The 57,671-nt window shown below is 53.3% G+C and carries 55 protein-coding genes and 1 pseudogene (2 of these 56 cut by a window edge); 9 read left to right on the plus strand and 47 right to left on the minus strand.

What is annotated here, in order from left to right; all coding sequences use genetic code 11:
- The 15 genes from nuoN to lrhA form a co-directional block, all read right to left on the minus strand.
- On the minus strand, positions 1–951 hold the 5' portion of the coding sequence (gene nuoN, locus F4V61_RS07465; protein WP_000156673.1) for an NADH-quinone oxidoreductase subunit NuoN. Its footprint begins 507 nt before the window's first position; the window shows 951 of its 1,458 coding nt (coding positions 1–951); its start codon is at positions 949–951; its stop codon lies beyond the left edge, outside the window.
- Between the two features lie 6 nt (positions 952–957).
- On the minus strand, positions 958–2,487 hold the full coding sequence (gene nuoM / locus F4V61_RS07470) for an NADH-quinone oxidoreductase subunit M (protein ID WP_000926429.1): 1,530 nt from the start codon (positions 2,485–2,487) through the stop codon (positions 958–960).
- A gap of 230 nt (positions 2,488–2,717) precedes the next feature.
- The gene (gene nuoL / locus F4V61_RS07475) at positions 2,718–4,559 is read right to left on the minus strand and encodes an NADH-quinone oxidoreductase subunit L (protein ID WP_001056584.1); all 1,842 of its coding nucleotides are present in this window, start codon (positions 4,557–4,559) and stop codon (positions 2,718–2,720) included.
- Entirely contained in the window at positions 4,556–4,858 is a 303-nt protein-coding gene (gene nuoK / locus F4V61_RS07480) for an NADH-quinone oxidoreductase subunit NuoK (RefSeq protein ID WP_000612644.1), read from the minus strand. Before nuoK ends, nuoL begins: the two co-directional genes overlap by 4 nt.
- Positions 4,855–5,409: an NADH-quinone oxidoreductase subunit J gene (nuoJ, locus tag F4V61_RS07485; RefSeq protein WP_079835806.1), complete on the minus strand. Its 555-nt coding sequence runs from the start codon at positions 5,407–5,409 to the stop codon at positions 4,855–4,857. The genes nuoK and nuoJ overlap by 4 nt, the downstream gene beginning before the upstream one ends.
- 10 nt (positions 5,410–5,419) lie before the next feature.
- The gene (gene nuoI, locus F4V61_RS07490; RefSeq protein WP_000172747.1) at positions 5,420–5,962 is read right to left on the minus strand and encodes an NADH-quinone oxidoreductase subunit NuoI; all 543 of its coding nucleotides are present in this window, start codon (positions 5,960–5,962) and stop codon (positions 5,420–5,422) included.
- Positions 5,963–5,976: 14 nt separating this feature from the next.
- Positions 5,977–6,954 carry an NADH-quinone oxidoreductase subunit NuoH gene (gene nuoH, locus F4V61_RS07495; protein WP_000118518.1) on the minus strand — a complete coding sequence of 326 codons (978 nt, stop codon included), beginning with the start codon at positions 6,952–6,954 and terminating at the stop codon, positions 5,977–5,979.
- Positions 6,951–9,677, minus strand: coding sequence for an NADH-quinone oxidoreductase subunit NuoG (gene nuoG / locus F4V61_RS07500; RefSeq protein ID WP_134949070.1), 2,727 nt, complete (start codon positions 9,675–9,677; stop codon positions 6,951–6,953). Before nuoG ends, nuoH begins: the two co-directional genes overlap by 4 nt.
- A 30-nt stretch (positions 9,678–9,707) precedes the next feature.
- Entirely contained in the window at positions 9,708–11,045 is a 1,338-nt protein-coding gene (gene nuoF / locus F4V61_RS07505) for an NADH-quinone oxidoreductase subunit NuoF (RefSeq protein ID WP_000800048.1), read from the minus strand.
- Positions 11,042–11,542 carry an NADH-quinone oxidoreductase subunit NuoE gene (gene nuoE / locus F4V61_RS07510; RefSeq protein WP_000545038.1) on the minus strand — a complete coding sequence of 167 codons (501 nt, stop codon included), beginning with the start codon at positions 11,540–11,542 and terminating at the stop codon, positions 11,042–11,044. The genes nuoF and nuoE overlap by 4 nt, the downstream gene beginning before the upstream one ends.
- Before the next feature lie 2 nt (positions 11,543–11,544).
- Positions 11,545–13,347, minus strand: coding sequence for an NADH-quinone oxidoreductase subunit C/D (nuoC, locus tag F4V61_RS07515; protein ID WP_000247862.1), 1,803 nt, complete (start codon positions 13,345–13,347; stop codon positions 11,545–11,547).
- Between the two features lie 90 nt (positions 13,348–13,437).
- Positions 13,438–14,100, minus strand: coding sequence for an NADH-quinone oxidoreductase subunit NuoB (gene nuoB / locus F4V61_RS07520; RefSeq protein WP_000386728.1), 663 nt, complete (start codon positions 14,098–14,100; stop codon positions 13,438–13,440).
- Positions 14,101–14,115: 15 nt separating this feature from the next.
- Positions 14,116–14,559 carry an NADH-quinone oxidoreductase subunit NuoA gene (gene nuoA / locus F4V61_RS07525; RefSeq protein ID WP_000062993.1) on the minus strand — a complete coding sequence of 148 codons (444 nt, stop codon included), beginning with the start codon at positions 14,557–14,559 and terminating at the stop codon, positions 14,116–14,118.
- Between the two features lie 380 nt (positions 14,560–14,939).
- A complete protein-coding gene (locus F4V61_RS07530; protein ID WP_038395145.1) occupies positions 14,940–15,098 on the minus strand; it encodes a hypothetical protein in 159 nt (52 codons plus the stop codon).
- Positions 15,099–15,183: 85 nt separating this feature from the next.
- Positions 15,184–16,122 (minus strand): transcriptional regulator LrhA, encoded by a 939-nt coding sequence (gene lrhA, locus F4V61_RS07535; RefSeq protein ID WP_000606285.1) that lies wholly within the window; start codon positions 16,120–16,122, stop codon positions 15,184–15,186.
- A 926-nt stretch (positions 16,123–17,048) separates the two neighbouring features.
- On the opposite strand from lrhA, the gene alaA reads away from it, so the two are divergent.
- Together alaA and yfbR are read left to right on the plus strand one after the other, a co-directional pair.
- Complete coding sequence (alaA, locus tag F4V61_RS07540) at positions 17,049–18,263, plus strand: alanine transaminase AlaA (protein ID WP_000074542.1); 1,215 nt, start codon at positions 17,049–17,051, stop codon at positions 18,261–18,263.
- Between the two features lie 93 nt (positions 18,264–18,356).
- Positions 18,357–18,956 (plus strand): 5'-deoxynucleotidase, encoded by a 600-nt coding sequence (gene yfbR, locus F4V61_RS07545; protein WP_000813869.1) that lies wholly within the window; start codon positions 18,357–18,359, stop codon positions 18,954–18,956.
- A gap of 88 nt (positions 18,957–19,044) precedes the next feature.
- Here yfbR and F4V61_RS07550 read toward each other — a convergent pair whose 3' ends face one another.
- The 4 genes from F4V61_RS07550 to yfbV all read right to left on the minus strand — a co-directional run bounded on the left by F4V61_RS07550 (position 19,045) and on the right by yfbV (position 22,651).
- The gene (locus tag F4V61_RS07550; RefSeq protein WP_001012916.1) at positions 19,045–20,871 is read right to left on the minus strand and encodes an SLC13 family permease; all 1,827 of its coding nucleotides are present in this window, start codon (positions 20,869–20,871) and stop codon (positions 19,045–19,047) included.
- A 76-nt stretch (positions 20,872–20,947) separates the two neighbouring features.
- Positions 20,948–21,625 carry a sugar phosphatase gene (locus F4V61_RS07555; RefSeq protein WP_079781743.1) on the minus strand — a complete coding sequence of 226 codons (678 nt, stop codon included), beginning with the start codon at positions 21,623–21,625 and terminating at the stop codon, positions 20,948–20,950.
- Positions 21,618–22,112: a YfbU family protein gene (locus F4V61_RS07560; protein WP_000426131.1), complete on the minus strand. Its 495-nt coding sequence runs from the start codon at positions 22,110–22,112 to the stop codon at positions 21,618–21,620. Before F4V61_RS07560 ends, F4V61_RS07555 begins: the two co-directional genes overlap by 8 nt.
- Before the next feature lie 83 nt (positions 22,113–22,195).
- Complete coding sequence (gene yfbV, locus F4V61_RS07565; RefSeq protein WP_024131807.1) at positions 22,196–22,651, minus strand: terminus macrodomain insulation protein YfbV; 456 nt, start codon at positions 22,649–22,651, stop codon at positions 22,196–22,198.
- Positions 22,652–22,990: 339 nt separating this feature from the next.
- On the opposite strand from yfbV, the gene ackA reads away from it, so the two are divergent.
- The 3 genes from ackA to yfcC all read left to right on the plus strand — a co-directional run bounded on the left by ackA (position 22,991) and on the right by yfcC (position 28,158).
- Entirely contained in the window at positions 22,991–24,193 is a 1,203-nt protein-coding gene (ackA, locus tag F4V61_RS07570) for an acetate kinase (protein WP_079781741.1), read from the plus strand.
- 76 nt (positions 24,194–24,269) lie between these two features.
- Positions 24,270–26,414 carry a phosphate acetyltransferase gene (gene pta / locus F4V61_RS07575; protein ID WP_000086694.1) on the plus strand — a complete coding sequence of 715 codons (2,145 nt, stop codon included), beginning with the start codon at positions 24,270–24,272 and terminating at the stop codon, positions 26,412–26,414.
- Between the two features lie 223 nt (positions 26,415–26,637).
- Positions 26,638–28,158: a putative basic amino acid antiporter YfcC gene (gene yfcC, locus F4V61_RS07580; RefSeq protein WP_012209949.1), complete on the plus strand. Its 1,521-nt coding sequence runs from the start codon at positions 26,638–26,640 to the stop codon at positions 28,156–28,158.
- 48 nt (positions 28,159–28,206) lie between these two features.
- On the opposite strand, the gene F4V61_RS07585 is transcribed toward yfcC, so the two are convergent.
- The 5 genes from F4V61_RS07585 to F4V61_RS07605 form a co-directional block, all read right to left on the minus strand.
- The gene (locus F4V61_RS07585; RefSeq protein WP_000593040.1) at positions 28,207–29,160 is read right to left on the minus strand and encodes a transketolase family protein; all 954 of its coding nucleotides are present in this window, start codon (positions 29,158–29,160) and stop codon (positions 28,207–28,209) included.
- Positions 29,153–29,983, minus strand: a complete 831-nt coding sequence (locus F4V61_RS07590; protein WP_001103274.1) for a transketolase — start codon at positions 29,981–29,983, stop codon at positions 29,153–29,155. Before F4V61_RS07590 ends, F4V61_RS07585 begins: the two co-directional genes overlap by 8 nt.
- Positions 29,980–31,371, minus strand: a complete 1,392-nt coding sequence (locus tag F4V61_RS07595; protein WP_038395133.1) for a PTS ascorbate transporter subunit IIC — start codon at positions 31,369–31,371, stop codon at positions 29,980–29,982. The genes F4V61_RS07590 and F4V61_RS07595 overlap by 4 nt, the downstream gene beginning before the upstream one ends.
- Before the next feature lie 20 nt (positions 31,372–31,391).
- Complete coding sequence (locus tag F4V61_RS07600) at positions 31,392–31,664, minus strand: PTS sugar transporter subunit IIB (protein ID WP_000699818.1); 273 nt, start codon at positions 31,662–31,664, stop codon at positions 31,392–31,394.
- An 81-nt stretch (positions 31,665–31,745) separates the two neighbouring features.
- Positions 31,746–32,189 carry a PTS sugar transporter subunit IIA gene (locus F4V61_RS07605; RefSeq protein WP_000901816.1) on the minus strand — a complete coding sequence of 148 codons (444 nt, stop codon included), beginning with the start codon at positions 32,187–32,189 and terminating at the stop codon, positions 31,746–31,748.
- Positions 32,190–32,441: 252 nt separating this feature from the next.
- Between F4V61_RS07605 and F4V61_RS07610 the strand changes: the two genes are divergently transcribed.
- Positions 32,442–33,461, plus strand: coding sequence for a LacI family DNA-binding transcriptional regulator (locus F4V61_RS07610; RefSeq protein ID WP_000026939.1), 1,020 nt, complete (start codon positions 32,442–32,444; stop codon positions 33,459–33,461).
- A gap of 5 nt (positions 33,462–33,466) precedes the next feature.
- Here the strand turns inward: F4V61_RS07610 and yfcD are convergent, their stop codons facing one another.
- From yfcD to yfcF, 3 genes are read right to left on the minus strand one after another with little or no spacing between them, the layout of a single operon-like run.
- Positions 33,467–34,021, minus strand: a complete 555-nt coding sequence (yfcD, locus tag F4V61_RS07615; RefSeq protein WP_000230212.1) for an NUDIX hydrolase YfcD — start codon at positions 34,019–34,021, stop codon at positions 33,467–33,469.
- A 57-nt stretch (positions 34,022–34,078) separates the two neighbouring features.
- Positions 34,079–34,630, minus strand: a complete 552-nt coding sequence (gene yfcE, locus F4V61_RS07620) for a phosphodiesterase (protein ID WP_000772462.1) — start codon at positions 34,628–34,630, stop codon at positions 34,079–34,081.
- 55 nt (positions 34,631–34,685) lie between these two features.
- On the minus strand, positions 34,686–35,330 hold the full coding sequence (yfcF, locus tag F4V61_RS07625) for a glutathione transferase (protein ID WP_079781738.1): 645 nt from the start codon (positions 35,328–35,330) through the stop codon (positions 34,686–34,688).
- A gap of 142 nt (positions 35,331–35,472) precedes the next feature.
- On the opposite strand from yfcF, the gene yfcG reads away from it, so the two are divergent.
- Positions 35,473–36,120, plus strand: a complete 648-nt coding sequence (yfcG, locus tag F4V61_RS07630; protein ID WP_000566566.1) for a GSH-dependent disulfide bond oxidoreductase — start codon at positions 35,473–35,475, stop codon at positions 36,118–36,120.
- Between the two features lie 129 nt (positions 36,121–36,249).
- Positions 36,250–37,143: a TIGR01777 family oxidoreductase gene (locus tag F4V61_RS07635; RefSeq protein ID WP_079781737.1), complete on the plus strand. Its 894-nt coding sequence runs from the start codon at positions 36,250–36,252 to the stop codon at positions 37,141–37,143.
- A gap of 40 nt (positions 37,144–37,183) precedes the next feature.
- On the opposite strand, the gene hisP is transcribed toward F4V61_RS07635, so the two are convergent.
- The 11 genes and pseudogenes from hisP to F4V61_RS07685 all read right to left on the minus strand — a co-directional run bounded on the left by hisP (position 37,184) and on the right by F4V61_RS07685 (position 47,610).
- Positions 37,184–37,957, minus strand: a complete 774-nt coding sequence (hisP, locus tag F4V61_RS07640; RefSeq protein ID WP_024131805.1) for a histidine ABC transporter ATP-binding protein HisP — start codon at positions 37,955–37,957, stop codon at positions 37,184–37,186.
- Between the two features lie 13 nt (positions 37,958–37,970).
- Positions 37,971–38,678 (minus strand): histidine ABC transporter permease HisM, encoded by a 708-nt coding sequence (hisM, locus tag F4V61_RS07645; protein WP_079781736.1) that lies wholly within the window; start codon positions 38,676–38,678, stop codon positions 37,971–37,973.
- Positions 38,675–39,361, minus strand: a complete 687-nt coding sequence (locus tag F4V61_RS07650; RefSeq protein WP_079781735.1) for a histidine ABC transporter permease HisQ — start codon at positions 39,359–39,361, stop codon at positions 38,675–38,677. The genes hisM and F4V61_RS07650 overlap by 4 nt, the downstream gene beginning before the upstream one ends.
- 60 nt (positions 39,362–39,421) lie before the next feature.
- A pseudogene (locus F4V61_RS22810) lies at positions 39,422–39,498 on the minus strand (hypothetical protein); the annotation flags it as partial.
- Between the two features lie 45 nt (positions 39,499–39,543).
- On the minus strand, positions 39,544–40,326 hold the full coding sequence (gene hisJ, locus F4V61_RS07655) for a histidine ABC transporter substrate-binding protein HisJ (protein ID WP_000731869.1): 783 nt from the start codon (positions 40,324–40,326) through the stop codon (positions 39,544–39,546).
- Positions 40,327–40,563: 237 nt separating this feature from the next.
- On the minus strand, positions 40,564–41,346 hold the full coding sequence (argT, locus tag F4V61_RS07660) for a lysine/arginine/ornithine ABC transporter substrate-binding protein ArgT (protein WP_079781734.1): 783 nt from the start codon (positions 41,344–41,346) through the stop codon (positions 40,564–40,566).
- Between the two features lie 286 nt (positions 41,347–41,632).
- The gene (locus tag F4V61_RS07665; RefSeq protein WP_000825687.1) at positions 41,633–42,202 is read right to left on the minus strand and encodes a UbiX family flavin prenyltransferase; all 570 of its coding nucleotides are present in this window, start codon (positions 42,200–42,202) and stop codon (positions 41,633–41,635) included.
- Positions 42,203–42,228: 26 nt separating this feature from the next.
- Entirely contained in the window at positions 42,229–43,557 is a 1,329-nt protein-coding gene (locus F4V61_RS07670; protein WP_232081983.1) for an amino acid permease, read from the minus strand.
- Between the two features lie 38 nt (positions 43,558–43,595).
- Positions 43,596–44,699 (minus strand): alanine/ornithine racemase family PLP-dependent enzyme, encoded by a 1,104-nt coding sequence (locus F4V61_RS07675; RefSeq protein ID WP_080161003.1) that lies wholly within the window; start codon positions 44,697–44,699, stop codon positions 43,596–43,598.
- A gap of 1 nt (position 44,700) precedes the next feature.
- Entirely contained in the window at positions 44,701–46,122 is a 1,422-nt protein-coding gene (locus F4V61_RS07680) for an APC family permease (RefSeq protein WP_080161002.1), read from the minus strand.
- Positions 46,123–46,212: 90 nt separating this feature from the next.
- On the minus strand, positions 46,213–47,610 hold the full coding sequence (locus tag F4V61_RS07685; protein WP_000132306.1) for a diaminopimelate decarboxylase family protein: 1,398 nt from the start codon (positions 47,608–47,610) through the stop codon (positions 46,213–46,215).
- A gap of 210 nt (positions 47,611–47,820) precedes the next feature.
- Between F4V61_RS07685 and F4V61_RS07690 the strand changes: the two genes are divergently transcribed.
- Positions 47,821–49,248: a sigma-54 interaction domain-containing protein gene (locus F4V61_RS07690; protein WP_079832618.1), complete on the plus strand. Its 1,428-nt coding sequence runs from the start codon at positions 47,821–47,823 to the stop codon at positions 49,246–49,248.
- Between the two features lie 36 nt (positions 49,249–49,284).
- Here the strand turns inward: F4V61_RS07690 and purF are convergent, their stop codons facing one another.
- The 9 genes from purF to pdxB form a co-directional block, all read right to left on the minus strand.
- Entirely contained in the window at positions 49,285–50,802 is a 1,518-nt protein-coding gene (gene purF, locus F4V61_RS07695; protein ID WP_000334202.1) for an amidophosphoribosyltransferase, read from the minus strand.
- Between the two features lie 37 nt (positions 50,803–50,839).
- Positions 50,840–51,328: a colicin V production protein gene (cvpA, locus tag F4V61_RS07700; RefSeq protein ID WP_000262102.1), complete on the minus strand. Its 489-nt coding sequence runs from the start codon at positions 51,326–51,328 to the stop codon at positions 50,840–50,842.
- Between the two features lie 208 nt (positions 51,329–51,536).
- A complete protein-coding gene (gene dedD / locus F4V61_RS07705; RefSeq protein ID WP_038395114.1) occupies positions 51,537–52,187 on the minus strand; it encodes a cell division protein DedD in 651 nt (216 codons plus the stop codon).
- The gene (gene folC / locus F4V61_RS07710) at positions 52,177–53,445 is read right to left on the minus strand and encodes a bifunctional tetrahydrofolate synthase/dihydrofolate synthase (protein WP_079829348.1); all 1,269 of its coding nucleotides are present in this window, start codon (positions 53,443–53,445) and stop codon (positions 52,177–52,179) included. Before folC ends, dedD begins: the two co-directional genes overlap by 11 nt.
- A 67-nt stretch (positions 53,446–53,512) precedes the next feature.
- A complete protein-coding gene (accD, locus tag F4V61_RS07715; protein WP_000118381.1) occupies positions 53,513–54,427 on the minus strand; it encodes an acetyl-CoA carboxylase, carboxyltransferase subunit beta in 915 nt (304 codons plus the stop codon).
- Between the two features lie 149 nt (positions 54,428–54,576).
- Entirely contained in the window at positions 54,577–55,236 is a 660-nt protein-coding gene (locus tag F4V61_RS07720) for a DedA family protein (RefSeq protein WP_000364311.1), read from the minus strand.
- Between the two features lie 48 nt (positions 55,237–55,284).
- Positions 55,285–56,097: a tRNA pseudouridine(38-40) synthase TruA gene (truA, locus tag F4V61_RS07725; protein ID WP_000016632.1), complete on the minus strand. Its 813-nt coding sequence runs from the start codon at positions 56,095–56,097 to the stop codon at positions 55,285–55,287.
- Positions 56,097–57,110, minus strand: a complete 1,014-nt coding sequence (locus F4V61_RS07730) for an aspartate-semialdehyde dehydrogenase (RefSeq protein WP_001289150.1) — start codon at positions 57,108–57,110, stop codon at positions 56,097–56,099. The genes truA and F4V61_RS07730 overlap by 1 nt, the downstream gene beginning before the upstream one ends.
- A gap of 60 nt (positions 57,111–57,170) precedes the next feature.
- A protein-coding gene (pdxB, locus tag F4V61_RS07735; RefSeq protein WP_000699185.1) for a 4-phosphoerythronate dehydrogenase PdxB crosses the window boundary here: on the minus strand, positions 57,171–57,671 show its 3' portion. The gene runs 636 nt beyond the window's last position; only the last 501 of its 1,137 coding nucleotides appear in the window; its start codon lies beyond the right edge, outside the window — the gene reads right to left on this strand; it ends in the stop codon at positions 57,171–57,173.

A 57,671-nucleotide genomic window follows, 5' to 3' on the forward strand; every position in this document is an offset into this window, starting at 1 on the left:
CTGCAACGCAATCAGCGCCACCAGCAGATAGCCGAGGTGAGAGATAGAAGAGTAACCGAGCAGACGTTTGATGTTGGTCTGGCTCAGCGCCATCAGGTTACCGAAGATGATAGAGGCAAAGGCGATAATGCCCAGCACCACGCGTACCGCTTCGCTGTCGCCTACCGGCGCATACAGGAACAGACGCATCACCACGCCGAAGATAGCAATTTTGCTCGCTGTCGCCAGGAAGGTGGAAACCGGCGCAGGCGCGCCCTGGTAAACGTCTGGCGTCCACAGGTGGAACGGCACCAGAGAGAGTTTAAAGCCCAGACCGACAATCATCAGGCCAAAGCCCGCCAGCAACAACGGCTCGCGCAGCATACCATCGCCGAGGCTCTTACCGAGCGCTTCGAAAGACAGGTTGCCGGACTGCGCATAGACCAGCGCCATCCCGAACAGCAGGAAAGACGAGGCGGCGGCGGAAAGGATGGTGTATTTGATACTGGCTTCCAGCGAGCGTTTCTGGCGGAAGGCATAACCAATCAGGCCGAACAGCGGCAGAGAGATCAGTTCAATACCGAGGAACAGCGCCGCCAGGTGGTTGGCGTTCGCCAGCAGGATTCCCCCCAGGCTGGCGATTAACACCAGCAGGTAGAACTCTTCCTGGTTATCGTTATAGCCTTCAAGCCACGGATAGGCAAAGGTGCAGGTGGCGAGGCTCGCCAGCAGCACCAGCCCGGTGTAGAGCATCGCAAAGCCGTCAACGCGCATTAGCGGCGTGACGTCCATTGCCCCGGCCTGGCCGACAAACCAAAGCGAAACCAGAGCAGCGTTAAGCCCAATGACCGACAGCGTGGCATTGAGGAAGTGATTGCGTCGCCACGCAATGGAGAGCATCACAACCACCACCGTCAAGCCGACGATCAGCAGCGGTAGCAGCGCAATCAGGTGTTGTGGAGTTATTGTCATGGCGATTTACGGCCTTGTAGTAGTAACGGAATTAACAAACCACTGCTGGATGTTGCTCATCGCAGAATGCGAGGTATCCAGAATCGGCTGCGGATAGAAGCCAAGTAGTACCAGAAGCACCACCAGCAACAGAATGATAAACAGCTCGCGCAGCGACATTCCTGGCAGTTCCTGATTGGCAATCTGGCTCTTCGCTTTACCAAAGTAAGCGCGATGCAGCATCGCCAGCGAGTAAACAGAGGCGAATACCAGCCCAAAGGTGGAGATAACGGTAATTACCGGAACCACCTGGTAGCTACCGAACAGAATCATAAATTCGCCGACAAAGTTACCGGTGCCCGGCATACCGAGCGTCGCTACCGCGAAAAACATAGACAGCGCAGGCAGCCATTTCATTTTACCCCACAGGCCGCCCATCATACGCATATCGCGGGTATGCAGACGTTCGTACAACTGGCCGCATAGAATGAACAGCCCCGCCGCGGACAAACCGTGAGCGATCATCTGAATCACCGCGCCCTGGTACGCCAACTGGCTACCGGTGTAGATAGCGATCAGCACAAAGCCCATGTGGGAAACAGAGGTATAAGCAATCAGGCGCTTGATGTCGTACTGGGTAAAGGCCATCCACGCCCCGTAGAAGATACCAATAACGCCCAGCCACATGGCGATAGGCGCGAACTCCGCCGAGGCGTTCGGGAACAGCGGCAGGGAGAAACGCAGCAGACCGTAAGCGGCGGTTTTCAGCAATATACCAGCCAGGTCGACGGAACCGGCGGTCGGCGCCTGGGAGTGCGCATCCGGTAACCAGCCATGCAGCGGAACCACCGGCATTTTCACCGCAAAGGCGATGAAGAATCCCAGCATCAGCAGGTATTCCACGCCATGAGACATCGGCGTATTCAGGAGCTCTTCGTAATTAAAGGTCCAGACGCCGGTGGCGTTGTAATGCACAAATACCAGCGCCAGGATGGCAATCAGCATCACCAGACCACTTGCCTGGGTATAGATGAAGAATTTTGTGGCCGCCGTGATACGCGTTTTACCGTCGGAAGCTTTGTGCCCCCACAGCGCTATCAGAAAATACATCGGCACCAACATCATTTCCCAGAAGAAGAAGAACAGGAACATGTCGATGGCCAGGAATACGCCAATAACGCCGCCCAGAATCCACATCAGGTTCAGGTGGAAGAAACCCTGATATTTTTCGATTTCTCGCCAGGAGCAAAGCACCGCCAGAACGCCGAGCAGGCCGGTTAGCACTACCATCAGCAGCGACAGCCCGTCGAGCGCCAGATGGATAGAGATGCCAAAACGCGGGATCCACGGCAGGACAAACTCAGATTGCCACTGTGGAATACCGGCGGATTGCGTCAGTGAATAACCGCCCTGCAACCACAGTTGCAAGCCGAGCGCCAGCGTCAGTCCCATAGTAATCAGGGCAATCCAGCGCGGCACCTTCACGCCAAAGCGTTCGGTCTGCCAGCACAGGAAGCCGCCGATAAAGGGGATTAGTATTAACCAGGGTAATAACATAGCTAAGTATGTCCCTTATATTTACTCCTGCTCAGGCTATCTCACTCGCCAGCCCGAATCCCGGCAGTGCTCGCAATCCTCACGTACTTAAGTACGCTCCGGTTGCTGTGCGCTGGCGGTATCCGGTCTGACTTCGCCGATGACGCCTGTACTTCAGGAACAGTTACCTAAAATTTATTCTTAGTTCACAGACCCGGCGCAACGCCGGGTATATTCACTCAGCCAACAACTCAACGCAATACCATCAGCAACGCCAGCACCACAACCGCGCCGATGCTCATGGATGCTACATACCAGCGCAAATAACCGTTCTCGCTCAGTACCAGGCCTTTGCCTGCAAAACGGGAAAGGATAGCCGGAATGTTCATCAACGCATTAAGCGGGTCGCGCTTCAGCAGCCAGGCGATACCGAGGAATGGCTTGACGAATACTTTGTCGTACAGCCAGTCAAAGCCCCAGGCGTTATACCACCAGGTACCCAGCAGGCGGCCTGGCGCGCTGTTGGCGATCGACGTCACAAGCGTGCGTTTGCCCAGCCACAGCCATGCGGCAATCAGGATGCCCGCAATCGCCACCACGCCAGAGGTAATTTCCAGGGTCAACACACGACCGTGCGCCAGTTCAGTTGTCTGCGGCAACACCCCCTGCAATGGCGGCACAATCAGCGCGCCAATGAAGGTAGACAGGATCATCAGGACAATCAGCGGCAGATGGTGGGTAATCCCCTTCCCTGCATGAGCATGAATTTGTTCTTTACCGTGGAACACGATGAAAATCATACGGAATGTGTACAAGGAGGTCATAAACGCGCCGACCAAACCTGCCACCATCAGATTGATATGACCGTTCGCCATCGCACCGGCGAGGATCTCATCCTTACTAAAGAAGCCCGCAGTGACCAGCGGCAGGGCCGACAGCGCCGCCCCGCCCACCAGGAAGCAGGCATACACCAGCGGAATAGACTTACGCAGACCGCCCATCTTAAAGATGTTCTGTTCGTGATGGCAGGCCAGAATCACCGAACCGGATGCCAGGAACAGCAGCGCTTTAAAGAAGGCGTGGGTCATCAGATGGAAAATCGCCGCATCCCACGCCTGCACGCCCAACGCGAGGAACATGTAGCCAATCTGGCTCATGGTGGAATACGCCAGCACGCGTTTGATGTCGGTCTGCACCAGCGCGGCGAAACCGGCCATTACCAGCGTAATCGCCCCGATAATCCCCACCAGATGCAGGATTTGCGGGGTCATCAGGAACAGGCCATGCGTGCGCGCAATCAGGTATACACCGGCAGTAACCATCGTTGCGGCGTGGATCAGCGCAGAGACCGGCGTCGGGCCGGCCATCGCGTCGGCAAGCCAGGTCTGCAACGGCAACTGCGCGGATTTACCGACCGCGCCGCCCAGCAGCATCAGCGTCGCCCACATCAGCATGTTGTTGCCGTCGGCAAAGTGCGCTGGCGCCAGCTCCACCATTTCGCGGAAGTTCAGCGTACCCAGTTCGTTGTACAAAATGAACAACGCGAAGGCGAGGAAGACGTCGCCCACACGAGTGACGACAAACGCTTTCATCGCCGCAGCGCCGTTCTTCGGATCGCTGTAGTAGAAGCCGATCAACAGATAGGAACACAGCCCCACGCCTTCCCAGCCGAGGTACATCAACAGCAGGTTATCGGACAGCACCAGAACCACCATGCTGGCGATAAACAAGTTGGTGTAAGCAAAGAAGCGGGAGTAGCCCTCTTCCCCACGCATGTACCAGGAAGCGAACATATGGATCAGGAAACCGACACCGGTAACTACAGAGAGCATGGTCAGCGACAGGCCGTCCAGCACCAGATTAAAACCGATGTTGAAGTTACCTACAGACATCCACGTCCACAGCGGCTGGCTGAACGCCTGTTTACCATTGGCGAAAAAGTCCATCCCGACAAACGCCGTCACCAGCGCCGCCAGACCAACAGATCCCACGCCGATAGTCGCGGAGAGATTTTCCGACCAGCGTCCACGAGAGAACGCCAGCAGGACGAAGCCAATCAATGGCAGAATAATGGTTAAGGCAAGCATGTTCATCCACGCATCTCACTTACTGAATCGATGTTCAGGTTCTGGCGACGGCGATGGAGTTGCAGCAACAGCGCAAGTCCAATACTCGCTTCCGCAGCCGCAAGGCTGATGGCGAGAATGTACATCACCTGACCATCGGTCTGGCCCCAGTAGCTCCCGGCGACCACAAAGGCCAGCGCGGAGGCGTTAATCATGATTTCCAGCCCGATCAGCATAAACAACAGATTGCGGCGGATAACCAGACCGGTTAAACCCAGGACGAATAAAATCGCAGCGAGGATCAGTCCATGTTGTAAAGGGATCATGCGCGCTCCTCCGTTTTTCTTTTCGCGCGGTCATCGGCGCGGTTGCTTAGCACTTCGCCCGCACGCTCTTCACGACCGACGTGGAACGCCACCACCAGGCCTGCCAGCAGCAGCATCGACGCCAGTTCGACCGCCAGAACATAAGGCCCGAACAGCGTAATGCCCACCGCTTTCGCGCTGATCGACGTACCGTCGATACCTTGGTCGTTGACGCCCAGAATAGCGTACACAATGACCGCCAGCATAATGGCCGACAAAAGCGCCGGGCCAATCCACACCTGCGGTTTCAGCCACTGGCGTTCCTGTTCGATTTCGCTGCCGCCGAGGTTGAGCATCATCACCACGAACACAAACAGCACCATGATGGCGCCTGCGTAGACGATAATTTCCAGCGCACCGGCAAAATAAGCGCCCAGCGAAAAGAACACCCCGGAAATCGCCAGTAGCGATATCACCAGATACAACAGCGCGTGTACCGGATTGGTATGGGTGATCACTCGCAGGGTCGCGAGGATGGCTATCAGGCCACAGATATAAAAAGCGAATTCCATTGCCCTCTCCTTACGGTAACAGGCTCTTGACGTCGATAGGCTTGGCTTCGTTCTCTGCTTCGCCTTTATCTTTGCCGTCGATTGCCATACCCGCCATCCGGTAGAAGTTATATTCCGGGTATTTGCCCGGACCGGAAATCAGCAGATCCTCTTTTTCGTACACCAGATCCTGACGTTTGTATTCGCCCAGTTCGAAGTCCGGGGTCAACTGAATCGCCGTGGTCGGGCACGCTTCTTCGCACAGGCCGCAGAAGATGCAGCGTGAGAAGTTAATGCGGAAAAATTCCGGATACCAGCGGCCATCTTTGGTCTCCGCTTTTTGCAGAGAGATACAGCCTACCGGACAGGCTACCGCACACAGGTTACAGGCAACGCAGCGCTCTTCACCGTCCGGGTCGCGCGTGAGCACGATACGGCCACGGTAACGGGGCGGTAAATAGACCGGCTCTTCCGGATACATCCGCGTTTCGCGTTTGGCGAACGCATGCAGGCCGATCATCCAGATACTGCGTACCTGAGTGCCGAAACCTACTAATAATTCTTTTAAGGTCATGGTCTTTGTGTCCCTTATTGCGCCTGCCACAGAATGACAGCCGCCGTTACCAGCAAGTTGATGAGCGTCAGCGGCAGGCAGACTTTCCAGCCGAAGGACATTACCTGGTCATAACGCGGACGCGGTAACGACGCACGAATCAAAATGAACATCATCATGAAGAACGCGGTTTTCAGCGCGAACCAGACGAATGGCGGTAAGAACGGGCCATGCCAGCCCCCAAAGAACAGCGTTACCATCAGCGCGGAAACGGTGACGATGCCGATGTACTCCCCCACGAAGAACAGACCGAATTTCATACCGGAATATTCGATGTGGTAACCGTCCGCCAGTTCCTGCTCGGCTTCCGGCTGGTCAAACGGGTGACGGTGACAGACCGCTACGCCCGCGATGGCGAAAGTAACAAACCCAAAGAATTGCGGAATCACGTTCCACAGATGCGCCTGGTTATTGACGATATCGGTCATATTAAATGAACCGGCCTGCGCCACCACGCCCATCAGGGAAAGACCAAGGAACACTTCGTAGCTCACCGTCTGGGCAGACGCGCGCATCGCGCCCAGCAGCGAGTATTTGTTGTTGCTCGACCAACCGGCGAATAGCACCGCGTAAACCGCCAGACCGGCCATCATCAGGAAGAACAAAATCCCGATGTTTAAATCGGCCACCACCCAATTAGGGCTAACCGGCACAATGGCGAAGGAGAGCAGCAGCGAAGTAAACGCGATCATCGGCGCCAGGGTAAAGATGACGCGATCCGAGAATTTCGGCACCCAGTCTTCTTTAAAGAACATCTTGATCATGTCCGCGACTAACTGGAGCGAACCGCCCCAGCCAACGCGGTTTGGTCCATAACGGTTCTGGAACAGACCCAGCAGACGACGTTCGCCAAAGCTCATGAATGCCCCGCAGGTGACGACCACCAGCAGAATCACGACCGCTTTGAGAATGCTCAGCAGGATCTCAATCAGATCCGGTGTAATCCAACTCATTGTTGCGCCTCCCGCAGATCCTCAAGACGCGCGCCAGCCAGAACCGGCGCGATGCCAGGCATACCCATCGGCAGCCCTACCTGCCCTGCCGCTAATCCTTCAGAGATTTCAACCGGCAGCGTCACCGTATTGCCATCGTAGCTAAAGGAGACGCGCGTCCCGGCATTGACCCCCAACTTCGCGGCATCCACCGGGTTGAGTTTGATATACGGCTGCGGCATACGGCTCTGGAAGACCGGAGAACGCTGAGACAATTCGTCGCTGCCAAACAGGTGGTAGTACGGCGCAACACGCCAGTGTCCGTCCTGCGCCTGGAAGCTTGCCGGAACGGTAGTGAAATAATCCAGACCGCCCTCAGTGGCTTCAATCAGACGCACGCCTGGATCGCCGTGACGCAGTTTGCCGCCCACTTCATCCTGGAATTTGTTCCACGCCTGCGGAGAGTTCCAGCCTGGCGCCCAGGCGAACGGAATTTCAGAACGCGGAGCGGTCGGTTGGTTATTCCCTTCCATGGAGAAGGCGAACATGGTGTCTTTATCCTGCGGCTGACGCGGTTCGTGCACGCTGATGTTGGCGCGCATGGCGGTGCGTCCGCTGTAACGGTGCGGTTCACGCGCCAGCTTCTGCCCACGAATGCGGAAAGACGCATCCGGCGCGGCGTCTTTAATGCCGGCAAATTGCGGCATGGCGGCAATGACCGCGTCGATCACGTGGTCAAGCTGCGTCCAGTCCACTTCGCGGTTTTCGACGGTGCTGTGCAGCGAATGCAGCCAGCGCCAGCTTTCCAGCATAATCGTCTTGTTATCGTAGTAGGCCGGATCATAAACCTGGAAGAAGCGCTGCGCGCGGCCTTCGTTGTTGATGACCGTACCATCGCTTTCGGCGAAGCTTGCCGCGGAAAGCACCAGATGCGCGTTTTCCATAATCGCCGTGCGCTGATGGTCAACCACCATCACCAGCGGCGCTTTGGCGAGCGCGGCGTTCACGCGCGTAGCGCTTGCATGACGGTGGAGATCGTTTTCCAGCACCACCACCGCGTCCGCACTGCCGGTTTCCAGCTCGCTCAGCGCATCGTCAAGCGAACCGCCGCCCATCATACCCAGCCCCATGCTGTTCACGGAACGGGCAATCATAGTAATACCGACGTCGGCGCCACGGCCTTTCAGCGCTTTCGCCACGTTGGCGGCCGCCTGAATCACCTCACTGCTACCGGCGTTAGTGCCGGAGATAATCAGCGGTTTTTTCGCGCCAAGAAGCGCCTGCACAATGACATCAATTTTGTTTTGCAGATCGCCGCTGATGCCGTCGACCGCAGGCGCTGTATTGTCCAGCGCATGAGCAATCGCAAAGCCCAGGCGCGCCTGATCTTCCACCGGCGCGCGGTAGGTCCACGCGGCGATGTCGTCCAGGCGGGTGCTGTCGACGTTACTGACAAACAGCGGATGCTTCGCACGCTGGCCAATGTTAAGGATTGCCGCAATCTGCCAGTCGGCCACTTTCTGCGCCGCCGCCATTTCACGCGCTTTACCTTTCACCGCCTGGCGTACCGCCAGCGCAACGCGCGCGCCAGTCTGAGTAACGTCTTCGCCCAATACCAGTACCGCGTCATAAGATTCGATTTCACGCAGCGCTGGCGTGTAAATTCCGCCTTCACGCAGCACTTTCAACGCCAGTTGCAGACGTTCCTGCTCGCCCTGGGCGATACCGGTGTAGAAGTTTTCCGCGCCGACCAGCTCGCGCAACGCAAAGTTGCTCTCAATGCTGGCGCGTGGCGAACCGATACCGATCACTTTCTTCGACTGGCGCAGAATATCCGCCGCGCCCTGCATCGCCTGCTCAGCGTTGAGAGTAATAAAGTCATCGCCACGACGCTGAACCGGCTGACGCGGACGGTCTTTCAGGTTCACGTAGCCGTAGCCAAAACGACCTCGGTCGCAGAGGAAGTAGTGGTTAACGGTGCCGTTGTAACGGTTTTCGATGCGGCGCAGTTCGCCATAGCGCTCGCCCGGGCTGATGTTACAGCCGATGGAGCACTGCTGGCAGATGCTTGGCGCAAACTGCATGTCCCATTTACGGTTATAACGCTCGGAGTGCGTTTTATCCGTAAAGACGCCAGTCGGGCAGATTTCCACCAGGTTGCCGGAGAATTCGCTCTCAAGCACTCCGTCCTCCGGGCGACCGAAATAGACGTTGTCGTGCGCGCCATAGACGCCCAGATCCGTGCCGTCGGCATAATCTTTGTAGTAACGCACGCAACGGTAGCAGGCGATGCAGCGGTTCATCTCATGAGAGATGAACGGCCCCAGGTCCTGGTTACGGTGGGTACGTTTGGTGAAACGGTAGCGACGGAAGCTGTGACCCGTCATGACGGTCATATCCTGAAGGTGGCAGTTACCGCCTTCTTCACAGACCGGACAGTCGTGCGGGTGGTTAGTCATCAGCCACTCCACCACGCTTTCACGGAACTGTTTCGCTTCTTCGTCGTCAATAGAGATAAAGGTACCGTCGGTGGCCGGCGTCATACAGGACATCACCAGGCGACCACGCGTATCTTCCGCGTTTTGGTATTGCTTCACCGCACACTGGCGGCAAGCACCGACGCTTCCCAGCGCCGGGTGCCAGCAAAAATACGGAATATCAAGGCCGAGGGACAGACATGCCTGTAGCAGATTGTCCGCGCCGTTGACCTCGTATTCTTTGCCGTCTACATGAATCGTAGCCATTAGCATGCTTCCAAATTAAAAATCGTTAACTCACCAGCGCTCTTTGAGCAGGTTCGGCTGAATACCATTGATTAAATGGGTATTGCTGAACGGCTGCTTGATGCCAGCTTCGAATTCTTCGCGGAAATACTTAATTGCGCTTTGCAGTGGCTCAACCGCGCCCGGCGCGTGCGCGCAGAAGGTTTTACCCGGACCGAGGAAACGACACAGTTGCTCAAGCGTCTCGATATCTCCCGGCTGGCCTTCGCCGCGCTCCAGCGCGCGCAGAATTTTCACGCTCCACGGTAGACCATCGCGGCATGGCGTACACCAACCGCAGGACTCGCGGGCGAAAAACTCTTCCAGGTTACGCACCAGCGATACCATGCCGATTTCGTGATCTACCGCCATCGCCAGCGCTGTCCCCAGACGACTCCCCGCTTTACCGATGCTTTCGAACTCCATCGGCAGGTCGAGGTGCGCTTCGGTCAGAAAGTCAGTACCCGCCCCGCCCGGTTGCCAGGCTTTGAATTTCAGGCCATCGCGCATCCCCCCCGCGTAATCTTCGAGGATCTCGCGCGCGGTGGTGCCGAACGGCAACTCCCAGAGGCCCGGATTTTTCACGCGGCCCGAAAAGCCCATCAGCTTAGTACCGGCGTCTTTACTTTTTGAAATGTTCTGGTACCACTCCACGCCGTTGGCAAGGATCGCCGGGACGTTGCACAACGTTTCGACGTTGTTCACGCAGGTCGGCTTGCCCCATACGCCGGAGGTCGCCGGGAACGGCGGCTTGGAGCGCGGGTTAGCACGGCGCCCTTCCAGGGAGTTAATTAGCGCGGTCTCTTCACCGCAGATGTAACGCCCTGCCCCAGTGTGGACAAACAGTTCGAAGTCAAACCCGGTGCCCATGATGTTTTTGCCAAGCAGGCCGGCTTCGGTCGCTTCGGCAATCGCGCGGCGCAGATGCACAGCCGCTTCGATATATTCGCCGCGCAGGAAGATGTAGCCACGATATGCTTTCAGCGCAAACGCGGAGATTAGCATCCCTTCCACCAGCAGGTGCGGCAGTTGCTCCATCAGCAAACGGTCTTTATAAGTACCCGGCTCCATTTCATCAGCGTTACACAGCAGGTAACGGATGTTCATGGATTCATCTTTCGGCATCAGACTCCACTTAAGACCGGTGGAAAAGCCCGCGCCGCCGCGCCCTTTCAGACCGGCGTCTTTTACCTGACTGACGATTTCATCCGGGGAGAGCCCGGTCAGAGCCTTACGCGCGCCTTCGTAACCGTTTTTGCTACGGTATTCGTCCAGCCAGACCGGCTGTTTGTCATCGCGCAGACGCCAGGTCAGCGGATGGGTTTCGGGAGTACGGATAACGTTTTTCATTTATACCGCTCCAGTAGTTCAGGAATAGCTTCCGGGGTCAGATGGCTGTGAGTATCCTCATCAATCATCATGTTCGGCCCTTTATCGCAATTCCCCAGGCAGCAGGTCGGCAGCAGCGTAAAGCGACCATCAAAGGTTGTCTGCCCCGGTTTGATGTTGAGATTTTTTTCCAGCGCGGCCTGAATCCCCTGATAGCCGGTGATATGGCACACCACGCTGTCGCAGTAGCGAATCACGTGGCGACCGACCGGCTGACGGAAGATCTGGCTGTAGAATGTGGCGACGCCTTCGACGTCGCTCGCCGGAATACCCAGCACATCGGCAATAGCGTAGATCGCGCCATCCGGCACCCAGCCACGCTGCTTTTGAACGATTTTCAGCGCTTCAATGGACGCCGCACGCGGGTCTTCGTAGTGGTGCTTCTCGTGCTCTATCGCTTCACGCTCTGCCGCACTCAGCTCAAAAGCCTCGGTTTGTGGTTGTTGATTCTCGTGCATAATTAGCGGTCCACATCTGACATAACAAAATCGATACTACCCAGATAGACAATCAGGTCAGAGACCAAGCTGCCGCGAATCGCCGAGGGAATCTGCTGCAGGTGCGCAAAGCTCGGCGTGCGCACGCGGGTACGGTAGCTCATTGTGCTGCCGTCGCTGGTCAGGTAGTAGCTGTTGATTCCCTTAGTCGCTTCCACCATCTGGAACGACTCCTGCGCCGGCATGACCGGGCCCCAGGAGACCTGCAAGAAGTGGGTGATCAGGGTTTCGATATGTTGCAGCGTGCGTTCTTTCGGCGGCGGCGTGGTCAGCGGATGATCCGCTTTGAACGGGCCTTCCGGCATGTTGTCGAGGCACTGCTGAAGAATACGCAGGCTCTGACGCAGCTCTTCCACTTTCAGCATCACGCGGGTATAGCAGTCGGAAACGCCGCCGCCCACCGGCACTTCAAAATCGAAGTTTTCATAGCCAGAGTACGGACGCCATTTACGCACGTCGAAGTCGATGCCGGTGGCGCGCAGCCCCGCGCCGGTGGTGCCCCACTCCAGCGCCTCTTTCGCACCGTAAGCGGCAACGCCCTGTGAACGCCCTTTCAGAATGGTGTTGCGCAGCGCGGCTTTCTCATAAGAATCCAGACGCTTCGGCATCCACTCAAGGAATTCACGCAGCAGACGCTCCCAGCCGCGCGGCAGGTCGTGCGCGACGCCGCCGATACGGAACCAGGCAGGGTGCATACGGAAACCGGTAATCGCCTCCACCAGATCGTAGATTTTCTGGCGGTCGGTAAAGGCAAAGAACACCGGCGTCATCGCACCGACATCCTGAATAAAGGTTGAGATGTACAACAGATGGCTGTTGATGCGGAATAGCTCAGAAAGCATGACGCGAATAACGTTAACGCGATCCGGCACGGTGATGCCCGCCAGTTTTTCCACCGCCAGCACGTAAGGCATTTCGTTCACGCAGCCGCCGAGGTACTCAATACGGTCGGTGTACGGAATGTAGCTGTGCCAGGACTGGCGTTCGCCCATTTTCTCGGCGCCACGGTGGTGGTAGCCGATATCCGGCACACAGTCGACGATCTCTTCACCATCGAGCTGAAGGATAATACGGAACGCGCCGTGCGCAGACGGGTGGTTCGGGCCGAGGTTGAGGAACATAAAGTCCTCGTTGTCAGTCCCGCGCTTCATGCCCCAGTCTTCCGGCTTAAAGGTCAGCGCTTCCATCTCCAGGTCCTGCTTGGCTTTGGTCAGCTCAAACGGGTCGAATTCGGTCGCGCGCGCCGGATAATCTTTACGCAGCGGATGGCCTTCCCAGGTTTGCGGCATCATAATGCGCGTCAGGTGCGGGTGGCCTTCGATGTCAATACCAAACATCTCCCAGGTCTCACGCTCATACCAGTTGGCGTTAGGGAAAAGTTTGGTGAAGGTCGGCACGCGCAGGTCGTTTTCAGACAACGCCACCTTGAGCATGATATCGCGATTACGCTCAATGGAAATCAGGTGGTAGAAAACGGAAAAATCCGCGGCGGGTAACCCGTCACGGTGCGTACGCAGGCGTTCATCCATGCCGTGTAAGTCAAACAGCATGACGTAAGGTTTCGGCAGTTTCTTTAAGAAATCGCCAACTTCCAGTAATTGTTCACGCTTGACCCAAACAACGGGGACGCCAGTGCGGGTCGCCTGAACGGTAAAGGCATCCGGCCCAAAACGGTTGCGCAGTTCGCCGATGACCGGATCATCAAGATGATCGCGGGTACTCCATGCAGCGTCTTGCGCGGTTAAGTCGGTCATATTGTTCACCATTGCAAATGGTCCGTGGTGACTGTCGACAGGGCTTCGCTGGATTTATGTAGTGATAGGCGAAGTAAAGTGCCGCTGCCCGACAGGCGCAAATTAAATCTCGTCCGGGGTACGCAGGTTCGTGACGGCAATACGCTCGCCGCGTTTACGTTCGCGTTCTGGCTGCATATTGGCGCGATACACGCCCTGATCGCCTACCACCCATGAGAGCGGACGGCGCTCTTTGCCAATTGATTCTTGCAGCAGCATCAACGCCTGCATATACGCTTCCGGACGCGGCGGACAGCCTGGGATATACACATCCACCGGAATAAATTTATCAACGCCCTGCACCACCGAATAAATATCGTACATGCCGCCGGAGTTGGCGCAGGCGCCCATAGAAATTACCCATTTTGGCTCCAGCATCTGGTCATACAGACGCTGAATAACCGGCGCCATTTTGGTAAAGCAGGTACCGGCCACCACCATCAGGTCAGCCTGACGTGGCGACGCACGCAGTACTTCCGCGCCGAAACGGGCGACGTCATGTACTGCGGTAAAAGAGGTCACCATCTCTACATAGCAGCAAGAAAGGCCGAAGTTGTAGGGCCAAATTGAGTTTTTACGGCCCCAGTTAACCATGTCATGCAGTTTGCCCATGAACACGTTTTTGTTAACTTCCTGCTCCAGGGGGTCGGTTACAATCTCCTGTTTTTGCAGGGGGTAACGGTCATTCTCACCGTTAGGATCTATGCGGGTGAGCGTATAATCCATCTTAATGCCTCGCGGTTAGCGTTGACGATTAGCGATACTGTTCGTTTCCGGGTTCATACGCTCGCGGCGTGAACGCGCGGGCGTCCAGTCCAACGCGCCGATACGCGCCAGATAAACCAGACCAGCCAGTAACACAAAAATAAAAATTGCAGCTTCCACAAAGCCAACCCAGCCGCTTTCGCGGATAGAAGTTGACCATGCGAACAGATACAGCGCTTCAACGTCGAAGATAACGAAGAACATGGCTACCAGGTAAAACTTGGCAGACAGGCGTAAGCGGGCGGTGCCGACCGAGTCGATACCTGATTCAAACGGAACGTTTTTGTGCCGCGCGCGCGCGCGACCGCCCAAAAACCAACCGCCAACCAGCATCAGGCAACACAGGCCAATGGCAACGATAAGAAAGATAGCGAATGCCCAGTGATGAGCGATGACTTCAGTGGATGTTGACATACTCATTGCTTACTCATCAAAAGTAGCGCCAATTTCTCTGCTCTTTACGGCAGATGGACACCACATCGATTCATGGGGAGGAATAAAAAACCCTACAATTACTGTGGAAAATGATAAAAACAGCTAATTGATGTGGTTTTTTACTCCTTTCTATAACCTTTTGTCAACTTTAACAAAAGTTCCTTCACGTTAATTTACATCAATTCATTGTCATTAACACCAAATACCATCCTGGAGAAAAGGCCTACCCGACCAGGAGGAATTTTATGTTGTTGAATCGTGTCCGTTGTGAAGCAAAAGAGATAACACACACCTATTTTGACAGGAATTTGTGAAGATGCCTCCCCCTAAATGGGAGTATTTTCTTGATCTGTGACACGCTTTTGTTAATTCACCCCGCAAAACAGCAACAATTTCTCTAGTTTTTTAACATGCAAATTCATAGAATGGATGCTCTGGTTGTTTTTCACCCACATTAAACAGCAATTCGTTACTGGCTGATTTACCGCGTCTTTTACAATTTGTGCGATTAAAATTATACAGATGGACGCAAAAAAAGAGCCGCTAAACGTTTTTTCATCGTCAGCGGCTCTTTTTTACATTTACGACTTAGCCCCTTTTCCTTGCAAGCTATTCAAAACCGCCTTCAACCATAAGCGAATCATCTCCGTCCTCTGCAGAAAACTGATTGTAATGCCACGGGTTTTGATAGCTTTCCATCGCATGGAAAATCACCATCGCCAGCTCATTCTGGCTATCGGGATCGCGACACAGCAGATATTCCGTATCGGGCAAAGGCGGTAATCCGTCTGCGGCGCCCAGCACGCGAAGGTCGGGACTCATCATCTCGACAGGTCGAGCCGTTACGCCGAGACCGGCTTTAACTGCCGCGCGTACTGCCGGTAATGTCGAAGCCACATAGGCTAGCCGCCAGGGAATACCCGCTGCATTCAGCGTATCCAGCACCATATCGCGGAATGGGCTGGGATCGTCCAGCAACACTAATGGTACGGGTTCTCCCCTTTGCAAAACATACTCAGCCGCACAATACCAATGGGTAGGTGACGTCCGCAGGTTCAGACAGTCCAGCGAATGAGGTTGGTTAGTCGTCACCACCAAATCCACTTCCTGCAATTTAACCATATCCACCATATAGGCGTTGCGTTTAACCCGGACATCAAGCGCGAGTTTCGGATAAACCGAGCTGATTCGGCTAAGCAAAAAAGGCAGGATAGTGTCAGCTGATTCATCAGAAGCGCCGATTGTTAACACTCCCTGAAGATTACTAAACATTAATGATGAACACGCCTCATCATTAAAACGGAGTATTTTTCTGGCGTATCCCAGAAGCTGGATACCGTGTTCAGTCAAAAGTTTGTTACGACCATGGCGGGCGAACAATTCCTTTCCCACGAGTTGCTCAAGACGCTGCATTTGCTGGCTGACCGCAGACTGAGTACGACATACCGCCGCAGCCGCCGCGGCGAAGGTGTTCAGATCGGCAACAGCCACGAACGTTCTCAGCAGATCGAGATCGAGGTTAATTATCGGACGATTTGCATTTATCATAATTTTTCACTTACTGGCGGGTCATATCGGGCTGACCTGGTTAATGCTGTGCATTCAGAAACAAGCAATTCCATTTGTAACGTGCATCCTTCGCAGTGCCACCTGGTTACCCAGGTAAATGTTAGAATGTAATTGAAAATACGACCAAAACACTTCTCTTACTTGACGATATAATACCGAATGCCACCTATCTGGATATATCGAAAAAATGTGTCTACCTTTAGGCGTCTACAGATTTCTGCTAATGGTAAACGTGTAAATTTTGTAACAGCGCCAAATAATTTACCTACACGCAATGATATAAAAAATATATTTAACAATAGGTTATGTATAATCTCGCGCCATAAAAATTAGCAAAAAACGCAGACTACGCCCCGTTTCGGCTCATTATCTTAACCTAAAACCGCTATATTTATAAGTATTATTACGAATAATCTTAATCCGGGATATGTTATACTAATCGGACCAGCAAGATATTATTACGGCTTTAGTAAATGCTTTTTAAATATTAAATAATAATTAATTAAGAATCCTACCATTCATTAATTATACTTAACAATGCTTTCACGCCATCTGTCGCCGGAAAGGTCTAACCCTCTCATTTAACCGTTAATACTCAGTATTTCCGAAATAGTCGGCGCTACACTATCGATGAATTCTTATCTCTCATAAAACAGTTAATGTTCAAAAAAATAAAACGCCGCCTCACGAGCAATCATCCAGAATAAAATACCACACCTTAAAATAAAAACAGGAAATCCATCCAATAAAGTGACTTTTCAAAGACTTAAATAGCGAAAAAGCACTTTAAAAATAAACAAAATCTTCTTCTGCCAACTCTTCAAAACTCACCGTCGTGGGAGTACATTGTTTCGTGCTGACTTCCACGGCAGGGAGTGGCAATAACAGCTAAAAGGTCAAGATTCATGTCACCCATTGAAAAATCCAGCAAACTCGAAAACGTCTGTTATGACATTCGTGGACCCGTTCTGAAAGAAGCGAAACGCCTTGAAGAAGAAGGTAATAAAGTTCTTAAACTGAATATCGGCAACCCCGCCCCCTTCGGATTCGAAGCGCCGGACGAAATTCTGGTCGATGTCATCCGTAATTTGCCGACGGCGCAAGGGTATTGCGACTCGAAAGGGCTTTATTCCGCTCGTAAAGCAATTATGCAGCATTATCAGGCCCGTGGAATGCGCGATGTGACCGTGGAAGATATCTATATTGGTAACGGCGTTTCCGAGCTGATCGTTCAGGCGATGCAAGCGTTGCTTAACAGTGGCGATGAAATGCTGGTTCCCGCCCCCGATTATCCGTTATGGACGGCGGCAGTCTCGCTTTCCAGCGGCAAGGCGGTACACTATCTTTGCGATGAATCTTCCGACTGGTTCCCGGATCTTGACGATATCCGCGCCAAAATCACCCCGCGTACGCGCGGCATTGTTATTATTAATCCAAACAACCCTACTGGCGCCGTTTATTCTAAAGAATTGTTGATGGAAATTGTCAACATTGCGCGCGAGCATAACCTCATCATCTTCGCCGATGAAATTTATGACAAGATTCTCTATGAAGACGCCGAACATCACTCAATCGCCGCACTGGCGCCAGACCTACTGACTATCACCTTTAATGGTCTGTCTAAAACCTATCGCGTCGCCGGATTCCGCCAGGGTTGGATGGTATTGAACGGGCCGAAAAAACATGCGAAGGGCTATATTGAAGGGCTGGATATGTTAGCTTCAATGCGGTTGTGCGCCAACGTTCCGGCGCAACACGCCATTCAGACCGCGCTCGGCGGCTATCAAAGCATTAGCGAATTTATTCTTCCCGGCGGCCGTCTGTATGAACAGCGCAACCGCGCCTGGGAGTTGATTAACGATATCCCCGGCGTCTCCTGCGTGAAACCGCGCGGCGCGTTGTACATGTTCCCGAAGATCGACGCTAAACGTTTCAATATTCACGACGACCAGAAGATGGTGCTGGACTTCCTGTTACAGGAGAAGGTGCTGCTGGTGCAAGGTACCGCCTTTAACTGGCCGTGGCCGGATCACTTCCGTATTGTGACGCTACCGCGTGAAGATGACCTGGAGATGGCCATCAACCGCTTTGGACGCTTCCTCTCAGGCTACCATCAATAATCTTAAATTCAGGCTACTTCGGTAGCCTGAATTGCATCTTCGTCTCCCTCCCCGCACAATGAAGTCTGCCGCAGTGAAGACAAAAGGTAATCTATGAAGCAGAGCCACTTTTTCGCCCATCTCTCCCGCCTGAAGCTGATTAATCGTTGGCCGCTGATGCGTAACGTGCGCACAGAAAACGTCTCCGAGCATAGTCTGCAGGTGGCGATGGTCGCCCATGCTTTGGCAGCGATAAAAAACCGTAAATTTGGCGGACAGCTCAACGCTGAACACATCGCGCTTCTGGCGATGTACCATGATACCTCTGAAGTACTGACCGGCGATCTACCGACGCCGGTAAAATATTTTAATTCCCAGATTGCCCAGGAATATAAAGCCATCGAAAAAATCGCTCAGCAAAAGTTGGTTGATATGGCGCCGGATGAATTACGTGATATTTTTGCCCCGCTTATTGATGAAAATGCCTGGAGCGAAGAAGAACAGGCCATCGTGAAACAGGCCGACGCGCTTTGCGCCTACCTGAAATGTCTGGAAGAGTTATCGGCGGGAAATAATGAGTTTAAGCTTGCGAAAACGCGGCTGGAAAAAACGCTGGCATTACGCCGTAGCCAAGAGATGGACTATTTTATGGCGGTGTTCGTGCCAAGTTTCCATCTTTCTCTTGATGAGATAAGCCAGGATTCACCGCTTTAGTAGCCGGATGGCGGCTGACGCCTTATCTGCCCTACGGGATGAGTAGGCCTGATAGACATAGCGCCATCAGGCATTCCCCCGCATATGTTTAAAACGGGAACAACATCGGAATCATCACGATACAGACCGCCATTACAATGAGAGTGAACGGCACGCCAAGTTTTACAAAATCGCTAAAACTATAGCTTCCCGGCCCCAGAACCAGCGTATTGACCGGCGAGGAAACCGGCGTCATAAAGGCGGCCGATGCCGCCATCGCCACCGCCATCGCAAACGGATAAGGCGATACGCCCATCGATTTCGCCGCCGCCAGTGCAATCGGCGCCATCAGTACCGCCGTTGCCGTGTTAGAAATAAACAGTCCTATGGCGGCGCACAGCACAAACAGACATCCCAGCATCATATACGGCCCATAGCCGCCGCCGATATCCATTAATCCTTTCACCACCAGAGAGACGCCGCCGGTTTTTTGCAGCGCCAGCGCAAACGGCATCATACCCACAATCAAAATAATGCTCGGCCAGTGAATTGCTTTGTATGCGCTTTCAGCATCAATACAACGAAATTTCCCCATTAGCAGGCAGGCGATAATCGCCGCGATCGGGTTAGGGATTTCATCGGTCAACATCAGCGCCACCATGAGTACCAGGCAGAAAATAGCATGCGGCGCCTGGCTGTGCGCCGGAGAGGCTTCGCTGACCTCGACCGGCATATTCAGCACCACAAAGTCGCGGCCTTTTTGCCCAAGCTGGCTGATTAATTTCCAGTTCCCCACGACCAGAATAATATCGCCCATCAATAACGGCTCATCGGCCAGCGATCCTTCCAGCGCGATGCCGTCACGTTTCAGGCCGACCACATTCAGTCCGTAACGGGTACGGAAGGCGATTTCACGCACCGACTTGCCTATTAGTTCAGACTCCGGAATAAGCGAAATTTCCGCCATCCCGACATCCAACGCCTGATCGGAAAAATATTCTCCACGCAATACCATCGGTTCCAGCAGTTGCTCGGCGCAAAACTCTCTGAGATCAACCTCCACCGCCGACATATCAATCAGCAGAACGTCGCGAGCGCGAAATTCCGATACGCCGTTCACATTGACGATAACCCGCCGAAAGCGCCGCCAGCGTTCAACGCCGATAACATTTGCGCCATAACGTTCGCGCAGTTTAAGGTCGTCCAGCCGCTGTCCCACCATCGGCGAACCAGGGCGAATCGCCAGGCGACGAGCGCGTCCCGTCAGGCGGTACTCACGGATAAGGTCGCGGAAAGTGCGCCGCTTACCGCCCTGCTGTCCGGGCGCATCGCCTTTTAGCATGAAGCGCATCACCAGCATATAAACAATACCGAGCGCCAGCACCACTAGTCCCAGCGGCGTCACGCTAAAAAAACTGAATCCGTGAAGGCCTTCACGCAGCAGTTCACTGTTAACCACCAGGTTCGGCGGCGTCGCCACCAGCGTCATCATCCCGCTGATAAGTCCGGCAAAACTAAGCGGCATCATCAGACGCGAAGGCGAGGTCTGCATATGCATAGAAACACTAAGAACGACGGGGATAAAAATCGCCACCACGCCGGTTGAACTCATGAAAGCGCCAAGCCCGGCGACGGTGATCATCAGTAAAACCAGCATCTTGATTTCACTGCTGCCCGCCATTTTAACCAGCCAGGTGCCGACCACCGTAGCAACGCCGGTGCGCACAAGGCCGTCGCCAATAATAAATAAGGCGGCGATAAGAATGACATTCGGATCGCTAAAGCCGGAGAAGGCTTCCGGAAGGGTCAAGGTACCGCTAAGAACAAAAGCGACAATGACGAATAAAGCAACCGCATCCATACGTACTTTGCCCGTCGCAAACAACACGACGGCAATCACCAGTAAAGAGAGAACCCAAATCAATTCACCGTTCACAACATATCCTTGTCAGATGAGTAGATAACGTGATTCTGCCATAAATATGCCCCGCCAGAGCGGGGCGATATCATGATCAGGTCTTTCTTACCACCACCACATTGCCGTTTGGTTGTTTAGCGACCGACAATTGCGTCAGGCTATCCAACACAAAATCAACGTCCTTCAGACGCGGCGTGTCAGCCGGCGCATTGACCGCAATGACATGGCAGCCCGCAGCCAGCCCGGACAGCACGCCAGCCGGGGCATCTTCCACCACGGCGCACTCCTGAGGCGCCAGGCCAAGCAGTTGCGCGCCGAGCAAATACGCATCCGGCTCCGGCTTGCCGCGTTTGACTCGTTCGGCGGTGACAAACACTTCTGGCGCAGGAAGGCCCGCGACCTGATGGCGCGCACGGGCGACCGGCATCGAACCGGAGGTGACGATAGCCCACGGAATGCCCACGTTATTCAGATGATTGAGTAAATCCATCGCCCCAGGCAACGCGGTAATCCCTACGGTCTCAGTGGCTTCTATTTGCTCCAGGCGCGTAAACTCGGCGGCAATTTCCGCCTCCGATTTCCCCGGCATAAAATGCCGCAGCGAGGTGATCGCCTGTTTACCGTGGATAAAACCTAACACCTCATCATGATCGAGATTGAAGCGATCGGCCCAGTTACACCACGCGCGCTCTACCGCAGGTAAGGAATCCACCAACGTACCATCTAAATCGAACAGAAAACCCTTACACTGCACGCTTACCCCCTCAGGCATTAATGATTTGATTGATTTCATTCGCGCTCAGGTGGTATTGACGTGGACAGGCGTGCCAGACATTCAACATACGCTGATACTTTTCCCACATCGGCGTCTGGGCATTAAAGCCGTGCGTCCCGGCGTCAAAGTGAGTGTAACGCCCTTCGACATTCACCATAAAACGGACATAGCCGAGGTAGCGCGCTTCCGTCGCGGCGTCAAAGCCCAGGAAAGTGACGCGACGTTCGTCGATGGCTTGCGTATCTTTGAGGTTGGTCCAGGAGACGTGCAGGGCATGGTACATCTCCATAATATCGATGATGGTACGGCAGGTCTCTTCCGTCAGCTCGCCAAACTCGCGATCCAGCTCGCGCATTTGCAGGCCGTAACCGCGTTCAATAATTGTTTGTAAGCGACGGTAACGCTCGGCGTTGGCGGGATCGAGCATCGTCATCATTTTGTATTGGTTAGACAAAATCAGACGTTGCGCGTTGGTCATTTCCATTTTGAACTCCTGTATCACGCTATAGCGATGAAAAAAAAGAAGGCATTGGTATGCCTTCTTTTATATGCGTAATCCGGGGTCAATTACAAATCATCCAGGAAAGTTTTATCCAGTTGTTTGAAGGCGCGCTTAAGCGTGTCAGCTAATGCCTGGTAATCCGGCTTTCCTTCTACCGGCGCCAGCGCTTGTCCAGCCTCCTGCAATTTACCGCGAACTTCGTAAAACCAGTTAAGGATTGAAGGCGGCAAGGGCGTCACGGAACGTTTCCCTAACCACCATAATCCCTGCATAGGCAAGCTCAGGGCGAACAGGGCGGTCGCCACGGCCGGACCTAACTGACCGCCCAGCGCTATCTGCCAGCATAACGTAAAGACCGCGACAGGCGGCATAAATCGTATGGCATAGCGCGTCATACGAATGACGCGGTTTTCGACGAAAACGGGCGCCAGCCGTTTTTCCATCGGCCACGTCTTCGCGTAGTGCTGCCCCCGGCGGAATAAGCTAAAAAAATTTACGGAGCGATGATCCGGTGTCGACATGGCCTACCTCAACTTCACATATAAAATTTAAAAAATTTGTGCAAAACAACAACTACGAGGGACAACGTTCAAAACATTTTGTCTTCGATACCCACTATCAGGTATCCTGTGTCGGCCTGTCAAAGGCCGGTAGTTTAAAATCATTGAGTCGTCAATATTACACATAGTATGCCATTGGCTGAAAAATACGCAAAATGGCATAGACTCAAAGGTATTTCTTCCATCATGCTAAAAAAGACTCCTGCGCATGATGTTAATCATAAATGTCAGGGCTATCATGCGCTACGCTCTATGGCTCACTGACGTTTTTTTAGCCACGTATCATAAATAGGTACTTCCATGTCGAGTAAGTTAGTACTGGTTCTGAACTGCGGTAGTTCTTCACTGAAATTTGCAATTATTGATGCAGTTAATGGTGATGAATACCTTTCTGGTTTAGCCGAATGTTTCCATCTGCCAGAAGCACGCATCAAATGGAAAATGGACGGCAGTAAACAAGAAGCGGCTCTAGGTGCAGGCGCCGCTCACAGTGAAGCGCTGAACTTTATCGTTAACACTATTCTGGCACAAAAACCAGAACTGTCTGCGCAGTTAACTGCAATTGGTCACCGTATCGTACACGGCGGCGAGAAGTATACCAGCTCCGTAGTCATTGATGAGTCCGTCATTCAGGGCATCAAAGATTCCGCCTCTTTCGCACCGCTGCATAACCCGGCTCACCTGATTGGTATCGCCGAAGCGCTGAAATCTTTCCCGCAGCTAAAAGACAAAAACGTTGCGGTGTTCGACACTGCCTTCCATCAGACTATGCCGGAAGAGTCTTATCTGTATGCCCTGCCGTATAGCCTGTACAAAGAACACGGCATTCGCCGCTATGGCGCACACGGCACCAGCCACTTCTATGTAACTCAGGAAGCGGCAAAAATGCTGAACAAGCCGGTAGAAGAGCTGAACATTATCACCTGCCACCTGGGCAACGGTGGTTCTGTTTCTGCTATCCGTAACGGTAAATGCGTGGATACCTCTATGGGTCTGACCCCGCTGGAAGGCCTGGTTATGGGTACCCGTTCCGGCGATATCGATCCAGCAATCATCTTCCACCTGCACGACACTCTGGGCATGAGCGTGGATCAGATCAACAAAATGCTGACCAAAGAGTCCGGTCTGCTGGGTCTGACTGAAGTGACCAGCGACTGCCGTTATGTTGAAGACAACTACGCCACCAAAGAAGACGCAAAACGTGCGATGGACGTTTACTGCCACCGCCTGGCGAAATACATCGGTTCTTACACCGCTCTGATGGACGGTCGTCTGGATGCAGTCGTGTTCACCGGTGGTATCGGTGAAAACGCCGCGATGGTTCGCGAACTGTCTCTGGGTAAACTGGGCGTGCTGGGCTTTGAAGTCGACCACGAACGTAACCTGGCGGCCCGCTTCGGCAAGTCTGGTTTCATCAACAAAGAAGGCACTCGCCCTGCGGTGGTAATCCCAACCAACGAAGAGCTGGTCATCGCGCAAGACGCGAGCCGTCTGACTGCCTGATATCACACCGCCAGCCTCGCTGGCGGTGCTGTTTTGTAACCCGCCCGCGCTGGGTGGTAACGAAAGAGGATAAACCGTGTCCCGTATTATTATGCTGATCCCTACCGGAACCAGTGTTGGCCTGACCAGCGTCAGCCTCGGCGTCATCCGCGCTATGGAACGCAAAGGCGTTCGTCTGAGCGTCTTTAAGCCTATCGCCCAGCCGCGCGCTGGCGGCGATGCGCCTGACCAGACTACCACGATCGTTCGCGCGAACTCTACTCTGCCGGCGGCTGAACCGCTGAAGATGAGCCACGTTGAATCTCTGCTCTCCAGCAATCAGAAAGACGTGCTGATGGAAGAGATCATCGCAAACTACCACGCAAATACCAAAGACGCGGAAGTGGTGCTGGTTGAAGGTCTGGTTCCGACCCGTAAACATCAGTTCGCTCAGTCTCTGAACTATGAAATCGCGAAAACGCTGAATGCGGAAATCGTCTTTGTCATGTCTCAGGGCACCGACACGCCAGAACAACTAAACGAGCGCATCGAACTGACGCGCAGCAGCTTCGGCGGCGCGAAAAACACCAATATCACTGGCGTTATCGTCAACAAACTGAATGCGCCGGTTGATGAACAAGGCCGTACTCGTCCGGATCTGTCCGAGATTTTCGACGACTCTTCCAAAGCGCAGGTCATCAAAATCGATCCAGCTAAACTGCAGGAATCCAGCCCGCTGCCAGTTCTGGGCGCGGTGCCGTGGAGCTTCGACCTGATTGCGACCCGCGCTATCGATATGGCGCGTCACCTGAACGCGACCATCATTAATGAAGGCGATATCAAAACCCGCCGCGTTAAATCCGTCACGTTCTGCGCGCGTAGTATTCCGCATATGCTGGAGCATTTCCGTGCAGGGTCGCTGTTAGTAACCTCCGCTGATCGTCCGGACGTGCTGGTTGCAGCCTGCCTGGCGGCAATGAACGGCGTGGAAATCGGCGCTCTGCTGCTGACCGGCGGCTATGAAATGGACGCGCGCATTTCTAAACTGTGCGAACGCGCCTTCGCCACTGGCCTGCCGGTCTTTATGGTGAATACCAACACCTGGCAGACCTCGCTGAGCCTGCAAAGCTTCAACTTGGAAGTGCCGGTTGATGACCACGAGCGCATCGAGAAAGTTCAGGAATACGTTGCGAACTACATTAACGCTGACTGGGTCGAGTCGCTGACGGCGACTTCCGAGCGTAGCCGTCGTCTCTCTCCGCCGGCGTTCCGCTACCAACTGACCGAACTGGCGCGTAAAGCCGGTAAACGCGTAGTGCTGCCGGAAGGCGATGAACCACGAACCGTCAAAGCGGCGGCAATCTGCGCTGAACGCGGTATCGCCACTTGCGTACTGCTGGGCAACCCGGATGAAATCAACCGCGTCGCGGCATCCCAGGGCGTTGAGCTGGGCGCAGGCATTGAAATCGTCGATCCGGAAGTGGTGCGTGAAAGCTATGTCGCCCGCCTGGTTGAGCTGCGTAAGAGCAAAGGCATGACCGAACCGGTTGCCCGCGAACAACTGGAAGACAACGTGGTGCTCGGTACGCTGATGCTGGAGCAGGACGAAGTCGACGGTCTGGTTTCCGGCGCGGTCCACACCACCGCAAACACCATCCGTCCGCCGCTGCAGCTTATTAAAACCGCGCCTGGCAGCTCCCTGGTCTCTTCTGTGTTCTTCATGCTGCTGCCGGAACAGGTTTACGTTTACGGCGACTGCGCAATCAACCCAGACCCGACCGCAGAACAACTGGCAGAAATCGCGATTCAGTCTGCGGATTCCGCCATTGCCTTCGGTATCGAACCGCGTGTAGCGATGCTTTCCTACTCCACCGGCACCTCTGGCGCGGGCAGCGATGTAGAGAAAGTACGCGAAGCGACGCGTCTGGCGCAGGAAAAACGTCCTGACCTGATGATCGACGGTCCGTTGCAGTACGACGCCGCGGTCATGGCTGACGTAGCGAAATCCAAAGCGCCGAACTCGCCGGTTGCTGGTCGCGCTACCGTGTTCATCTTCCCGGATCTGAACACCGGTAACACCACCTACAAAGCGGTACAGCGTTCTGCCGACCTGATCTCCATCGGGCCGATGCTGCAAGGTATGCGCAAGCCGGTGAACGACCTGTCCCGTGGCGCGCTGGTTGACGATATCGTCTACACCATCGCCCTGACGGCGATCCAGGCTTCTCAACAGCAGCAGTAACATAACAGTACCAGCAAATGCCGGATGGCGGCGTGAACGCCTCATCCGGCCTACAGGTGAGATATCGTTGTAGGCCGGATAAGACGCGTTAGCATCACCATCCGGCATTCTGCTATTTATCCTGCAAAGCCGGAATTTTTTGCTTAACTGCGCTGCATCAATGAATAACTATTCCCTTCTTCTCATACTTAGCCTCTTTGCTTTGCAACAGGGATAGTCCGTCATGTCTGTCGTCACAGAATCAAAACCAGCCAGAAAATGGGCGATGCCCGATACGCTGGTCATCATCTTTTTTGTCGCCATTTTAACCAGTATCGCCACATGGGTCGTACCCGTTGGGATGTTTGATAGCCAGGAGGTGCAGTATCAGGTCGATGGCCAGACAAAAACCCGGAAAGTCGTCGATCCACACTCTTTTCGCATTGTGACCAATGAGGCCGGTGAAGCGCAGTATCATCGCGTACAATTTTTCACTACCGGCGATGAAAGGCCGGGGCTAATGAATTTTCCATTTGAAGGGTTAACGTCCGGCTCAAAATTCGGCACTGCCGTCGGCATCATTATGTTTATGTTGGTGATTGGCGGCGCATTCGGCATCGTGATGCGTACCGGAACCGTAGATAACGGCATTCTGGCGCTGATTCGCCACACGCGGGGTAACGAAGTTTTATTTATTCCGGTGCTGTTTGTTCTCTTTTCGTTAGGGGGCGCAGTATTCGGCATGGGGGAAGAGGCGGTCGCCTTTGCGATTATCATTGCCCCGCTGATGGTCAGACTAGGCTACGACAGCATTACCACCGTCCTGGTGACTTATATCGCCACCCAAATTGGCTTTGCCAGTTCGTGGATGAACCCCTTCTGCGTGGTCGTCGCCCAGGGGATTGCCGGCGTGCCGGTACTTTCCGGCTCCGGGCTGCGTATTGTGGTCTGGATTGTCGCCACGCTGATTGGACTGGTTTTTACCCTGGTTTACGCCTCACGCGTGAAAAAGAATCCGCAGCTCTCACGCGTCCACGAATCCGATCGCTATTTCCGCGAACAGCAGGATGAAGTCGTCCAGCGCCCTTTCACCTTCGGTGACTGGCTGGTACTGCTGGTCCTGACCGGCGTAATGATTTGGGTCGTCTGGGGCGTGATTGTCCACGCCTGGTTTATTCCGGAGATCGCCAGCCAGTTTTTCACCATGGGCGTGGTGATCGGCCTCATCGGCGTTATCTTCCGCCTCAACGGAATGACAGTCAACGTAATGGCGTCCTCATTTACCGAAGGGGCGAGAATGATGATCGCGCCCGCGCTGCTGGTCGGTTTTGCCAAAGGCATTCTGCTGCTGGTAGGCAACGGCGAAGCCGGAGAACCCAGCGTGCTTAATACGCTGCTTAATAGTATCGCGCATGGCATAAGCGGGCTTAATAATGCTATCGCCGCCTGGTTTATGCTGCTCTTCCAGGCGGTATTTAATTTCTTTGTGACGTCCGGTTCGGGTCAGGCGGCGTTAACCATGCCATTGCTGGCGCCGCTCGGCGATCTGGTCGGCGTTAACCGTCAGGTGACGGTCCTGGCCTTCCAGTTTGGTGATGGCTTCAGCCATATTATCTATCCGACATCGGCCTCGCTGATGGCCACGCTGGGCGTGTGCCGGGTCGATTTTCGCAACTGGCTTAAAGTGGGGGCGTCGCTGCTGGGACTGCTGTTTATTATGTCCAGTGTAGTCGTCATTGGCGCGCAGATGATGGGCTATCATTGATCCAAAATGCCGGATGAGCATCAGCGTCATCCGGCAATATCTCCATGATTAAAGCATTGATTTCGCTGCTTCTACAATCGCTGCGGCGGTGAGTCCGTACTCTTTTTGTAAGAAATCTTGCGTTCCTACCTGCCCATACCGCTCTTTGACGCCAACACGGCGCATCGGCACCGGGCAGTTTTCCACCAGTACTTCCGCCACCGCTGACCCCAACCCATTATGGATGCTGTGGTTTTCACAAGTGACGATACGCCGCGTTTTTTCCGCGTAGTTTTTCACCAACATGCGATCGATAGGCTTTAAGGTGAACATATCAATAACTGCGGCGCTCACGCCTTCCTGCTCCAGTTGGCGCGCCGCCTCCAGCGCCTCCGCCACCATAATGCCGTTAGCGATAAGCGTAATATCATCGCCCTCGCGCAGTACGTTGCCCTTGCCAATGGTAAAGGTAGAGCCTGGCGCATAGATACTCGGCGCCTGCTTACGGATGGTACGCAGCCAGTAAAAACCGTCCAGGTCCATTAGCTGGCGTAAAATATCCGCGAACATCACCGTATCCGTCACCTCCAGTACGACGGAGTGCGCCAGACCGCGAACAATCCCCATATCTTCAAAAGACATATGGGTGCCGCCGTTATGGCACGCCGTCACCCCGGCATCTGAGGCGATCACTTTGACGTTGTTACGCTGATAATCCAGCGCCATAAAAAGCTGATCAAAACAGCGACGGCTGGCAAAAGCGGTAAAGGTATGCACAAACGGTTTACGACCGGTCAGCGCCAGTCCCGCCGCAGTGCCAATCACATTTGCCTCCATAATACCGCAGTTAATGACATGCTGCGGGTAGTCACGCGCCACGCTGTCCATCGCCATCGAGCTCATTAAATCAGCCTCAAGCGCAATAATTGGGCTTCCTGCCTCAATCTGCCTGGCGACAAAACCGGCGTAAACTTTGCGCATTTCGATATTATCTTTAAGCCCTGCGGGCGCAAGCTTAATCATGCGTGACCTCCAGTTGATGAATGGCCTCATTGAGCGTCTGCTTCATATCATCCGTCAGGCGTAAATGGTGAGAATTCGTTAACTGTTCCAGGCATGGCACCCCCTGCCCTTTAATGCTGTCAAGGATCACTACCCGTGGTTGGGCATCGGCGGGCGGCACTGGCTGAACGACCGCCAGTAGTCCGGCGATATCATCGCCTTTGACGGTGACGACATCGAAACCAAACGCGCGGAATTTCCCTTCCAGATCGAACGGATTGATAATCTCCTCCAGCTCGCCGTCAAGCTGCTGTTTGTTCCAGTCAATGAAAACGGTCAGATTATTCAGGCGGTGGTGGGCAATAAACTGAAACGCCTCCCAGCACTGCCCTTCATTCAACTCCCCATCGCCGACAATGCAAAATACCCGGTTGGGTCGCCGCGCCAGTTTATGCGACAGCGCCATACCGCCCGCGATAGAGATGCCCTGTCCCAGTGAGCCGGTCGTGGCGTCCACGCCGCGCGTTTTTAGCCGATCCGGATGGCTGGGCAGACGGGTGCCGTTCTGGTTAAGCGTATTCAGCTCTTCGCGCGGGAAATAGCCTTTAATCGCCAGGGTACTGTACAAGGCGGGGCCCGCATGGCCTTTCGACAGCACGAAGTAATCACGCTCCGGCCAGTCCGGGTCGGCAGGGTCGATTTTCATCACCGCGCCGTACAGAACCGCCAGAGTTTCTACTACCGACATGCTGCCGCCATAGTGACCAAAGCCAAGATGGGTTAAGGATTTGAGCGTGGCGACGCGAATCTCGCGCGCCAGTTGGGTGATTTCGGTTACGTTCATTCTTTCGCTCCGCTATTTTCCTGCACTTCGGCATTCGCTTTTTTGTTTTTGGCCAACACGTTGTACGCCACCAGTAGCGCGAATAGCGCCACCACCAGCCCCGTGATAGCCATCGGCGACAGATAACGCGCCAGGTTGCCCAGCACAATACCGATTGCGCCAAAGTCAGCATCCGAGAACGTGGTATTGGCGAAGCCGATCGCGCCGAGAACCGGCAGTAACAGCACTGGCAGGAAAGTGATTAATAACCCATTAGCAAATGCGCCGATCATCGCGCCACGACGACCGCCGGTGGCATTGCCAAAGACGCCTGCGGTCGCGCCGGTAAAGAAGTGCGGCACTACGCCAGGCAGGATCAGCACAAGCTTCATCTGTCCGAGCAGGAAAAGTCCCACCAGTCCACCGAGGAAGCTGAACAGGAAGCCAATCAGCACCGCGTTAGGGGCATAGGGATACACCACCGGACAGTCCAACGCCGGACGTGCGTTTGGCACCAGTTTTTCTGAAAAACCGGTAAAGGCCGGAACAATTTCCGCCAGAATCAGACGAACGCCTTGTAGAATGATGAACACGCCGGCGGCGAAGGTGATCGCCATGATGATGGCGTACACCAGATAGTTTTGCCCACCGCTAAACGTCGCTTCGACATAGTCACGCCCTGCGCTGACTGCCATGATCAGATAGATAATCATCATGGTCAGCGAAATTGAGATAGAACTGTCGCGCAAAAAACTGAGGTTTTTCGGCAGGTTCATCTCTTCCGTGGAGCGGGAGCCTTTACCACACAGGCTGCCAATCCAGCCGGAAAGCACATATCCCAGGGTACCAAAGTGACCAAACGCAATGTCATCGGTGCCGGTAATCCGCCTCATATAGCGCTGGGCCAACGCCGGGAAGAAGGCCATCACCAGTCCCAGGATCAGCGATCCGGTGAATACCAGCCCTACGCCCTCGAAACCCGCGACGGTCAGGATTACGCCAATCATACAGGCCATGTAAAAGGTGTGATGCCCGGTCAAAAAGATATATTTAAGACGCGTAAAGCGCGCCACGACAATATTGGCCACCATACCAAATGCCATAATTAACGCCGTGGACGCGCCATATTTCTCCAGCGCGATTGAGACTATCGCTTCATTATTAGGAATTATGCCCTGAATATTAAAAGCGTGTTCAAACATACCACCCAGCGGGTTTAATGAACCCACCAGTACGGTTGCGCCGCCGCCAAGCACAATAAAACCTAAAATAGTTTTAATCGTGCCTTTTACCACATCGGAAAACGCTTTTTTTTGCGCCACCAGACCAATAAGAGCAATTAACCCTACAAGCACCGATGGCACTTTTAAAATATCAACAACAAAATTCAGCGTTTCAAGGATAAACATATCCACCTCGCCAGCAAAAATTATTGTTTAGCGAACCATGCGCGCAGTTGCGTTTCCAGTTCGTTGATGTCGATGATGTTATTGATCACCACCAGTTGGCTTTCCGGTACGCTGGCGCTGGCCGCGATATCTTTGGCCATTACAAAAAGATCGGCGGCCCCGGGCGTGGCCGATGAGAGATCGGAGTGTTCCACCTCGGCGTCAATATTGAGTTTCTTTAATACTTTTTTAATGTTCATTTCTACCATAAAACTACTACCCAGGCCGGAACCGCAAATTGCCATGATTTTCATTATTGTCACCTTTTAAAAGTAGAGTCGGTCTGCATCACGCACGGGCGCGATGTTATTTACAGCAAAAGAAATGTAATAAAATCAGAAACGGTCAATAATCTTTTTAATGTCCTCCAGGTTTTTTGCCTGATGTAATTTTTCCATATCTACATCACTGGAAAATAATTCCGCCAGCGCCGATATCATTTCGATATGACTGTGCTTATCAGGCGCCGCCAGCATAATAATGATGTCAACCGGATCGAACTCGTCTGCGCCAAATGAAACGCCGCGCTGTAGTTTCAGTAACGATAAACCTAACCCTTTCGCCCCCTCTTCCGGCCTCGCATGCGGCATCGCTAACCCCGGCGCTAATACATAATACGGCCCAAGCTTTTGGTGCTGCTGAACAATCGCCGTAATGTATTCCGGTGTGATAACGCCTGCGTCCAGCAGGGGTTTGCCGCAAATTTCCAGCGCCTGCTGCCACGTTTCCACGCTCTCCTGTAGCGTGATGGTTGCGTCAGATAACCAGGTTCCCAGCATGTTATTCGCCCCCACGGTGTATCAAATTATGAACAAACTTTATTCAAGCCATTCGATATTAGCTGCGATCGTTATCACAAAGATAGCGCTACCAGAGACTATTACTCAGAATTGTGATAGCGCTATCAAATTAAAATCATCGTGTGAAATCACAGCAAAAAAGAGGATTTAAGGCGTATACTGCCAATCATGCGAAGCAAAGAACGACAATAAAAAAGCATCTCAACATGTTGTAATGACGCAGGAATTTGTATGTCGATACCCCGTAAACGGCGCAGTACCGGTAAAGTCACTATCGCCGATGTAGCCCAACTTGCCGGTGTAGGCACGATGACCGTATCACGAGCCTTACGAACGCCAGATCAGGTCTCTGCTAAACTCCGGGAAAAAATCGAAGCGGCAGTGCATGAGCTGGGCTATATGCCTAATCTCGCCGCCAGCGCGCTGGCATCTGCTTCATCGCACACCATCGCGATGGTCGTTCCAAACCTTGCGGAAGCGGGGTGTTCTGAAATGTTCGCCGGACTGCAACAGATTTTACAGCCTGCGGGCTACCAGATCATGCTGGCGGAATCACAGCATCGCGTGGAACAAGAGGAGAAGCTGCTCGAAACATTGCTAGCTTCCAACATTGCCGCGGCTATTCTTCTTAGCGTCGAACATAGCGATACCGTGCGCCAGTGGCTGAAAAATGCTTCTATTCCGGTGATGGAGATGGGCGCTATTCGCAGCGATCCTATTGATATGAATATCGGTATTGATAACGTTGCGGCTATGTATGAGCTGACGGAAATGCTGATTCAGCGCGGTTATCAGAATATCGGACTGCTGTGCGCCAATCAGGAGCAGTGGATTTTTCAGCAACATCTGCACGGCTGGTACAAAGCGATGCTGCGCTACCATATGTCGCCCAGCAGGGTTATCAATGCCGCCCTGCCGCCCAATTTTTCTACCGGCGCGTCGCAACTGCCGGAGTTTTTACTGGCGTGGCCGGAGCTGGACGCGCTGGTATGCGTCTCGGATGAGCTGGCCTGCGGCGTGTTATACGAGTGCCAACGACGTCGTATCAAAGTCCCGGACGATTTAGCGGTTGTCGGGTTTGGCGATAGCGATGTTAGCCGGGTATGCCAGCCGCCGTTAACGACGATGACCGTACCGCATCGTAAGATTGGCAGCGAAGCCGGACGGGCGCTACTGGAAAGATTAAATCAGGGAAACTGGAGCGATAGAAAATCCATCGCTTCCAGTTTATGTATGCGGGAAAGTTGTTAAGACGCTTATTCCGTCTCTTCCGGTTTCTCCTGAAGCGCGGCTTCGTTTTTGGCGTTGCGGGTCATCCACAGCGCCAGCGCTTTCAGCGAGTCCGGCGTAAATTCATCACAGCGCGCGGTGATCTCTTCCGGCGTCAACCAGCAGACTTCGCTGACTTCATCTTCCTGAAGCGCGAAAGGCCCGTGGGAAACGCAGCTAAACAGCGCGCCCCAGACCCGACAATATTGGTCTTCAAAGTAAAACAGACCGTGTTCGGCAAACGGCACGCCTGCAATACCCAACTCTTCTTCCGCTTCGCGGCGGGCAGATTCCAGTAGCTGCTCATCCGCCTGGACCACGCCGCCTGCGGTAGCATCTAACATACCGGGCAAAAAATCTTTTGTTTCGGTACGACGCTGCACCAGAATTTTACCCATACCATCGTGAACGACGATATACGTCGCACGATGTCGTAAGCGTTGCGCACGCATCTGTTCCCGGCTGGACTGTGCAATGACTTCATTATCTTCATTCACAATATCCACCCATTCCGTACCTGCCAAACGACGCTGTTCCACCATCAGGAAACCTTCTTATTTTCTGGCGCTCTTACGGCGCATTTATGTTTGTGAAGTAAATTACGAATTAATCGCGACCTGCGCAATGATACTTTGATCATTGAGTGCGATTACGCTCAACACATTATCATCCAGGATGCCATAGCTTGCCGTATACCCGCCTTTCGGGATGCTTACTGACCCTGGATTAAAGTGATACAACCCTTCCTGCTGCTGCGCCACCGGCAGATGCGTATGACCATAAACCACTACATCGCCAGCATTCAGCGCGGGCAGGTTCGTCGGTCCGAAGAGATGCCCATGTGTTAAAAATAGCCGCCTCTCTTGCGTCAATATTTGCTGCCACGGCGCAGTTATCGGGAAATGCAGCAGCATCTGATCCACTTCGCTATCGCAGTTGCCGCGCACGGCAATAATCTGCGTCGCTACCGCGTTCAGGCGCTCGGCAACCTGGATGGGCGCATAGCCTTCAGGCAGCGCATTTCGCGGCCCGTGGTTAAGTACGTCGCCCAATATCACCAGCCAACGCGCGCCGCTTTGCGCGAACCGTTCAAGCACGCGTTCCGTAGCGGGTAAAGAACCATGAATGTCCGATGCGAACATCAGTTTCATCGCTCACTCCTTGTTGTGAAAAACGACGTTATCATACTGGAATATGAATAGATTTTCAGCCTGAACGCTTCGCGGAAAGCGCAACAAAACGCTGTACGGAAGCACGTTGCCACTGGAACGTCGCATACTCCGCCAGAGACGCCGGCACGTCATCGCCATGCAGCGCCAGACGATTGATCATCAATGCCAGATCGGTATCAGCAATGCACCATTCGCCAAATAAATTTTGCGTCCCCTGCCCCAATAGCGCTTCAGCCGTCGCAAACAGTTTTGCCGCGCTGGCTTTTCCAGCCTCGCTTAGCGGCGCTTTTTTCGCCCCGGCAAACACTACATCGGTTGGCCGTTCTTCGCGAAGAGGCAGTAAATCACTGCGTAGCCACGCCTGAATCTGTCGCGCGCGGGCACGCTTTTGTAAATCGTGCGGGTAGATACGTTCCCACTGCGGCGGCGCGAAACGCTCCTCCAGGTATTCCGCAATAGCGGACGATTCGCTCAGCTCAAAATCATCTGTTTCAAGCACCGGTACGCGCTGCGTCAGCGCATATCCCCGCCAGGAAGGTTGCAGATGCTCTCCCTTGCCCAGATCGCGGGTTTTCAGCATAAAGGAAAGGCCTTTCTCCTGTAACGCCACCCAGGCGGACAATACGTAGGGAGAGAAAAAGCTCGCATCCGACCACAGCACAATAACAGGCTTACTCATAATGTCCTCTTGAGGGCGTATTAGGTTTCTCCCCAAAATATAGCGTCTTTCGCCTACTGTCACCTGATGAAAACTCACACACGTCTGGAGGCTTTCTATACTTAATTCAGCCCAGACTGTTTACGCAAATGCAGGAGCCAAAATGATTGACCTTTACTACGCCCCCACGCCCAACGGGCATAAAATAACGCTATTTCTGGAAGAGGCGGAGCTGGCGTATCGTTTGCTAAAAGTGGATATCAGCAGGGGCAATCAGTTTCGCCCTGATTTTTTGGCTATCTCTCCCAATAATAAAATTCCTGCCATCGTCGATCACGCCCCGGCAGACGGCGGCCAACCGCTGAGTCTTTTTGAGTCCGGTGAAATTCTTCTCTACCTGGCGGAAAAAAGCGGCAAACTGCTTAGCGGGGAGCTGCGTGAACGCCATATCACGCTACAGTGGCTGTTCTGGCAGGTCGGCGGGTTAGGGCCGATGTTGGGCCAGAACCATCACTTTAACCACTTTGCGCCGCAGACGATCCCCTATGCAATTGAACGCTATCAGGTGGAAACGCAACGCTTATACAACGTACTGAATAAACGTCTGGAAGCCTCCCCGTGGCTGGGCGGCGACCACTATAGTATTGCGGATATCGCCAGTTGGCCGTGGGTCAACGCGCATCAGCGTCAGCGAATTGACCTTGATACATACCCTGCAGTGTATAACTGGTTTGAACGCATTCGCACGCGTCCTGCGACAGCGCGCGCTATGTTAAAAGCGCAACTGCACTGTAACAGTACGGAAGAGTAACGCGGCACTATTTTCATGTATGATGTGGAGGTTTATGGAACAAACCTGCAATGGCAGAGCCTGACGCTATTATTTGTATTAAAAACCTGGCATTAGGGAAGAGGAAAACCTCAATACTCTGGAGGTCATATGCAGATTCTGATTACCGGCGGTACAGGCCTGATTGGGCGTCATCTAATTCCTCATCTGTTAACACTGGGACATCAGGTGACAGTCGTTACGCGCAATCCCTACAATGCGCGTCAGATTTTCGATTCCAGAGTGGCATTATGGAAAGGGCTAGCGGAACGTGAGCACCTCAATGAAATTGACGCCATCGTCAATCTGGCTGGCGAACCGATTGCCGACAAACGCTGGACGCCGCAGCAAAAAGAACGGCTGTGCCAAAGTCGCTGGGCTATCACGCAAAAGCTGGTGGATTTAATTCATGCCAGCGCAACGCCGCCTGCGGTGTTGATATCCGGTTCCGCCACGGGCTATTACGGCGATCTGGGCGACGTTGTCGTCACTGAAGACGAACCGCCGCACAATGAATTTACGCATAAACTTTGCGCCCTCTGGGAGCAGATTGCCTGTCGCGCGCAGAGCGATCAGACCCGCGTCTGCCTGCTGCGTACCGGCGTCGTACTGGCGCCGCAAGGCGGGATTCTGGGGAAAATGGTTCCGCCGTTCCGCCTCGGTCTCGGCGGCCCAGTGGGTAATGGTCGACAATATCTGCCCTGGATTCACATTGACGATATGGTCAACGGCATCCTGTGGCTGCTGGATAACGATCTTCGCGGTCCTTTCAATATGGTCTCGCCGTATCCCGTCCATAATGAACAGTTTGCTCATGCGCTGGGACGCGCGCTGCGCCGCCCGGCAATTATTCGCATTCCGGCGACGGCAATTCGCTTATTGATGGGAGAGTCGTCAGTGTTGGTACTGGGCGGACAGCGGGCGTTGCCAAAACGGCTTGAAGCCGCCGGATTCGCGTTTCGCTGGTATGATTTAGAAGAGGCGCTGGCGGATGTGATTCGCTAGCCCCGACGCCTAATCCCGCCCGGTAAGCACCGGGCCTCTTTTATTTCAGCGAACCTTTCAGGAACTGCTGTAGACGCGGGCTTTGCGGATTGCCGAACACCTGTTCCGGCTCGCCTTCTTCTTCAATTTTCCCCTGATGCAGAAAAATAACGTGCGAAGAGACATGGCGGGCGAAGCCCATTTCATGCGTGACCACGACCATCGTTTTCCCCTCTTCCGCCAGTTGTTGCATGATGCGTAAGACTTCGCCGACCAGTTCAGGATCGAGCGCCGAAGTGGGTTCATCGAACAGTAAAACGTCAGGTTCCATCGCCAGCGCGCGCGCAATAGAAACGCGCTGTTGTTGACCGCCTGAGAGATGGACAGGATATTTGCCCTGAGCGCGCTCATCAATCCCGACCTTCGCCAGATATTTCAGCGCCCGCTCCCGCGCGTCGTGCTTGCTTAATCCCAGTACCTGAACCGGCGCTTCCATCACATTTTCCAGCACCGTCATATGGCTCCAGAGGTTAAAATGCTGAAACACCATCGTCAGACGGGTACGCAACAGACGTAGCTGATTTTTATCCGCAACTTTGAGCTGCCCGTCTTTGTCACGCACCAGATTAATATTCTGACCGTTCACGATAATCGCGCCTTCGCTCGGTTTTTCGAGGAAGTTAATGCAGCGCAAAAAGGTGCTTTTACCGGAACCGGACGAACCGATGATGCTAATCACATCTCCAGCGCTGGCCTGCAAAGATACCCCTTTTAGCACTTCATGACCGCCGTAGCGTTTGTGCAAATCGATAACGTTTAATTTATTTTCTGACATCATGTTACTCGAATTATTTAGAGGAAACGTGCTGCAACCAGCGTCTTTCCGCCCGGCGGAACAGGCTTATCAGGACATACGAAATGAGTAAATACAACACGGCGGCAATGCCAAACGCGGTAAACGGCTGGTAAGTCGCTGAGTTAATATCACGGGCGATTTTCAACAAATCCGGCACCGTCGCGGTAAACGCCAGCGCCGTAGAGTGCAGCATTAAAATCACTTCGTTGCTGTAGGCAGGCAGGGCGATACGTAATGCCGACGGCAAAATAATGCAGCGATACATTTTAAATGACGAGAAGCCATACGCCCTTGCAGCTTCAATTTCACCGTGCGGCACCGAACGAATCGCCCCGGCGAAAATCTCCGTGGTGTACGCGCAGGTATTCAGCGTTAGCGCCAGTACGGTACAATTCAACCCGCTGCGAAAAAACGCGTTAAGAAGGTCAGTGCCTTTCACTATTTCCAGCGTATACATCCCCGAATAGAACACCAGTAGCTGTACATACAGCGGTGTGCCGCGAAAAATATACGTAAACAGCCAGATGGGAAAACGGATGAATTTATTGCTGGAAACGCGGCCCACCGCCAGAATCACCGCCAGAATGCCGCCCATCACCACCGATGAAATTAACAGCCACAGAGTAATCGCCACGCCGGTAAAACGATAGCCATCCGTCCACAGCAGGGATTTCCAGTACTCCTGAATAATCTCAATCACAGATCGGCCCTCTTCACGCCCACGGAATAACGACGCTCAAGTAAGAGCAGCACGCCATTAGAGACGGTGGTAAATACCAAGTAGATAAGTCCACAGACCACGGCGAAATAGAAAGGCTCCCAGGTGCTTTTACCGGCAAGCTGCGTGGCTTTGACGACATCTTCCAGGCCCAACAGCGACACCAGCGCCGTCGCTTTGAGTATCACCTGCCAGTTATTGCCAATCCCCGGTAGGGCGTAACGCATCATCGCCGGGAACATAATCCGCCGGAACGTTTGCCATCTGGTAAAACCAAAAGCCGTCGCCGCTTCGATATGGCCTTTCGGCACCGCCATAAACGCGCCGCGAAAGGTTTCGGTAAAATAGGCACCGTAGATAAAACCAAGTGTGATAATACCGGCCACCATCGGATCAATATCAATCTGGTCGATACCCAGATAATCGGTCACCACGTTAAGCGCGATTTGCAATCCGTAGAATATCAGCAACATTAATACCAAATCAGGCACCCCGCGGATCAGGGTGGTATACCCTTCAAAAATGAGCCCCGTTACCCGGTTTTGCGAAAGCTTCGCCCCCGCGCCGACGAGACCTATAAGCACGGCCAGCACCACAGAACTGAGCGCCAGTTCCAGCGTGACGAGCGCGCCCTGTAAAATTACGCCTGAAAACCCGTACAACATGCAGCCTGTCCTGTTGTGTGTGGTGAAGTAAGAAGCCTCTTTTGCATTTTTGCCTCTCATTCTGCCGGATGGCGGCGTTGCCTTATCCGGCCTACGACGCTCCCCGTAGGCCTGATAAGCGCGGCGCCATCAGGCAATGAAGACGATCAATATTCTTTGGGCTTTATCTGCACCGACGGTGATTAACCGCCATAAACATCAAAATCAAAGTACTTTTTCGCCAGCTTTTCGTAAGTACCGTCAGCACGCATTTCAGCAAACGCTTTGTTCAGCGTTTCACGCAGCTCGTTATCCTCTTTACGCAGTCCCATACCGGTTCCTACGCCGAATAACTTCTCATCTTTCACCGACGGGCCGCCGAATTTATAGGTTTTTCCGACAGGCTGTTTAAGGAAACCTTCGCTGGCCGCGACCTCATCCTGAAAGGCTGCATCGATACGTCCAGCCGTCAGATCGGAATAAATATTGTCCTGCCCCTGGTAAGAGACGATCTCAATTCCTTTCGGCGCCCAGTGCTCGTTACCGAAGGTCTCCTGCGTCGTCCCCTGTAGCACGCCAACGCGCTTGCCTTTCAGCGATGCGACGGTCGGCTGGATATCAGAGTTTTTCGCAACCACCAGACGGGAATCAGCGGCATAAAGCTTGTCGGTAAACGCAATCTCTTGCTGGCGCTTTTCAGTGATCGATAGCGAGGACATGATGGCATCAATTTTCTTCGCTTTTAAAGACGGAATCAGCGCATCCAACGGGTTTTCCACGAACGTACACTGTGTGTTGATACGTTTGCACAGTTCTTTGGCCAGATCGATATCAAAACCGACCAATTCACCTTGTGCATTTTTGGATTCAAACGGCGCGTAAGTCGGATCGGTACCAATACGAATTTTTTGTGGAATAGCGGCAAATGCTGCGGTAGCGCTGGAAAATGCCAGCACCAGGGAAAGGGATAACGCCAGTTTTTTCATAACTATCCTCAACAGACTGTCTTTATAGGAGATCTTTTCAGACCCGATGCGGCTATCGTGCCATTAATCAGACCGACAAGGCAAAGCATTCTACCTCGTCAGCCGGTTTATTTTGCATAAAAATCGATTAAGTATGCATTTATGCACCTGTTCCGCAACGGCTTATGCACCAAAAAAGTGCAAAATATCTATTTTGTACCGTGATAGTTCCCAAACACGGTGCGCTGTCCCCTTATCTCAATCGCCGTAGACATTAAAATCGAAGTACTTTTTGGCCATTTTGTCGTAAGTCCCGTCCTGACGCAGTTCGGCCAGCGCTTTATCAAACGCGGCTTTTAGCTCGGTATCGTCTTTGCGCAACCCAACCCCCGTCCCGTCGCCAAAGTATTTTTTATCCTTAACGGAAGGGCCGGCAAACGCATACTCTTTGCCCGCTGGCTGTTTCAGGAAGCCTTCGCTTGCGGCGACTTCATCCTGCAATGCGGCATCCAGCCGACCAGCGGTCAAATCGGAATAGATAAGGTCCTGGTTGGCATAAGCCACTACATTCACACCTTTCGTGCGCCAGTTATCATTGGCATAAGCCTCTTGCGTTGACCCTTGCAACACGCCGACATGCTTGCCTTTCAGCGATTCCAGCGTCGGCTGAATGGGGGAACCTTTTGCCGCAATCAGGCGTGAATCCGCCGCGTAAAGTTTGTCGGAAAACGCAATTTCCTGCTGGCGTTTATCGGTAATAGAGAGCGATGAAATAATGGCATCGATTTTTTTCGCTTTCAGTGAGGGAATAAGCGCATCAAAGTCGCTGGCGACCCAGGTACATTTCACCTGCATACGCTGACACATTTCATTTCCGAGATCGATATCAAAGCCAACGAAGTCGCCTTTGGCATCTTTCGATGAGAAAGGCGCGTAGGTGGTATCCGTTCCTATACGAACCGTTTGCGGGAGCGCGGCGTAACTGGCCGCCGTCGCGCCCAAACCTATCAGCAAAGACAAAGCGAGAACGGTCTTCTTCATACATCCCCCTCAGGTAGCGTCATTTTCTTATGTTTTACGTGGTGTTGTGTTTACAGACTTTTTCATGCAGGTCTTATGCCATTTTCACGTCAGCGGAACGATTGGACGTTAAATTTGTTAATAAAAAGTTGCAATATTGTCCTAATGTTGAAGATAGCAGGAATGACGGTTGAACCGCAGCGTTTCGGCGGCTTTTAACGAATTAAATGTTGAGGATATGATCGCGGTTACAAAATTGCCCTGAAACAGGGCAACAGGGACAACATTGCACGCTAAACAGACAACGCTATGCGCCCTGCCAACGAACAAAAAGATCATGCGGAAGTGGAATATCAAACTGATCCAGAACCCTATTAACAGTTTGATTTATAACATCATCAAGGGTTTTAGGAAGATGATAAAAGGCCGGAACCGGCGGCATAATCACCGCGCCTATCTCAGCGGCCTGGGTCATTAAACGCAAATGCCCGATATGTAGCGGCGTTTCGCGCACACACAGCACCAGAGGTCGCCGCTCTTTTAATATCACATCCGCCGCGCGGGTAAGCAGTCCGTCAGTATAACTGTGGACAATCCCCGAAAGCGTTTTAATGGAACAAGGCAGGATAACCATTCCCGCCGTCGGGTAAGAGCCCGAAGAAATACTGGCGGCAATATCGCGCGCATCGTGCGTCACGTCAGCCAGCGCCTGCACCTCGCGCAATGAAAAATGGGTCTCCAGCGCCAGCGTTTGCCGGGCCGCCTGGCTCATCACCAGATGCGTTTCCACGCTCTCGACATCGCGCAAAATTTGTAATAAGCGCACGCCATAAATCGCTCCGCTGGCGCCGCTTATTCCTACAATAAGTCGTTTCATGTTCTCTTACCGTTTACGAGCGCCGTTCATCCCACTGTGTTACGTAATCGGCTCAAAGTGGGTCTGAAGAGATACCATGACAAAAGAATCCCTGTCATAAAAGCCAGCTCAACCAACATTATCACTCCCCCCTGCTCACTAAACCAGGTACCGACCATAATGGCAAAATTGGTGATAATGACAAACCGGGCCGTCCAGGGGAAAAGCGGCGATCGATAGCGTAGCAAATCGCTGGCGTAGGTTCCATTACACACCGATTGCCGGAAGCGATACTGACACCATCCAATGGTTATCCATGCAAGGCAACCCACCTGCCCGGTACTGGCGATCAGATATAAATAAAATTGCTGCGCGGGAATATAGCGGGTCAGCAACGACACCAACGCCAGCAAGACCGTGATTAAAATAGCATACACCGGCACGCCGCCGCCGTTCGTTTTACCGAAGCAGGCTGGCGCAAAGCGATCGCCCGCCATAGACCATAACATACGCGAACGGGCGTAAATGGCCGAGTTAGCGGCAGAAACCGCGGCGGAAAAGATCACCAGCGTCATCAGCGTATCCGCCCCCGGAATGCCCGCGTGGGAGAATACCCATACAAAGGGACTTTGTCCATTTGGCGCCAGTTTATGCGGATAGACCAGCGCCAGCACCGCAATCGCCAGGCCGTAAAACAAAATGATTCTGAGACCGATCCCCAGGATCACTTTCGGTAAAATAGCGTGCGGCGATTCTGTCTCCCCTGCCGCATTTCCTACCAGTTCCACCCCCTGGAAGGAGTAAATCACAATCGTCATGCAGACCACAATCTGCTCCCAACCGTGGGGAAACCACATTCCATTGGTTTTTAACGTCGGGTGCCAGTCACTATGGCCCATTAGCGAATAGATCATCACCCCGCCCGCACAGATAAACAGTACGATAGCGAAAACTTTAATGGCCGAAAGCCAGTATTCGCATTCACCAAAACTTTTTGCGGAGGTGAAATTGATGACCGTCAGGATGAGCAGAATCGCCAGGCAGAAAATATATACCGGAACCGCGGGGAAAAACTGGTGGGCAATAAACCCTGCGGCAGTGAGGTCGGCCGCAAGGGAAAAGACCCAGCTAAACCAGTAAAGCCAGCCAATGGTATAGCTCCAGACAGGTGACGGCATAAACATCAGAGCATAATGTTGAAATGAGCCGGAGTGCGGGAAGGCGCATGATAATTCGCCAAGACACATCATCGTCGCCAGCATAATGGCTCCGGCAAACAGATAGGCCAGTAAGGCTCCCGCTGGCCCGACGCTGCTTAACGGTTCGGCAATGCCGATAAATAAGCCGGTGCCAATCGTGCCGCCCAGCGACATCATCAGCAGATGCCGCCGCGACACAGCGCGGCGGTTATGCGTTAACGCGTAAACCTCCAGGCGATGCCTTTGGTCTGGCAGGCCATTAACAGGCCCGTATAATCCAGTTCAAAGCGAACTACATCGCCTACTTTTAGCGGCTGACGACAATCTTCAATATCGACTAATGTATGATCGCTGGTTTGTCCTAAGATAGTGATAGCGTCATCGCACGGCACACAGTTATCCGACGGCACATCCTGGCGCCCAAACGCCAGCAATGCGCGTCGGCGTATGCCACGATCGACAAAGGTTTTACTTTGCAAAAAGGCATCGACGCCCAGCTCCCCGACCGGGACGGTCGGTTTACTGTTCAGTTCGATAATTTCCGCTTCCAGGATATACATATCAGAACAGGCTTTATCGACCGGTTTTGCGGAGTGGTGAAATTCATTCAGGTATTTCATGTCGACATATTCAATGCCGAACTCATGTAGCCCGCCGATGCGCAAATGATTCAGACCGTGCGGCCAGATACCTTTATCCAGCAGGTGATAGCTAGTGCAGTTCCCCGCAGAAAGCCGCCGGACAGGAATACCGCTGTCGGCTTCCAGCCGGGCGGCCAGCGCCAGAAAATCCTCGCCATTTTTTACTGTTGGCAATACGGTGCCGTAACAATTAAAGTTGGTACCCAGTCCATATAATTCCAGAGCGGGCAGGTCAGCAATAAGGGTAATGGTCTCAAGAATACGTTGATATTCGCTAAACCAGATACCCTCGCGTAAATCGCCCATATCTACCATTAGTAATACCTGATGCGTTTTCCCCAAGCGTTGGGCTTCATGCGATAATGCCCGTAATACGACTGGCTCGCTATTTAAACTGATATCCGCGTAGCGCACGACATCCTCGATTTCACTCAGGCACGGGCTACGTAACAGGCAGGTCGTACATCCTGTCTCGCGTATTTTTTTCAAGTTATAGGTTCGTGATTCAGCAATAACGGTAATTCCGCCGTTGAAAACCGCCTGCGCGGTTTCCACGCAGCCGTCAAAAACTTTATTGACAGCCATCACTTCAATACCGCTGCTTGCCAGCAGTGCTTTTTCCGTGCGGGCGTTCTCTTCCAGCTTGCGTAGATTTATTTCGAGAACTGGCATATACATTTTATTTTCCCCCCGCCATGCCTAAACGGGCATTACGTTTCTGCGCCCGATGGTAAATGAACTCCGCGACGACAACCGCCAGTACCGCCCCGCCAATAATTTTCCCGGCGTACTGGAAATATCCGCCCATATCAATTTGAGAAGGCGGAATAAATAACAGCGCAACGGCAAAGGCGATAGAAAGAAAGCCCAGCGCGGGTAAAATAGCCGGTAAAACCTTGCCCGGAATTTTAAAACTTCTTGGCGTATCCGGTTGGGTCTTACGTAAACGCCAGAACGCCGGGAACATCACCAGATAAGGAATAAAATAGGTGATAGTCGTTAGCGCCGTTAACATCCAGTAAGCCGCCGCAACGCTTGGCGAAATAAAAGTCGAAAAACACAGAACCGTGACAATAATCGCCTGTACCGTCAACGCAAAAGCGGGAGTTTTCCATACCGGATGTAATTTGCCGATTCGGTCCCCCAGCAGATTATCTTCGCGAGAAGCTTCCTGGAGCATATAAATCGGCCCCACCAGCCAGGAGTTAATCTGCCCGAGAGCGCCAAAAAACATACAGATGGCCATAACAGGAATTAACCACGGCATATGCAACGTGTCCGCCGCAGCATGCATAGCCTGCATGACACCCGCCACGATGTCGGTTTTCCCGGCGGGTAAAAGCGTGTTTAGCGCCCAGGTACCGACCATATAGATCCCAACGATAACGGCGGCGGAGACGGCCATCGCTCGCGGAAAATCACGCTGTGGATTACGGGTACGCCCGGCAATCATCGGGGCGACCTCCAGTCCGGCAAACGCAAACATCATGCTGGATAAGAAAACGATCGTATCCCAGTGTCCAAGATCCGGAATCCAGTTTTTCGCTGTAGCGTAGTCCGTCTGCATCTGGTGTCCGGTACATAGCCATACCACCGCCAGCAAAATGAGGATGGCGGAGGGAATAAATACGCCGCACCAGGCGCTGATGCTATTAATAATTTTTGTCCACGCCATCCCGCGGATATTCATCAGCGTTAATAGCCAGAAAATCACCGCAGAACCAATACCGATAAACGCTTTATTTTCCGCCAGGCCGCCGCCGATCATATAGCCCAACGCGGTAAAGCCGAATTGCAGCATTAATGGGAAAAACAGTACGCAGGAAAAGAGAAAACAAACTACTACAATCCATGCAATACGTTTACCAAATGCCTCTTTAATCCAGACAAATATCCCGCCATCTTTCGGCCAGCCGGTTGACAGCTCGCCGCATACCATCGCTAAAGGAAAAAACAAACAAAATGCAGCTATCACCCATAACAACATGGCCGATGCCCCGTAAGGCGCCACATTAGGGATTTGCCGCAAACTCAGAATAGCGATGACATTCATAAAGACAATGTCTTTGATGCCAAGTAAGCCAGAATTCGTGTTACTCATGGCCATCTCCTGTTATGCATTCAGGCATCACTGCCCTCTTCTTATCATCTGACGACGGGCCTCAGCATGAAACTGAAGCCCAAAACAGTATTAATAGATGTCGTACTTGACCATATCTTCGTAACTGTCTTCCCGACGAATCAGACGCGTCTCACCATTTTTATCGATCATCACCACGCCCGTGCGCGGACGGTTGTTATAAACGGTTTGACTTTCAATGGTGTATGCCCCGGCATCAAGAAACGCGACAATATCGCCAACATGAGTCTCCTTCGGCAGTAAAAACTCTTCGCCTTTCACTCCCATGTGGAAATAATCCCCGCCATCACACAGCGGCCCGGCTAATTTTATCCAGGCATCGTGCGCTGCCGTCATACGGGAGGCGTTATAGACATAAAAGAACCAGTCAAAATGTTGGCTGTCTGAAAGTACGCTGTAACCGGCGTCGACAAATTTCCATTCAACGTGGCATTCCACATTGCCGTTAAGATCGTAATTCGTTTTACGTTTTTCGCAGGAGACTTCCGTCAGTAAAACCGCCGCCGACCCGGTCACTTTACGTCCGGGTTCAATACATATTTCCACATCGGTGCGCCATTTATGCACTTCGCGAATGACCGCATCGGCAAAATCCTGTGCGGTAATACCGGCATACATATTATCTTTTAGCGGGTCGCCATTCTCGTCGTCATATTTATAGGGAACCGGGATCCCGCCGCCCACGTTGATCAAATCAAATTTAATACCGAGCACTTCTTCCAGGCGACGGGATTCATCCACCAGCACTTTGGTCGCTTTTGCGAAAGGCTCTGACTCCGGCACCTGATCGCCCACATGCATATGCAAGCCGCGTAAATGCACATAAGGCATCGCCAGAATGCGGCGGCAGGTTTCTTCCGCCTGTTCCAGGTCGAGACCCGACTTCGCATGGAAAGCGGTAACCAGTTCCGCATGCGTCGCCGAGGGAACATTCGGCTCTACGCGGACGCAAACATTGGCGACTTTCTTCAGCTTGCGAGAAATGGCATCAATATGTTCCAGCTCATACAGGCTATCAACATTAATAAGATACAGATCGTTGGCGATGGCATATTCCAGATCGGCAGGCTTTTTCACCACGCCATTGAAGACGATCTGATCGCCGCGAAAACCTATCTCCAGACACTTGCGAACCTCATATTGTGAGTTTGCCTCCGCGCAAATTCCGGCGTCGCGAATGGCTTTCAACACCCCCATGACCGAGCAGGTTTTTGACGCAAAGAAGGTTTTGGTATTTTTATGCGCCGCAAATGCCTGCTGGATTTCATGAATGTTACGAATAATCTCCGGCTCAGAAAACACATAGAATGGCGTGGGGTACTGGCGCGCCAGAGCGTCCAGATCGACCCCTTCAAAACACAAATGACCGTCTTTGTGCTGGAAACGGCGATCGCCGTTGATTACCTGCTCACGTAGCTGGTTGTAATTCTGCATAATCGAGTCAGTCATAACGCCCTCTGCTTAATGTTTATGGTAAAAATCCTCATTCTTTACAGGGATAAAGCAAAAGGCATGCCACTATTTTTTATCAAAATAATCAATAAGTTATAAAAATAAGCTTTTTCTCATTTTCGTCATTGAGTTTGCTATTCATCACAACGACGAAAATTCGTCACTTTTATAATGACAACATGAACAATAGATATGAGGAATGCGCGTATGGCATCCACCAATCAGGAACTGGCCTCGGCGCTCAGGATGTTTTCCCGCTTTTTCGATTTGATTCATCAGCCGTTGGCCGTCATTAATGAGCGTGGTGAATACGTTTACTACAATCAGGAAAGCGCGGATCTGGACGGCTACAGTATTGAACGGGCAATGGGAAAACATATGCTGGATGTCTATCCGGGCATGAAAGAGGCCCAAAGTACGATGCTTTCATCGTTAAAAAAAGGCGTGGAATACATTGGTCATTATCAAATTTATTACAATGCGCGAGGCCAGGCCGTTGACTATCAGCACACCACCGCGCCGCTCTATGCAAGCGATGGCGGCATGGTCGGCGTTATCGAAATCGGCAGGAATATGTCTGGCGTCAGACGGCTCCAGGAACAGGTGGTAGAACTGAACCAACTGCTGTATGCCGATCACCATGAAAAGCACCATGCCATTATTACCGAAAACCCGGAAATGCTCAGTAATATCGCCAAAGCCAAACGGCTGGCCGCCAGTAATATTCCGGTGACGATTGTCGGGGAGACGGGAACGGGTAAGGAGCTATTTTCCCGCCTGATACATCAATGCAGCAAGCGGGCGAATAAACCGTTCATCGCCCTGAACTGCGGCGCTCTACCGCCTACGCTTATCGAAAGTACGCTTTTCGGCACCGTGCGCGGCGCCTATACCGGCGCGGAAAATAGCCAGGGCTATCTGGAGCTGGCAAACGGGGGAACGCTCTTTCTTGATGAGCTGAACGCCATGCCGATAGAGATGCAAAGTAAGCTGCTGCGATTCTTGCAGGATAAAACCTTCTGGCGGCTCGGCGGACAACAGCAACTCCACTCTGACGTCAGGATCGTTGCCGCCATGAACGAAGCGCCCGTCAAATTAATTCAACAAGAACGCCTGCGGGCAGATCTTTTTTATCGGTTGAGCGTCGGAATGTTGACGCTACCGCCGCTGCGCGCCCGCCCGGAAGATATTCCCTTACTGGCGAATTATTTTATTGATAAATACCGTAATGACGTGCCGCAGGATATCCACGGATTAAGCGAGACGGCGCGTAATGGCCTGCTCAATCACGCCTGGCCGGGTAATGTCAGGATGCTGGAAAATGCGATTGTGCGCAGCATGATCATGCAGGAAAAAGACGGGCTGCTTAAACACATCATTTTTGAACAGGATGAGTTAAATTTAGGCGTACCGGAAACCACAGCGGAAAATCCCCTTCCCTCATCGCCCGATCCGCAGTATGAGGGGTCGCTGGAGGCACGGGTTGCCAGCTACGAAAGGCATTTAATAGAAACCGCGCTGGATACACATCAGGGAAACATTGCCGCCGCGGCCCGTAGCCTTAACGTATCCCGCACTACGTTACAGTACAAAGTACAAAAATACGGTATCCGCTTTGGCGTGGTGCGTAATTGAAACCGGCCAGCGGCGCGACGCCGCTGGCAAAACCTATTAACCTTCGTTATGCATTTCCAGGTTTTCCATTTCGTTCTGGAACAGCACCGCTTTGGCGTCGTCATTACGTAATGAATCCAGGAAGTCGAGGTATTGCTGATCTACGTCTTTGGTAACATATACCCCGTTAAATACCGAACATTCAAACTGCTGAATATCCGGGTTTTCCGCGCGCACGGCTTCGATCAGATCGTCCAGATCCTGGAAGATAAGCCCATCGGCGCCGATGATCTGACGAATTTCGTCCACCTCTCGACCATGCGCGATCAGCTCATTGGCGGTCGGCATATCAATGCCATAGACGTTGGGGAAACGAATTTCCGGCGCGGCGGACGCCAGGTAAACCTTCTTCGCGCCCGCTTCCCTGGCCATCTCGATGATCTGCTCCGATGTGGTGCCACGCACGATAGAATCATCCACCAGCAGGACGTTTTTATCGCGGAACTCCGCGCGATTAGCATTGAGCTTGCGGCGCACAGATTTACGACGCAGTTGTTGGCCCGGCATGATAAAGGTACGTCCCACGTAGCGATTTTTGACAAATCCCTGGCGGTACGGCTTGCCGAGAATACGGGCAATTTCCAGTGCGATATCGCAGGAGGTTTCCGGGATAGGGATAACTACGTCGATGTCCAGATCTTCCCATTCACGAGCGATTTTTTCGCCAAGTTTAGTGCCCATATTCACACGAGCGCTGTAGACGGAGATCTTATCGATAAAGGAGTCAGGACGGGCAAAGTAAACGTACTCGAACAAACAGGGGTTACTGACCGGATTATCCGCGCACTGGCGCGTGAACAGTTGCCCCTTTTCGGTAATATAGATAGCTTCGCCCGGCGCGACATCGCGCAGAAATTCAAAGCCCAGTGTATCCAGCGCCACGCTTTCTGAAGCGACCATATACTCTGTACGACCATCGCCAACGTCACGCTTACCCAGCACCAATGGGCGAATGCCGTGCGGATCGCGAAAGGCTACCATGCCGTGACCGATAATCATCGCCACGCAGGCATAGGCGCCACGGATCTGACGGTTAGTCGCGGCAATCGCGGCAAAAATATTGTCGGCTTCCAGCGGGTAGTGACGGAAGTTGTCGAGCTCGCTGGCGAAAATATTTAGCAGGATTTCGGAATCGGAAGTCGTGTTGATATGACGGCGCTTTTCTTCAAACAGTTTTTTACGCAGCTCATGCGCGTTAGTCAGGTTGCCATTATGGGCCAACGTGATGCCATACGGCGAGTTAACGTAAAAAGGTTGCGCTTCGGAAGCGCTGGAGCTGCCTGCGGTAGGGTAACGCACATGGCCGATCCCCATGTTGCCCTGCAAACGCTGCATGTGGCGAGCTTCAAAAATATCGTTCACCAGCCCGTTTGCCTTACGCAGGCGGAAGCAGTTATTCGCATCTATGGTGATAATACCGGCAGCATCCTGACCACGATGCTGGAGCACTGTTAACGCGTCATAAATCGACTGGTTGACCGGCATAACACCGGCGATACCGACAATACCGCACATACGTCATTTTCCTCGTTAAGCCACATCTCAGAACCTGTTACGTTCTGGGCAAAAAACTCGACGAGCTTTGCAGATAGTCAAAGAACCATCTGATGATGAAACTGAACTGCGGGATGAGCTGCGATTTGCTCCAGTCTTCGCTTTTCGACAGGCCGGTAAAGGTATCGAGGAAGAACAGAATGGCGGCGACAATCAGCGCGCCTCGCAGTGCGCCGAAACAGATCCCCAACACCCGGTCAGTCCCCGACAGGCCGGTCTTTTCTACTAGCTGACCTATCACAAAATTCACGATAGCGCCGACGATAAGCGTCGCGATAAACAGTACCGCGATCGCAATCCCATTACGAACCAGTTCGTCTTCAAAGCCCGTAAACCAGACAGACAGGTAAGTGTAGTAGTGACTGGCGACAAAGAAAGCACAACCCCACGTCACCAGCGATAACGCTTCACGAACAAAGCCGCGGATCAGGCTAACCAGACAGGAAAAAGCAATCACCGCGATAATGGCGTAATCAATCCAGACCATAGATGTCCCACGATTTTACGCCCTGTCGTCCTGTTCGGGGCGCATTCTAACAGAAAAAGAAAACGTTTGCGTAGGGATTTCCTTCCCGCGCGTAAATAAAAATGGCGCTGAAAAATATTCAACGCCATCACACTTTTTATCTCTTCGGGCACGACCAGAAGAGCCGCCGTCGACCTGATAAACGCTGTACCATCAGGCAAAACGCGTCTTAGTTCGGGCTATACCCCATCACCACGCCGCTTAACCCGGAAATCTGCTTGAGCTCGCCAAGCGATCCTTTCATCTTATCTTTCGACGCATCCGGCCCGACGAGAATGCGGGTTATTTTACCCTGTACCGGCGTTGAGGGGGAAGTATAAACCCGGAACCCGGCGGAACGAAGTTTGCCGACTATCTCGTTGACCTTATCGGCGTTTTTCAACGCGCCCAACTGTACGACATAGGCTTTACCGGTCGGCGCGGGTTTATCGTCGGCGAGCGGTTTCGGCGCCGGCGTGGAAACCGCGGCAACCGACTGTTGCGGTTTAGGCTGCGACTTCGGTTTGGGCGTCTCCACCGGTATCGGATCAAGCTCAATATTGTTAGACGCCATGCGCGACGGGTCCAGCGACGGCGCTGCCGCATCTCCTGCCTGCACCTCTTCAGCCGCCCCTTCCGGCGGCTGTGTCGGCAGCGCCTGCGTTGCGGCAGGCATCATATCCGGCTCATCACGGTCGCCAGGCTTCGGCACCAGAGGAATCGCAGCAAATTCATCCTGGTAATGCTTTTTCTGTCCGTCCAGCAGACCGGGAAGCACAATAACCCCCAGCGCGACTAACACAATCGTGCCGACTAAACGATTCTGAAACTTACTCGCCACCGATTCTCCCCGCGTCTATCACTTCCATAACATGTGCGACGGTGTGGAATGATCCGCACACCAGCACGGTATCTTCTGGCTGCGCCGCGTCGATGGCGGCCTGCCATGCCTGCGCGACGCTATCATAGACATTTCCTTTCCCCAGATGTTCCAGAAGTTGTTCCGCCGTCGCGCCGCGCGGCCCCTCTAATGGAGCACAGTACCAGTCGTCAACCACGCTTTTCAACCAGGCTAACGTTCCGGCGATATCTTTATCATGCAGCATACCAATCACCGCAAGCATACGCCCGCGTTTCGGCAACGTTTTCAGACGACCCGTCAGGTATTCCGCCGCGTGGGGATTATGGGCGACATCAAAGATAACACGCGGCGACTCGCTCACGATTTGAAAACGTCCCGGTAAGGTAGCCTGCGCAATACCGTCGCGAATCGCCTGCTCGTCAATGTTCAACCTGCTGGCGCGTAGCGCGGCCAGAGCGGTGGCGGCATTCGGCTGAGGAACCTGCGGCAACGGCAGTCCGGCAAGCGTGCCGTCGCCATCGGTAAACGCCCAGTGGGTCGCTGTCGCCTCATAACGCCAGTCAACGCCGCGACGCCGCAGTAGCGCGCCGGTCTCCTGCGCGACATCCGCGATAGTCGCCGGCATTTCCGGTTCGCCGACAACAGCGGGTTTTTCCGCACGAAAAATGCCGGCCTTCTCGCGGCCGATACTTTCGCGATCCGGCCCCAGCCAGTCAGTATGGTCAAGCGCGATACTGGTAATTACCGATACATCCGCATCCACAATGTTTGTGGCGTCCAGACGCCCACCCAGCCCGACTTCCAGAATCACCACGTCAAGGTTAGCCTGTTTAAATAACCACAACGCCGACAACGTGCCATATTCAAAATAGGTCAATGAAATATCGCCGCGCGCCGCTTCTATTTCCGCAAAGGACGTGGTATGCGCGGATTCCGCTAATTCCTCCCCCTGCACGCGCACGCGCTCGGTATAACGTACCAGATGGGGCGAGCTATAGACGCCTACACGGTATCCCGCCGCTATTAGCACCGACTCCAGTGTTTGACAGGTCGTACCTTTGCCGTTGGTTCCCGCAACGGTAAAAACAAACGGCGCAGGTTTGAGGATACCCAGACGCTCTGCCACCTGGCTTACGCGCTCAAGGCCTAAATCGATACTCTTGCTGTGCAGGTTTTCCAGATAAGAAAGCCACGAGGCCAGGGGCGACGCAGCTTGAGGTATAGATTTGTTTTTCATTGATTCCGCTGCTTCTTTACGGTGAAAAGCAAAAGGGCAGAGCCTGTGGCCCTGCCCTTTTCAGTTATCAGGCCTCAGACTCCTGACCCGGCGCCGGAGGCACCACCACGCCTTCACGCGGGGCATCCGGGTTCGGCGCGGGCAAATTCATCAGCTTCGCCAGAATGCTCGCCAGCTTCAGGCGCATTTCCGGGCGGCGGACGATCATATCGATAGCGCCTTTTTCGATCAGGAACTCACTGCGCTGGAATCCCGGCGGGAGTTTCTCACGGACGGTTTGTTCGATAACGCGCGGGCCGGCAAAGCCAATCAGGGCTTTTGGCTCGGCGATGTTGAGATCGCCCAGCATCGCAAAACTGGCGGAAACGCCGCCCATTGTCGGATCGGTCAACACCGAGATGTAGGGTAGACCACGTTCCTGCATTTTCGCCAACGCCGCCGAGGTTTTCGCCATCTGCATCAGAGACATCAACGCCTCTTGCATACGCGCGCCGCCGGAAGCTGAGAAACAGATTAACGGACAGTTGTCTTCCAGCGCTTGTTCAACGGCACGAACAAAGCGTGCGCCAACGACAGAACCCATTGATCCGCCCATGAAAGCGAATTCAAAGGCGGCGGCGACAACCGGCATACCGTGAAGCGTCCCTTTCATGACTACCAGCGCGTCTTTCTCGCCAGTTTCTTTCTGCGCGGACGCCAGTCTGTCTTTATATTTTTTGGAGTCGCGGAACTTGAGCACGTCTTTTGGCTCCAGCTCGCTACCCAATTCCACAAGGGAACCTTCATCTAACAGGCTATGCAGGCGATTGCGCGCCGACATGCGCATATGATGGTCACACTTAGGACAGACCTCAAGATTACGTTCCAGCTCAGCGCGGTATAAAACCTGACCGCAGCTATCACACTTGGTCCACACCCCTTCAGGAATGCTTGCCTTGCGGGTGGGAGTAATGTTGCTTTTAATTCGTTCAATCCAGCTCATTGGTGACCTTTCTGCCTGAACCTTAGTCAGCTTAATTATAAGGGGCGCATAATGCCATTTTTGCCCCCAACAGACCATGAATGTTGCACATTAAAACATAACAGCCCGAAACTTTGGATAAAAAAGTGGTCGAACTGTTGAGTTACTTTCTATTTTGCGGCACGCGATGCAGCGCGCTTATGCCGAATAATCTCAATGACGCCAGGTAATATAGATACCACGATAATCCCGACAATCAGTAGTTTAAGGTTATCCTGAATAAACGGTATCGTACCGAAGAAATAACCGGCATACGTAAAGAGCAGCACCCACAGCAACGCGCCGATGACGTTATAGGCGGCAAAATGCCGATAGGACATGTGTCCCATACCAGCCACAAACGGCGCAAAGGTTCTGATGATCGGCACAAAGCGAGCGAGAATGATCGTTTTACCGCCGTGTTTTTCATAAAACTGATGCGTTTTATCCAGGTAGCTGCGGCGGAAAATTTTCGAATCCGGATTACTGAACAGTTTTTCACCGAACAGTCGACCAATAGTATAATTCACCGCATCGCCGACAATCGCGGCGATCAGCATTAACGCCACCATGATATGCACATTAAGATCGTTGGTTTCCAGCGAAGCCAACGCCCCCGCGACAAACAGCAGCGAGTCGCCCGGCAGGAACGGCGTGACGACCAGGCCGGTTTCACAAAACAGAATCAAAAACAAAATGGCGTACACCCAGACGCCGTACTCTGCGACCAGTTCCGCCAGATGCACGTCGATGTGTAGGATAAAATCAATAATAAAGTAGATCAGGTCCATATTTGCCTTTGCCTTTCTACCCGAAACATTTCGGGTATGCGATTCGGATTAGTCCGCCAGAAATAGCGGGCCCATTGGCGGTTTTGGAAGGTCAAACCGGTCAGGGTAATCCACCGCAACCAAATAGAGCCCTTCCGCCTTCGCCGTTGCCGCCGCCAGCGTTCTGTCCTTCGCCGCTAGTAGCTCTGCGATCCAGCTCTCCGGCTGGTTGTGAGCGCCTACTTCCAGCAGGCTGCCGACAATATTCCTGACCATATGATGAACAAAGGCATTCGCTTTGATATCGACCACCACATAAGGGCCATGACGGGTAACGCTGATGTGCATCACATTACGCCACGGCGTGCGCGACTGACACTGCACCGCGCGAAACGAGGTAAAATCATTTTCGCCAATCAGACACTGCGCCGCGCGATGCATCCGCTCTGCATCCAGCGGCTTATAGTAATGCGTCACGCCTTTCGCCAGAACCGCAGGACGCAGTCGATGATTGTAGATGATATAGCGATAACGGCGAGCCGTAGCGCTAAAACGCGCGTGAAAATCATCCGCTACAGCTTTCACCCAGCGCACGGCAATGTCACCAGGCAAATTCGCATTTACCCCCAGCGTCCACGCCACATCTTTGCGTAATGCGGTCGTTTCGAAGTGGACAACCTGCCCGGTACCATGAACGCCTGCATCGGTACGCCCGGCGCAGAACACATTAATAGGCTCATTCGCCACCTGTGAGAGCGCCTTTTCCAGCTTTTCCTGCACGCTGCGCACTTCATTCTGACGCTGCCAGCCATAATATTTACTGCCGTCGTACTCAATACCCAGCGCAATTTTATAGACTGGCGATGATTGCTGTCCGGACATCAGTACAGATACTCCTGCACCAGCTTCTCCGCAGTTTTAACGGCCATCAGCGCGCCGCCGAAACGAATGTTGTCCGCCACCGACCAAAACTGAATTTGTTCCGGCATACCGTAATCATTATGCACGCAGCCAATAGAAAGTTGTGGGTTGCCGGAGGCGTCGCCCACCTGTGTCGGATAATCCGTTTCTTCTGACAGTACGATATCTTCGCCGCGGGAAAGCGCCTCGCGCGCTTCTTCCGCCGCAAGCGGGCGGAGCGCTTCAAAGCTCACCATCTGCGCATGACCATAGAACACCGGCGACTGGACGACACTCGCGGAGATCATTACGCCATCGTCCTGCAAAATTTTCCGCACTTCATCGACGATACGACGCTCCTGGCGCACGCTTCCTTCACGATCCGGCAGCAGCGGCAGCATATTGAACGCCAACTGGCGGCCAAAGAAATCATCTTCATCGATCGGTATGCCGTTAAGCAGCTTCGCACTCTGTCCGGCCAGCGCATCGACGGCTTTTTTCCCCTGCGCGGACGCTGACAACATACTGGTGACGGCGATGCGCGACAGTCCCCCCTGATCAATTAACGGCTTGAGCGCCGCCAGCAACTGGCTGGTCAGGCTATCGGCAACCGCAATCAAATTTCGGTTGCGGTAATCCGCCAGTACATACGGGTTTACTTCCGGCACGACCAGCGGCACATCAGGCTCCAGCGCGAACAGACCGCTGGAATCTATAACCAGACAACCTGCGTTGGTCGCGTCTTCGACCCAGGCAGCCGACGCCTCTGCGCCCGCAACGAAAAATGCCAGTTGCGCCTGCGTCCAGTCAAAGTCCGCCGCATCCTGAACAATCACCGACTTGCCACCAAAACGGAGGTGTTCGCCCGCGCTTTCATGACGCGCCAACGCATAAATTTCACCGACCGGGAACTGGCGTTCAGCCAGTGTTTCAAGCAGGGCTTCGCCTACGGCGCCCGTCGCGCCCAGAACGGCAATATTCCAGCCTTCAGACATGGTGGTTTACTCCAGAAAAGCGTGAGCTCCCCACTCAGGCAGGGAGCGATAAAAAAGAGATTAACGAGCCGGGTGATGGACTGCGTTAAAACCAAGCTTTTGCAATAAAGCGGCGGCGCTGGCGTCATCGCACATGACATACAGCGACGACCATTCGCGGCGCTCAAGGTAGTTTTTACGCAGCTTATCGAACTCGCCCGGTATTCCGGCGACCTTACGCAGCGGCGCATCATCGCGGCGCACATCATACACCAAATGCGCCAACCTTTTCAGCGTCGGTTGATCCAGCGGGCCGTGTAGCGTAATACGGCCAAACTCAGGCGCAGGAAGTAATGTCTCCAGCGCGACATGCTGCTCGCGACCGATAAACGCGCTATACGCCTCGAAGACCTGCGTGGTGCCGCGCGCTTTACCTTCCAGCGTATACCCGGCAATATGTGACGTGCCGATATCCACGGCGTCCAGTAGCGCGACGTTAAGATCCGGTTCGCCTTCCCACACATCAAGCACCACACTGATCGGCTGCCCGGCAGTGAGTCGCGCCAGCAGCGCGGCGTTATC

The sequence above is a fragment of the Salmonella enterica subsp. arizonae genome (assembly GCF_008692845.1).
Taxonomy (GTDB): domain Bacteria; phylum Pseudomonadota; class Gammaproteobacteria; order Enterobacterales; family Enterobacteriaceae; genus Salmonella; species Salmonella arizonae.

Excerpts from the sequence above, each read along its gene's own strand:
- yfbV (WP_024131807.1), bottom strand. The coding sequence starts at position 22,651 with ATGTCGACACCGGATCATCGCTCCGTAAATTTTTTTAGCTTATTCCGC.
- nuoE (WP_000545038.1), bottom strand. The coding sequence starts at position 11,542 with ATGCACGAGAATCAACAACCACAAACCGAGGCTTTTGAGCTGAGTGCG.
- F4V61_RS07720 (WP_000364311.1), bottom strand. The coding sequence starts at position 55,236 with ATGGACCTGATCTACTTTATTATTGATTTTATCCTACACATCGACGTG.
- F4V61_RS07595 (WP_038395133.1), bottom strand. The coding sequence starts at position 31,371 with ATGTTTATCCTTGAAACGCTGAATTTTGTTGTTGATATTTTAAAAGTG.
- truA (WP_000016632.1), bottom strand. The coding sequence starts at position 56,097 with ATGTCCGGACAGCAATCATCGCCAGTCTATAAAATTGCGCTGGGTATT.
- purF (WP_000334202.1), bottom strand. The coding sequence starts at position 50,802 with ATGTGCGGTATTGTCGGTATCGCCGGTGTTATGCCGGTCAACCAGTCG.
- nuoF (WP_000800048.1), bottom strand. The coding sequence starts at position 11,045 with ATGAAAAACGTTATCCGTACTCCCGAAACCCATCCGCTGACCTGGCGT.
- nuoH (WP_000118518.1), bottom strand. The coding sequence starts at position 6,954 with ATGAGTTGGATTACACCGGATCTGATTGAGATCCTGCTGAGCATTCTC.
- nuoM (WP_000926429.1), bottom strand. The coding sequence starts at position 2,487 with ATGTTATTACCCTGGTTAATACTAATCCCCTTTATCGGCGGCTTCCTG.
- F4V61_RS07680 (WP_080161002.1), bottom strand. The coding sequence starts at position 46,122 with ATGAGTAACACGAATTCTGGCTTACTTGGCATCAAAGACATTGTCTTT.
- lrhA (WP_000606285.1), bottom strand. The coding sequence starts at position 16,122 with ATGATAAATGCAAATCGTCCGATAATTAACCTCGATCTCGATCTGCTG.
- accD (WP_000118381.1), bottom strand. The coding sequence starts at position 54,427 with ATGAGCTGGATTGAACGAATTAAAAGCAACATTACTCCCACCCGCAAG.
- nuoA (WP_000062993.1), bottom strand. The coding sequence starts at position 14,559 with ATGAGTATGTCAACATCCACTGAAGTCATCGCTCATCACTGGGCATTC.
- yfcC (WP_012209949.1), top strand. The coding sequence starts at position 26,638 with ATGTCTGTCGTCACAGAATCAAAACCAGCCAGAAAATGGGCGATGCCC.
- F4V61_RS07605 (WP_000901816.1), bottom strand. The coding sequence starts at position 32,189 with ATGCTGGGAACCTGGTTATCTGACGCAACCATCACGCTACAGGAGAGC.
- F4V61_RS07665 (WP_000825687.1), bottom strand. The coding sequence starts at position 42,202 with ATGAAACGACTTATTGTAGGAATAAGCGGCGCCAGCGGAGCGATTTAT.
- yfcD (WP_000230212.1), bottom strand. The coding sequence starts at position 34,021 with ATGGTGGAACAGCGTCGTTTGGCAGGTACGGAATGGGTGGATATTGTG.
- alaA (WP_000074542.1), top strand. The coding sequence starts at position 17,049 with ATGTCACCCATTGAAAAATCCAGCAAACTCGAAAACGTCTGTTATGAC.
- F4V61_RS07555 (WP_079781743.1), bottom strand. The coding sequence starts at position 21,625 with ATGCCTGAGGGGGTAAGCGTGCAGTGTAAGGGTTTTCTGTTCGATTTA.
- hisJ (WP_000731869.1), bottom strand. The coding sequence starts at position 40,326 with ATGAAAAAACTGGCGTTATCCCTTTCCCTGGTGCTGGCATTTTCCAGC.
- F4V61_RS07670 (WP_232081983.1), bottom strand. The coding sequence starts at position 43,557 with ATGATGTCGCTGGGCGGCACGATTGGCACCGGCTTATTTATCGGCATT.
- nuoG (WP_134949070.1), bottom strand. The coding sequence starts at position 9,677 with ATGGCTACGATTCATGTAGACGGCAAAGAATACGAGGTCAACGGCGCG.
- nuoI (WP_000172747.1), bottom strand. The coding sequence starts at position 5,962 with ATGACCTTAAAAGAATTATTAGTAGGTTTCGGCACTCAGGTACGCAGT.
- F4V61_RS07610 (WP_000026939.1), top strand. The coding sequence starts at position 32,442 with ATGTCGATACCCCGTAAACGGCGCAGTACCGGTAAAGTCACTATCGCC.
- hisP (WP_024131805.1), bottom strand. The coding sequence starts at position 37,957 with ATGTCAGAAAATAAATTAAACGTTATCGATTTGCACAAACGCTACGGC.
- F4V61_RS07600 (WP_000699818.1), bottom strand. The coding sequence starts at position 31,664 with ATGAAAATCATGGCAATTTGCGGTTCCGGCCTGGGTAGTAGTTTTATG.
- yfcG (WP_000566566.1), top strand. The coding sequence starts at position 35,473 with ATGATTGACCTTTACTACGCCCCCACGCCCAACGGGCATAAAATAACG.
- argT (WP_079781734.1), bottom strand. The coding sequence starts at position 41,346 with ATGAAGAAGACCGTTCTCGCTTTGTCTTTGCTGATAGGTTTGGGCGCG.
- F4V61_RS07650 (WP_079781735.1), bottom strand. The coding sequence starts at position 39,361 with ATGTTGTACGGGTTTTCAGGCGTAATTTTACAGGGCGCGCTCGTCACG.
- yfcF (WP_079781738.1), bottom strand. The coding sequence starts at position 35,330 with ATGAGTAAGCCTGTTATTGTGCTGTGGTCGGATGCGAGCTTTTTCTCT.
- yfbR (WP_000813869.1), top strand. The coding sequence starts at position 18,357 with ATGAAGCAGAGCCACTTTTTCGCCCATCTCTCCCGCCTGAAGCTGATT.
- F4V61_RS07675 (WP_080161003.1), bottom strand. The coding sequence starts at position 44,699 with ATGTATATGCCAGTTCTCGAAATAAATCTACGCAAGCTGGAAGAGAAC.
- nuoB (WP_000386728.1), bottom strand. The coding sequence starts at position 14,100 with ATGGATTATACGCTCACCCGCATAGATCCTAACGGTGAGAATGACCGT.
- F4V61_RS07730 (WP_001289150.1), bottom strand. The coding sequence starts at position 57,110 with ATGTCTGAAGGCTGGAATATTGCCGTTCTGGGCGCGACGGGCGCCGTA.
- F4V61_RS07690 (WP_079832618.1), top strand. The coding sequence starts at position 47,821 with ATGGCATCCACCAATCAGGAACTGGCCTCGGCGCTCAGGATGTTTTCC.
- F4V61_RS07560 (WP_000426131.1), bottom strand. The coding sequence starts at position 22,112 with ATGGAAATGACCAACGCGCAACGTCTGATTTTGTCTAACCAATACAAA.
- nuoJ (WP_079835806.1), bottom strand. The coding sequence starts at position 5,409 with ATGGAATTCGCTTTTTATATCTGTGGCCTGATAGCCATCCTCGCGACC.
- F4V61_RS07590 (WP_001103274.1), bottom strand. The coding sequence starts at position 29,983 with ATGAACGTAACCGAAATCACCCAACTGGCGCGCGAGATTCGCGTCGCC.
- nuoL (WP_001056584.1), bottom strand. The coding sequence starts at position 4,559 with ATGAACATGCTTGCCTTAACCATTATTCTGCCATTGATTGGCTTCGTC.
- ackA (WP_079781741.1), top strand. The coding sequence starts at position 22,991 with ATGTCGAGTAAGTTAGTACTGGTTCTGAACTGCGGTAGTTCTTCACTG.
- F4V61_RS07585 (WP_000593040.1), bottom strand. The coding sequence starts at position 29,160 with ATGATTAAGCTTGCGCCCGCAGGGCTTAAAGATAATATCGAAATGCGC.
- F4V61_RS07635 (WP_079781737.1), top strand. The coding sequence starts at position 36,250 with ATGCAGATTCTGATTACCGGCGGTACAGGCCTGATTGGGCGTCATCTA.
- nuoK (WP_000612644.1), bottom strand. The coding sequence starts at position 4,858 with ATGATCCCTTTACAACATGGACTGATCCTCGCTGCGATTTTATTCGTC.
- nuoC (WP_000247862.1), bottom strand. The coding sequence starts at position 13,347 with ATGGTGAACAATATGACCGACTTAACCGCGCAAGACGCTGCATGGAGT.
- folC (WP_079829348.1), bottom strand. The coding sequence starts at position 53,445 with ATGAAAAACAAATCTATACCTCAAGCTGCGTCGCCCCTGGCCTCGTGG.
- yfcE (WP_000772462.1), bottom strand. The coding sequence starts at position 34,630 with ATGAAACTGATGTTCGCATCGGACATTCATGGTTCTTTACCCGCTACG.
- cvpA (WP_000262102.1), bottom strand. The coding sequence starts at position 51,328 with ATGGTCTGGATTGATTACGCCATTATCGCGGTGATTGCTTTTTCCTGT.
- F4V61_RS07685 (WP_000132306.1), bottom strand. The coding sequence starts at position 47,610 with ATGACTGACTCGATTATGCAGAATTACAACCAGCTACGTGAGCAGGTA.